General features: G+C 59.2%; 48 protein-coding genes and 12 pseudogenes (1 of these 60 only partly in view). 42 read left to right on the forward strand and 18 right to left on the reverse strand.

Annotated features, from left to right (window positions below; translation table 11 throughout):
* Window positions 1-150 precede the first annotated feature (150 nt).
* From ACS5RD_RS13135 to ACS5RD_RS13145, 3 genes are all read left to right on the forward strand, one after another.
* Window positions 151-2160, forward strand: a complete 2010-nt coding sequence (locus ACS5RD_RS13135) for a GumC family protein (RefSeq protein ID WP_489927804.1) — start codon at window positions 151-153, stop codon at window positions 2158-2160.
* A gap of 232 nt (window positions 2161-2392) precedes the next feature.
* Window positions 2393-4366, forward strand: coding sequence for a Calx-beta domain-containing protein (locus tag ACS5RD_RS13140; protein ID WP_489927805.1), 1974 nt, complete (start codon window positions 2393-2395; stop codon window positions 4364-4366).
* 494 nt (window positions 4367-4860) lie between these two features.
* Window positions 4861-6735, forward strand: coding sequence for a calcium-binding protein (locus ACS5RD_RS13145; protein ID WP_489927806.1), 1875 nt, complete (start codon window positions 4861-4863; stop codon window positions 6733-6735).
* Window positions 6736-6951: 216 nt separating this feature from the next.
* Here the strand turns inward: ACS5RD_RS13145 and ACS5RD_RS13150 are convergent.
* Window positions 6952-8039, reverse strand: a protein-coding gene (locus ACS5RD_RS13150) for an IS3 family transposase (protein ID WP_489927807.1) whose coding sequence is annotated in 2 segments (ribosomal slippage) — window positions 6952-7784 and window positions 7784-8039 — 1089 coding nt in all. Because the reading frame shifts where the segments join, the coding sequence is not laid out codon by codon here.
* Window positions 8040-8437: 398 nt separating this feature from the next.
* Here ACS5RD_RS13150 and ACS5RD_RS13155 point away from each other — a divergent pair.
* The 9 genes and pseudogenes from ACS5RD_RS13155 to ACS5RD_RS13195 all read left to right on the forward strand — a co-directional run bounded on the left by ACS5RD_RS13155 (window position 8438) and on the right by ACS5RD_RS13195 (window position 15712).
* On the forward strand, window positions 8438-9160 hold the full coding sequence (locus ACS5RD_RS13155; protein ID WP_054008884.1) for a nucleotidyltransferase family protein: 723 nt from the start codon (window positions 8438-8440) through the stop codon (window positions 9158-9160).
* An 87-nt stretch (window positions 9161-9247) separates the two neighbouring features.
* Window positions 9248-10390, forward strand: a complete 1143-nt coding sequence (locus ACS5RD_RS13160; RefSeq protein WP_489927808.1) for a DegT/DnrJ/EryC1/StrS family aminotransferase — start codon at window positions 9248-9250, stop codon at window positions 10388-10390.
* A 7-nt stretch (window positions 10391-10397) separates the two neighbouring features.
* The gene (locus ACS5RD_RS13165; RefSeq protein ID WP_489927809.1) at window positions 10398-11099 is read left to right on the forward strand and encodes a sugar transferase; all 702 of its coding nucleotides are present in this window, start codon (window positions 10398-10400) and stop codon (window positions 11097-11099) included.
* Between the two features lie 11 nt (window positions 11100-11110).
* The gene (locus tag ACS5RD_RS13170) at window positions 11111-12145 is read left to right on the forward strand and encodes an SDR family NAD(P)-dependent oxidoreductase (protein ID WP_054008882.1); all 1035 of its coding nucleotides are present in this window, start codon (window positions 11111-11113) and stop codon (window positions 12143-12145) included.
* Window positions 12135-13451, forward strand: coding sequence for a polysaccharide biosynthesis/export family protein (locus ACS5RD_RS13175; RefSeq protein ID WP_489927810.1), 1317 nt, complete (start codon window positions 12135-12137; stop codon window positions 13449-13451). The genes ACS5RD_RS13170 and ACS5RD_RS13175 overlap by 11 nt, the downstream gene beginning before the upstream one ends.
* A gap of 182 nt (window positions 13452-13633) precedes the next feature.
* Window positions 13634-14653, forward strand: coding sequence for an NTP transferase domain-containing protein (locus ACS5RD_RS13180; protein WP_489927811.1), 1020 nt, complete (start codon window positions 13634-13636; stop codon window positions 14651-14653).
* Between the two features lie 45 nt (window positions 14654-14698).
* Window positions 14699-14847: pseudogene (locus tag ACS5RD_RS13185) on the forward strand (integrase core domain-containing protein); the annotation flags it as partial.
* Between the two features lie 354 nt (window positions 14848-15201).
* Complete coding sequence (locus tag ACS5RD_RS13190; protein ID WP_489931440.1) at window positions 15202-15417, forward strand: hypothetical protein; 216 nt, start codon at window positions 15202-15204, stop codon at window positions 15415-15417.
* Window positions 15418-15490: 73 nt separating this feature from the next.
* A complete protein-coding gene (locus ACS5RD_RS13195) occupies window positions 15491-15712 on the forward strand; it encodes a hypothetical protein (protein ID WP_489931441.1) in 222 nt (73 codons plus the stop codon).
* A 42-nt stretch (window positions 15713-15754) separates the two neighbouring features.
* Here ACS5RD_RS13195 and ACS5RD_RS13200 read toward each other — a convergent pair.
* Window positions 15755-16305: pseudogene (locus ACS5RD_RS13200) on the reverse strand (transposase); the annotation flags it as partial.
* Between the two features lie 93 nt (window positions 16306-16398).
* Here ACS5RD_RS13200 and ACS5RD_RS13205 point away from each other — a divergent pair.
* Window positions 16399-17665, forward strand: a pseudogene (locus ACS5RD_RS13205) (IS3 family transposase).
* A 28-nt stretch (window positions 17666-17693) separates the two neighbouring features.
* Here ACS5RD_RS13205 and ACS5RD_RS13210 read toward each other — a convergent pair.
* Window positions 17694-18044: a hypothetical protein gene (locus ACS5RD_RS13210; RefSeq protein WP_489927812.1), complete on the reverse strand. Its 351-nt coding sequence runs from the start codon at window positions 18042-18044 to the stop codon at window positions 17694-17696.
* Between the two features lie 178 nt (window positions 18045-18222).
* Window positions 18223-19728: a calcium-binding protein gene (locus ACS5RD_RS13215; RefSeq protein ID WP_489927813.1), complete on the reverse strand. Its 1506-nt coding sequence runs from the start codon at window positions 19726-19728 to the stop codon at window positions 18223-18225.
* 462 nt (window positions 19729-20190) lie between these two features.
* On the opposite strand from ACS5RD_RS13215, the gene ACS5RD_RS13220 reads away from it, so the two are divergent.
* From ACS5RD_RS13220 to ACS5RD_RS13230, 3 genes are all read left to right on the forward strand, one after another.
* Window positions 20191-21150, forward strand: coding sequence for an IS110 family RNA-guided transposase (locus ACS5RD_RS13220; protein ID WP_489927814.1), 960 nt, complete (start codon window positions 20191-20193; stop codon window positions 21148-21150).
* Between the two features lie 270 nt (window positions 21151-21420).
* A complete protein-coding gene (locus tag ACS5RD_RS13225) occupies window positions 21421-21813 on the forward strand; it encodes a hypothetical protein (protein WP_489927815.1) in 393 nt (130 codons plus the stop codon).
* Window positions 21814-22095: 282 nt separating this feature from the next.
* Window positions 22096-24489: a glucose/quinate/shikimate family membrane-bound PQQ-dependent dehydrogenase gene (locus ACS5RD_RS13230; RefSeq protein WP_489927816.1), complete on the forward strand. Its 2394-nt coding sequence runs from the start codon at window positions 22096-22098 to the stop codon at window positions 24487-24489.
* A gap of 202 nt (window positions 24490-24691) precedes the next feature.
* On the opposite strand, the gene ACS5RD_RS13235 is transcribed toward ACS5RD_RS13230, so the two are convergent.
* Window positions 24692-24826, reverse strand: coding sequence for a hypothetical protein (locus ACS5RD_RS13235; RefSeq protein ID WP_268871796.1), 135 nt, complete (start codon window positions 24824-24826; stop codon window positions 24692-24694).
* A gap of 1 nt (window position 24827) precedes the next feature.
* Window positions 24828-25352: pseudogene (locus ACS5RD_RS13240) on the reverse strand (ABC transporter permease); the annotation flags it as partial.
* 118 nt (window positions 25353-25470) lie between these two features.
* Between ACS5RD_RS13240 and ACS5RD_RS13245 the strand changes: the two are divergent.
* Window positions 25471-25815 (forward strand): annotated as a pseudogene (locus ACS5RD_RS13245) (hypothetical protein); the annotation flags it as partial.
* Between the two features lie 143 nt (window positions 25816-25958).
* On the opposite strand, the pseudogene ACS5RD_RS13250 reads toward ACS5RD_RS13245, so the two are convergent.
* Window positions 25959-26404, reverse strand: a pseudogene (locus tag ACS5RD_RS13250) (IS5 family transposase); the annotation flags it as partial.
* A gap of 143 nt (window positions 26405-26547) precedes the next feature.
* Between ACS5RD_RS13250 and ACS5RD_RS13255 the strand changes: the two are divergent.
* The 7 genes and pseudogenes from ACS5RD_RS13255 to ACS5RD_RS13285 all read left to right on the forward strand — a co-directional run.
* Window positions 26548-27305: pseudogene (locus tag ACS5RD_RS13255) on the forward strand (IS5 family transposase).
* A 161-nt stretch (window positions 27306-27466) separates the two neighbouring features.
* Window positions 27467-27772, forward strand: coding sequence for a hypothetical protein (locus ACS5RD_RS13260; protein WP_489931442.1), 306 nt, complete (start codon window positions 27467-27469; stop codon window positions 27770-27772).
* Between the two features lie 203 nt (window positions 27773-27975).
* Window positions 27976-28692, forward strand: a complete 717-nt coding sequence (locus ACS5RD_RS13265) for a VIT1/CCC1 transporter family protein (protein WP_489927817.1) — start codon at window positions 27976-27978, stop codon at window positions 28690-28692.
* Window positions 28673-31264: a magnesium-translocating P-type ATPase gene (mgtA, locus tag ACS5RD_RS13270; RefSeq protein WP_489927818.1), complete on the forward strand. Its 2592-nt coding sequence runs from the start codon at window positions 28673-28675 to the stop codon at window positions 31262-31264. Before ACS5RD_RS13265 ends, mgtA begins: the two co-directional genes overlap by 20 nt.
* Window positions 31264-31536 carry a hypothetical protein gene (locus ACS5RD_RS13275; protein ID WP_489927819.1) on the forward strand — a complete coding sequence of 91 codons (273 nt, stop codon included), beginning with the start codon at window positions 31264-31266 and terminating at the stop codon, window positions 31534-31536. Before mgtA ends, ACS5RD_RS13275 begins: the two co-directional genes overlap by 1 nt.
* Window positions 31506-31898: a hypothetical protein gene (locus tag ACS5RD_RS13280; RefSeq protein ID WP_489927820.1), complete on the forward strand. Its 393-nt coding sequence runs from the start codon at window positions 31506-31508 to the stop codon at window positions 31896-31898. The genes ACS5RD_RS13275 and ACS5RD_RS13280 overlap by 31 nt, the downstream gene beginning before the upstream one ends.
* Before the next feature lie 487 nt (window positions 31899-32385).
* Window positions 32386-32610, forward strand: a pseudogene (locus tag ACS5RD_RS13285) (transposase); the annotation flags it as partial.
* A gap of 12 nt (window positions 32611-32622) precedes the next feature.
* On the opposite strand, the pseudogene ACS5RD_RS13290 reads toward ACS5RD_RS13285, so the two are convergent.
* Window positions 32623-32943 (reverse strand): annotated as a pseudogene (locus tag ACS5RD_RS13290) (transposase); the annotation flags it as partial.
* A gap of 61 nt (window positions 32944-33004) precedes the next feature.
* Here ACS5RD_RS13290 and ACS5RD_RS13295 point away from each other — a divergent pair.
* The 4 genes from ACS5RD_RS13295 to ACS5RD_RS13310 all read left to right on the forward strand — a co-directional run bounded on the left by ACS5RD_RS13295 (window position 33005) and on the right by ACS5RD_RS13310 (window position 35875).
* A protein-coding gene (locus ACS5RD_RS13295; protein ID WP_489927796.1) for an IS5 family transposase occupies window positions 33005-33762 on the forward strand; the annotation gives its coding sequence in 2 pieces (ribosomal slippage) (window positions 33005-33323 and window positions 33323-33762; 759 coding nt in all).
* Between the two features lie 111 nt (window positions 33763-33873).
* Complete coding sequence (locus tag ACS5RD_RS13300; RefSeq protein WP_489927821.1) at window positions 33874-34101, forward strand: hypothetical protein; 228 nt, start codon at window positions 33874-33876, stop codon at window positions 34099-34101.
* A 30-nt stretch (window positions 34102-34131) separates the two neighbouring features.
* Complete coding sequence (locus tag ACS5RD_RS13305; protein WP_489931374.1) at window positions 34132-34929, forward strand: alanine racemase; 798 nt, start codon at window positions 34132-34134, stop codon at window positions 34927-34929.
* Window positions 34930-34939: 10 nt separating this feature from the next.
* Window positions 34940-35875 (forward strand): ornithine cyclodeaminase family protein, encoded by a 936-nt coding sequence (locus ACS5RD_RS13310; RefSeq protein WP_489927822.1) that lies wholly within the window; start codon window positions 34940-34942, stop codon window positions 35873-35875.
* 316 nt (window positions 35876-36191) lie between these two features.
* On the opposite strand, the gene ACS5RD_RS13315 is transcribed toward ACS5RD_RS13310, so the two are convergent.
* The gene (locus ACS5RD_RS13315) at window positions 36192-37100 is read right to left on the reverse strand and encodes a LysR family transcriptional regulator (protein ID WP_054005027.1); all 909 of its coding nucleotides are present in this window, start codon (window positions 37098-37100) and stop codon (window positions 36192-36194) included.
* A 126-nt stretch (window positions 37101-37226) separates the two neighbouring features.
* Between ACS5RD_RS13315 and ACS5RD_RS13320 the strand changes: the two genes are divergently transcribed.
* The 3 genes from ACS5RD_RS13320 to ACS5RD_RS13330 all read left to right on the forward strand — a co-directional run bounded on the left by ACS5RD_RS13320 (window position 37227) and on the right by ACS5RD_RS13330 (window position 39379).
* The gene (locus ACS5RD_RS13320) at window positions 37227-38450 is read left to right on the forward strand and encodes an aminopeptidase P family protein (RefSeq protein ID WP_489927823.1); all 1224 of its coding nucleotides are present in this window, start codon (window positions 37227-37229) and stop codon (window positions 38448-38450) included.
* Between the two features lie 256 nt (window positions 38451-38706).
* The gene (locus ACS5RD_RS13325; protein WP_489927824.1) at window positions 38707-38922 is read left to right on the forward strand and encodes a hypothetical protein; all 216 of its coding nucleotides are present in this window, start codon (window positions 38707-38709) and stop codon (window positions 38920-38922) included.
* 22 nt (window positions 38923-38944) lie between these two features.
* On the forward strand, window positions 38945-39379 hold the full coding sequence (locus ACS5RD_RS13330) for an EamA family transporter (protein WP_489927825.1): 435 nt from the start codon (window positions 38945-38947) through the stop codon (window positions 39377-39379).
* Here ACS5RD_RS13330 and ACS5RD_RS13335 read toward each other — a convergent pair.
* From ACS5RD_RS13335 to ACS5RD_RS13350, 4 genes and pseudogenes are all read right to left on the reverse strand, one after another.
* On the reverse strand, window positions 39348-40796 hold the full coding sequence (locus tag ACS5RD_RS13335; RefSeq protein ID WP_489927826.1) for an L-serine ammonia-lyase, iron-sulfur-dependent, subunit alpha: 1449 nt from the start codon (window positions 40794-40796) through the stop codon (window positions 39348-39350). The two genes, ACS5RD_RS13330 and ACS5RD_RS13335, sit on opposite strands and share 32 nt — an antisense overlap.
* Before the next feature lie 73 nt (window positions 40797-40869).
* Window positions 40870-42123, reverse strand: a pseudogene (gene glyA / locus ACS5RD_RS13340) (serine hydroxymethyltransferase).
* 176 nt (window positions 42124-42299) lie between these two features.
* Window positions 42300-42731, reverse strand: coding sequence for a sarcosine oxidase subunit gamma (locus tag ACS5RD_RS13345; protein WP_489927827.1), 432 nt, complete (start codon window positions 42729-42731; stop codon window positions 42300-42302).
* Window positions 42732-42744: 13 nt separating this feature from the next.
* A pseudogene (locus tag ACS5RD_RS13350) lies at window positions 42745-43395 on the reverse strand (aminomethyl transferase family protein); the annotation flags it as partial.
* Between the two features lie 91 nt (window positions 43396-43486).
* Here ACS5RD_RS13350 and ACS5RD_RS13355 point away from each other — a divergent pair.
* Window positions 43487-44238, forward strand: a protein-coding gene (locus ACS5RD_RS13355; protein WP_489927828.1) for an IS5 family transposase whose coding sequence is annotated in 2 segments (ribosomal slippage) — window positions 43487-43817 and window positions 43817-44238 — 753 coding nt in all. Because the reading frame shifts where the segments join, the coding sequence is not laid out codon by codon here.
* A gap of 407 nt (window positions 44239-44645) precedes the next feature.
* On the opposite strand, the gene ACS5RD_RS13360 is transcribed toward ACS5RD_RS13355, so the two are convergent.
* The gene (locus ACS5RD_RS13360; protein ID WP_489927829.1) at window positions 44646-45584 is read right to left on the reverse strand and encodes a LysR family transcriptional regulator; all 939 of its coding nucleotides are present in this window, start codon (window positions 45582-45584) and stop codon (window positions 44646-44648) included.
* Window positions 45585-45675: 91 nt separating this feature from the next.
* Here ACS5RD_RS13360 and ACS5RD_RS13365 point away from each other — a divergent pair, with 91 nt between their 5' ends.
* Genes ACS5RD_RS13365 through ACS5RD_RS13375 form a run of 3 tightly spaced genes read left to right on the forward strand, consistent with a single transcriptional unit; the run spans window position 45676 to window position 47376 of the window.
* Window positions 45676-46224 (forward strand): carboxymuconolactone decarboxylase family protein, encoded by a 549-nt coding sequence (locus ACS5RD_RS13365; protein ID WP_489927830.1) that lies wholly within the window; start codon window positions 45676-45678, stop codon window positions 46222-46224.
* A gap of 55 nt (window positions 46225-46279) precedes the next feature.
* Window positions 46280-46744, forward strand: coding sequence for a nuclear transport factor 2 family protein (locus ACS5RD_RS13370; protein ID WP_489927831.1), 465 nt, complete (start codon window positions 46280-46282; stop codon window positions 46742-46744).
* 11 nt (window positions 46745-46755) lie between these two features.
* A complete protein-coding gene (locus ACS5RD_RS13375) occupies window positions 46756-47376 on the forward strand; it encodes a pyridoxamine 5'-phosphate oxidase family protein (RefSeq protein WP_489927832.1) in 621 nt (206 codons plus the stop codon).
* Here the strand turns inward: ACS5RD_RS13375 and ACS5RD_RS13380 are convergent.
* Together ACS5RD_RS13380 and ACS5RD_RS13385 are read right to left on the reverse strand one after the other, a co-directional pair.
* Window positions 47365-48003: an NrsF family protein gene (locus ACS5RD_RS13380; RefSeq protein ID WP_054004736.1), complete on the reverse strand. Its 639-nt coding sequence runs from the start codon at window positions 48001-48003 to the stop codon at window positions 47365-47367. The two genes, ACS5RD_RS13375 and ACS5RD_RS13380, sit on opposite strands and share 12 nt — an antisense overlap.
* Window positions 48000-48557, reverse strand: a complete 558-nt coding sequence (locus tag ACS5RD_RS13385; RefSeq protein WP_489927833.1) for a sigma-70 family RNA polymerase sigma factor — start codon at window positions 48555-48557, stop codon at window positions 48000-48002. Before ACS5RD_RS13385 ends, ACS5RD_RS13380 begins: the two co-directional genes overlap by 4 nt.
* 211 nt (window positions 48558-48768) lie before the next feature.
* On the opposite strand from ACS5RD_RS13385, the gene msrB reads away from it, so the two are divergent.
* The 4 genes from msrB to ACS5RD_RS13405 all read left to right on the forward strand — a co-directional run bounded on the left by msrB (window position 48769) and on the right by ACS5RD_RS13405 (window position 52378).
* Window positions 48769-49254 (forward strand): peptide-methionine (R)-S-oxide reductase MsrB, encoded by a 486-nt coding sequence (gene msrB / locus ACS5RD_RS13390; RefSeq protein WP_489927834.1) that lies wholly within the window; start codon window positions 48769-48771, stop codon window positions 49252-49254.
* Window positions 49255-49278: 24 nt separating this feature from the next.
* Window positions 49279-50586: a cytochrome c biogenesis protein DipZ gene (locus ACS5RD_RS13395; RefSeq protein ID WP_489927835.1), complete on the forward strand. Its 1308-nt coding sequence runs from the start codon at window positions 49279-49281 to the stop codon at window positions 50584-50586.
* A 52-nt stretch (window positions 50587-50638) separates the two neighbouring features.
* Window positions 50639-51370 carry a peptide-methionine (S)-S-oxide reductase MsrA gene (msrA, locus tag ACS5RD_RS13400; RefSeq protein WP_489927836.1) on the forward strand — a complete coding sequence of 244 codons (732 nt, stop codon included), beginning with the start codon at window positions 50639-50641 and terminating at the stop codon, window positions 51368-51370.
* Between the two features lie 114 nt (window positions 51371-51484).
* Complete coding sequence (locus tag ACS5RD_RS13405; RefSeq protein WP_489927837.1) at window positions 51485-52378, forward strand: LysR family transcriptional regulator; 894 nt, start codon at window positions 51485-51487, stop codon at window positions 52376-52378.
* On the opposite strand, the gene ACS5RD_RS13410 is transcribed toward ACS5RD_RS13405, so the two are convergent.
* Window positions 52375-53028: a peroxiredoxin-like family protein gene (locus ACS5RD_RS13410; protein WP_489927838.1), complete on the reverse strand. Its 654-nt coding sequence runs from the start codon at window positions 53026-53028 to the stop codon at window positions 52375-52377. The two genes, ACS5RD_RS13405 and ACS5RD_RS13410, sit on opposite strands and share 4 nt — an antisense overlap.
* A 241-nt stretch (window positions 53029-53269) precedes the next feature.
* On the opposite strand from ACS5RD_RS13410, the gene ACS5RD_RS13415 reads away from it, so the two are divergent.
* From ACS5RD_RS13415 to ACS5RD_RS13425, 3 genes are all read left to right on the forward strand, one after another.
* Window positions 53270-53581: a hypothetical protein gene (locus ACS5RD_RS13415; RefSeq protein WP_489927839.1), complete on the forward strand. Its 312-nt coding sequence runs from the start codon at window positions 53270-53272 to the stop codon at window positions 53579-53581.
* Window positions 53582-53658: 77 nt separating this feature from the next.
* Window positions 53659-54510: a cytochrome b/b6 domain-containing protein gene (locus ACS5RD_RS13420; protein ID WP_489927840.1), complete on the forward strand. Its 852-nt coding sequence runs from the start codon at window positions 53659-53661 to the stop codon at window positions 54508-54510.
* Window positions 54510-55262, forward strand: a complete 753-nt coding sequence (locus ACS5RD_RS13425; protein WP_489927841.1) for a molybdopterin-binding protein — start codon at window positions 54510-54512, stop codon at window positions 55260-55262. Before ACS5RD_RS13420 ends, ACS5RD_RS13425 begins: the two co-directional genes overlap by 1 nt.
* Window positions 55263-55636: 374 nt before the next feature.
* On the opposite strand, the pseudogene tnpC reads toward ACS5RD_RS13425, so the two are convergent.
* Window positions 55637-56790, reverse strand: a pseudogene (gene tnpC, locus ACS5RD_RS13430) (IS66 family transposase) (it continues 540 nt past the right edge of the window).

The raw sequence follows: 56790 nt of genomic DNA on the forward strand, positions 1-56790 counted from the left end.
CCGCGGAGGAATCCTAGATCAATGTTTCCGATGTCGATTGGCCACCGCGTCATACGGTGACTCTACTGGCCGTTGGTTTGGCAATTGCACGTTGGTTCTTGTTAGCGCGACCTGTCCTCTACGCGGCTCTTTTCGTGAAGGTATTTTACTATGATCCATCGCCGTTCCAACGATTTGCACTTTAGCCAGATCATGTTGCTGCTGCGGCGGCGCCGCGGTTTCATCGCTTCAATTGTACTTTTGGGGGGGGCCGCCGCCACGGCGATCGGGCTAACCCTTCCGCCCTATTACACGGCGAAGGCGCAGCTGCTCTACCAGGCAGAGGCGCAGATCGGGCCCGAGCGCTCCGAAGACGCTGCGGTGGACACGCTGGTCGAAATGCTGAACTCGCCTGGCCATTTGCGCCGCTTGGCAAAGAGCTTTGAACTTGATCCCGGCTCGACCGGAACGGTTGCGTTGGCGGAGCCTACTCAAAGCGAGACCATCAAAATGCCAACCACTTCCGCACCGTCAGTGCTGGATTACAACGCGCTCGATCAGGGCCTGAACGTCTACAAGGAGCGCCAGTCGCGTCTGGTTGCGGTCACCTTTCGCAGTACCGATCCTGAAACGGCTGCACTTGCGGCAAATCGCGCAGTCAAACTCTATCTTGATCACGAGTCTGACTTTCAGCGTGAGGCGCGTGCGCAAGCTTTGCGTTCGGTATCCGATCGCATGCCTGACGCGCTTGCAAGGATCGATCAGGCCGAGGGCGCTCTGCGCGAACATAAAATCAAATTTGGCTTGGCCGATGCCGCTGGCTCTGATCCGAACGACAAACAGATTGGAGAATTCACCCGGCAACTGATCATCGCGCAGTCCGATCTGGCCGCGCGCGACGTGCAGCTCGAGAACCTCAAAGCTCAACACCGCAGCGCCTCCGAGGGAGGCACTGAGATCCCAACTGGCTTTGCGCGCGTCGCGGCGACGGATCAGCTGGATAATACGGACAGAGATGCTACCCAGCCGTTGAGCGAAGATCAGCAGCTTGAGATCACACAACTGACGCTGGGCCGTGATGCGGTCGCAGCGCGCTTGAGTGATATCGAGAAGCAACTGACCACCCTGCAAGAGGCGAATGCCAAGACGACGCCCGCGTGGATCCGTCTGCGCGAACTGGAACGCGAGGCGAATGCCGCTGGCGAGGCATATGAGAATCTGCAGCGCCAGAAAGATGATCTGCAGGGTCAGGGCAGTGTTCGCCTCTCTGTGCGCGTTGTCAGCATGGCCGATGTGCCCGATCTTCCCAGTTCGCCAAATCCGCTGCTTTTCGTGGCGCCAGCACTTATTGCCTCGCTTCTTATCGGCGGCTTTCTTGCGGTTCTGTTCGAGCGGCTCGACCAGCGCTTACGCAGTGAACGTGACGTCGAAGAAACCCTCGACGCGCCTTGCATCGGCATGGTGCCAGCCATCTCGAGTCGCGTGCGCGCAAACATGTCGCAACTGCTGCACAACGAACCCTATGCGCCCTATACCGAGGCGATCCGTTCGGTCTATGTTGCGGCAACCCGAGGTTCGGCGCGCAGTATCCTTGTGACTTCCAGCGCTTTGGGAGACGGCAAATCCACGCTTGTGCGCAGCTTGGCTGCTTTTGCAGAGCGGCTGGGGCAGCGGGTTTTGGTGATCGATTTCGATCTGCGTCATACCCCAATGTCACCGCTTGTTGATAAGGACAAACGCGACAAGACGCCCGGCGCTGAAACCCGTGCGAACGAGCCAACATGGGAAGCCATGATCCGGACGACAAAGAAAGATGGCATCGATTATCTGACCATGCCGCGCTTGCATTTGGATCCACTCACGGTGCTGTTAAACGAGGATTTTTCGGGTCTGCTGAAACAGCTGCGGCAGAATTACGACTGCATATTGATCGACAGTGCGCCAGTGGGCGGAGCCACCGAAACTCGACTTCTAGCCTTGATGGTGGATCGCGTCATCTTCACGGTGCGTTGGGGCGTGACCGAGGCGGGAACGGCCCTTGCCGCGGTGCAACAGCTGCGTGCCACGTCGGCAATGGCGCAAAGCATTCCGATTGCAGTTGTGGTCAATCAGGTGGATCTGCGCGCGCATCGACGTGGCGGCTACAGCGAACCTGTCGCAATGGCGTCGGCGCCCGCGTGATGAGGAGGCAGTCTCTGCATCAACCGCACACACCCGGTAGGAGCGTTCAGGTGCTGCGCTCGGTTACTGCAGGCGATGGCTACCCCGAAGGCTCTCAAGCCTACTCATAATAGTCGGAAGATTCAGCGGGGGAGCACTTATACTGGGATCAGCGACAAGCCTGAGTCAGCGTCAGTGTTAACCGCTTGGATGGGCCGTTTTTTGCAAAAATTTGCACTGGGGAGATTCGAGAGTGGGCAAGCCAATCTGGACAAAACCGATCATAGGAACGGATCTGAGTGAGGAGTTGGGCGGGACGGCCAAATCGGACCTGATCTGGGGGCTGATTGGCGATGATCGGCTCTATGGGAAAGGCGGCGACGACACGCTTTACGCCGGTGCTGGCAATGATATGCTCGATGGCGGTATTGGTCGGGACGTGCTGTTCGGCGGAGCAGGCGACGATACTTACCGCGTCGATGACGGGGGCGATGTGGTCAGCGAGATGACAACAGCTGGTCAGGACGACGGCGGCATTGACACGGTGAGCAGCACGATCAGCTACACGCTTGGCGGATTCCTAGAGAAACTGGTCCTTGCAGGCACCGCTGCAATTGATGGCGCTGGCAATGCGCTCGACAACAACATCAAGGGCAATGATGCCAGTAACGTGCTGTTCGGCGACGATGGCGCGGACACAATCTATGGCTATGATGGCAATGACGTCTTGATTGGTGGATCTGGTCGAGACTATTACACCGGGGGCTTGGGCGCAGACACATTTGTTCTGAAGTCTGAGGGGGCCATCTACGACAAGATTTACGACTATTCCGCCGGAGACAAACTTGGCATTGTGGCCAGCGAATTCGGTCTCTCGGAAGGAGCTGGATTGAATGGCGGCGTGCTGGACGCGGGCTATTTCGTAACAGGCAGCGCAGCGACAGTAAGCGGGCATGGGCAGTTCGTGTTTGATGCGGTGAAAGCCGAATTGTTTTGGGATGCCGACGGGGTTGGTACGGTCAAGCAAGTCAGGATCGCCCAGATCACCACGAGCACAGCGCTTTCTGCAAGTCAGTTCATTGCCTTTGGCGCAGCCGAGTCCACGTCCGTTTCTGTGGCCACGATGGAGTCGTCCCCACGGGCAGAAGACGACGGATCAGTCTATTTCAAGCTATCGCTTTCACAAGCCGCGAGCCAAGACGTCATGGTGACATGCAGCACGGTGAATGGAACGGCGATCGGCGGGCTGGATTTCACGGCTTTGTCATCGTTCAATGTGTTGATCAAGGCCGGGCAAACGACGGCCTATGTGCCGATTGCCCTGCTCAATGACAACATGGCGGAAGGTGTCGAGAGCTTTTCGCTCATAGTTGATGCCGCGCGTTTTGCTGGAAGCGGCAATGTCGTGCCGATTGGCTTGGGCATAGCGAACACCAGCATCACTGATGAAGGCCCCAGCATTGTTGCCGTCCGCGACCTAGTGGCCATGGGGATGGTCGATCCCTCGGCCGTCGCCTATAACCCCTTTTCAAATTCGCTGATCATGTCCGACTCTGAAGTCGACGAGGCACCGTTTTCTCGGCCCTACGATCTGTTCTCAGTCGGCCTCGATGGCAGCACGATCTCGAAGACTGCGCTGCCGTTCACTGCCGAGGCGACCGGGCTCGCATATGACGCGACCAGAGGAAATCTCTACATTACGGATGACGACAAATATAAGGTGAATGTCGTGAGCGCCGACAATCCAACCGTGGTCAAATGGTCGTTCACCACGAAAAACCTAGGCGGAAACGATCCCGAGGACATCGCCGTCGATACCAACACCGGAAACTTGTTCATCGTAAACGGCATCGACCGCAAGATCATTGAGGTAGACAATCATGGCACTACCCAGATCAGCAGCTTCGTTCTGCCGACGATGATCGTAGACCCCGAGGCGCTGGCCTTCGATTCCACGAATAACGTCTTCTATGTTGGCGGCGGCTTCAGCGACCTCATCTGGAAGCTCGACCGCAATGGCAATGTGATCGACACCATAACGGCGCTGACGGATTTGCGCTCTGCGGATCACGATTACCGTGTCGCCGTCAAGGATATCGAGATTGCCCCGGCCAGCGATGGCTCGGGTGAAATGCATCTCTATGTGGCCGACTATGGCAATAGCCATGTGGCGGACGGTCGATTGATCGAGATCGATCTCGGAGACTCGGGCTTGCTGATCGTCTGACGTGGTGGGTGGCCGATGAACAAATAGCCGCCACCGTCCAGACCAAATTTAGACACTAAATGTGGGCGTGCCGAAGCCTCGGCACGCTGTTTCTATGCGAATCACCCCAAATATCTACTGAATGGGCCAACGCGACAGCGCGATTTTTCGGCGTGAACTCGCATTTTCTTCAAAACACAAGTCGATAGTTACGCGCAGCGCGGTAACAACAGCGTGAAACCGCCGCCCGCGATTCCCAGCTAAGCGGAAAACTGGCCTGTCCGTTCCAGCGATCAATTCAAATACAGCGCCTTCTCTAAACAATTGAATGCGGTGACAGAACCGACGGACGGTCCTGTCACCGCAGCGCCCTTTTGCTGCCATTTTTACACTTTAGAAGAAATCGCCAGAGCGGAAAGCTGCCGCAAGGTCAGGGCGCCGGATTGACACTTGGAGAGACATGCCGCCTTTGCCGCTTCCAAAATGAGCAAAATAACAATGCTAGGAACCGGGACATGAGCACGATTACCCTCACGCAAGACTACGGATACTCTTCATATCGGATCACCGGACTCGCTGCCGGCACCATTATCGACGCCAGCGCTGCGACCTGGATATTGGACAATAATTCCAGTGACGGCCACAGCGACGCTTATCCAGTGTTGGTATATAGCGCGCCCAATGTGGTTATCGAAGGTGGTACAATCTTAGGCAACATCGACCAAAAGAGTGATTGGACGGACGTTTACGCGATGGGTAACTCCGCTGCCATCAGGACCGAAGATGCGCCCGGCGCCACCATCCGTGACTGGCGCATTTCGAACTCTTGGGATGCCGTTCGTGTCTCTTGGAACAGCGACAATTTCGTCATTGAAGGCGTCTGGGCAAGTGATATTCGTGATGATGCGGTCGAGAATGACCGCCTGCAAAGTGGCACCATCCGCGACAGTCTCTTTGACGGCGCGTTCAGTGGCATCAGCATCGATCCGGACAATGCCAATCCCGTCGATGGTCATAACGAGACCGTGTTAATCGACGGCGTGCTGATGCGCCTGCAACTTTCGCTTTATGAAGGCGCAATGACGCATTCCTCTTTCATCAAGACCGACTCTGCCACCAACGGCACGGTCACACCCAGCCTGCGCTTTGTGAACAACGTGTTTGCCCTCGAGGACGTCAATCATCACAGCTATCGTAGCATGGCGGATGCCTGGGCGCATACGATCGAGTCGAAGAACAACTATTTTCTGAACCTGTCCGACGATCCGTTGGCAAGCGATTATCCGATGCCGCCGAGTGGCTGGACTGTCCTACAGGGTCAAGCTGCGCGCGACTACTGGGCGCACGCCCGTGACGGATGGATCAGCCGCCATGCGGACGCAGGCTCAGGGAATGACACTCTGACCGGCACCGGCGGCAACGACAGCCTCGATGGCTCCGGCGGCAGTGACATTGTGACTGGTGGCGCTGGCAACGACATTATTTTCGGCGGCGGCGGTAACGACTCGCTCTACGGCGGCAATGACAATGACAATTTGACCGCAGGCTCGGGCAACGATCTGATCGACGGCGGGGCGGGCAGCGACTTTGCCATCTACAGCGGAACGTCCAATGTGACGGTGAATCTGTCGCTGACCGGAGCGCAAGCCACTGGCCAAGGCATCGACACCCTTCTAAACATCGAAGATACCGCTTCGGGCGGTGGCAATGACCGGCTGACGGGCAATACTTTGGCCAATATCCTCAACGCGGGAGCGGGCAACGACTCGCTCTACGGCAGCGCTGGCAATGACCAATTGAGCGGCGGCTTTGGCAACGATCTGATCGACGGCGGGGCGGGCAGCGACCTTGCTATTTACAGGGGAACCGTTGGTGTGACGGTGAACCTGTCGCTGACAAGCGCGCAAGTCACTGGCCAAGGCACTGACACGCTGCTCAACATCGAGAATATCAGTGCGGGCAGCGGCAACGATCGACTGACGGGCAACGCTTTGGCCAATATCCTCAGCGCCGGAGCGGGCAATGACTCGCTCTACGGCGGCGCTGGCAATGACATCTTAACAGGCGGAACCGGCGCGGATTCATTCGTGTTCAACAGCTTGCTGCACATAAACAATGTTGATCGGATCACCGATTTCAACGTTGTCGACGATACTATGCGACTGGACAATACGATCTTTACTGGACTGACCGAAGGCGTGCTCTCGGCCGAGTCTTTCCGCGCCAATACGACGGGCTTGGCGGCAGATTCCACCGACCGTATCATCTACGAGACGGATACTGGCAAGGTGTTCTTCGACGCTGACGGCAATGGCTCAGGCGCAGGTGTGCAGTTTGCAACGCTCAATCCAAACCTTGCAGTGACCAACCTGGATTTCTTCATCCTCTAAGACGCTGAAATCATCTCAGTAATCGGGTGATCCCAATATCGCTGGTCGGTCCGCCAAACCGACTAAGCCGCCCCCCATGTTTGGACCCTCTCGCGAGGTTGGGGAGCGGCCGCGCCTACGCTCTGCGATCACAGGCACCGCTGGTGGGAAAACGGCCGGCGGTGCTTGTTCTGCATGGGTAATCCCCCCATTTTTAACGGGGTGCATCCGTAGAACTTACGCGGCCATTTTCAGTTTCTGGGCGGGTGTGATGCCGCCGATGCCCATGTTCGGGCGGTCGTTGTTGCATGTCCATAGCCATTGTGTGGCGTGATCCTGTGCCTCCTCGATGGTTTCGATGATGTATTGGTCGAGCCATTCATGCCGGACGGTGCGGTTGTATCGCTCGATGTAGGCGTTCTGCTGCGGCTGGCCGGGTTGGATGTGCTGGATCGTGATGCCCTGTCTCTCAGCCCAGATCAGCAGCTTGCCACTGATGTATTCCGGGCCGTTGTCGACCCTTATGGTGCCGGGTTTGCCGCGCCATTCGATGATCCGGTCCAGGCTCCGGATGACCCTTTCGGCGGGTAGCGAGAAGTCAACCTCGATACCCAGCCCCTCGCGGTTGAAGTCATCCAGCACGTTCAGCAGCCGAAACGCACGGCCATCACCGAGGCGATCTGCCATGAAGTCCATGGACCAGGTCATGTTGGGTGCCTCGGGCACAGCAAGCACATCAGGTTTGTCCCGCTTCAGCCGCTTGCGGGGCTTGATCCGCAGGTTCAGTTCCAAGGCGCAATAGATCCGATAGACGCGTTTGTGGTTCCACGGATGGCCCTTCACGTTGCGCAGATGCAGAAAGCACAGCCCAAAGCCCCAGGTCTTGCGGGCGTCGGTCAGACCCACCAGAAGGTCGGCGATCTCTTCGTTCTCGGCTTTTAACTTCGGGCCATAGCGATAGCAGGTCTCGCTGACCCCGAAGGCCCGGCGGGCCAGCGCAATGCTGACCTTGTGTCGCGCCACCGCTTTCTCGGCCATCTCGCGGCGTTGAGATGGCCGCGTCATTTTTTTCCGAGAGCCTCTTTCAGCAGGTCGGCTTGCATGCTCAGGTCCGCATACATCCGCTTCAGCCGGCGGTTCTCGTCCTCGATGGCCTTCATCTGGCTGATCAGCGACGCATCCATGCCGCCATACTTCGCCCGCCACTTGTAGAACGACGCATTGCTCATGCCATGCTCGCGGCACAGCTCTGCCACCGGCACACCGCCTTCGGCCTGACGCAGGATCGCAAGAATCTGCGCCTCAGTGTATCTGCTTGTCTTCATTCAGAATCTCCTCGTTCATCTTGGCGAGAAAATTCTACTTATGCAGCCCCTTACTTTCGGGGGGGATTACCCATGGACGAGCCTCAGAACATCTTGGTGTATCTGCGGCTACCACCCATCTGCTGCGAGCAAGTGACCTGCTCGTTCACCCAGATCAGCAGCACGCGCCCCGCCTTTAGACGTTGGTCTATGCAAACGCGCTTTCGCTTCGCGGGGCCTTGGCACCAAAGGGGCATCGCGGTTAACCCTTTTGCGCTCATCCCTTATTGACCTCGCTCGGGGCCTCATTCTGGATACGATATGTCACGGATTAGTTACACAACTATGCAGCTACCACGACAGGTAATCGATTCTAATGACACGAATTTTATTTAAATTTCTCTGGGGGGAGGCAAAAGATGAAGGCTGTTATCCAGTGCGGCGGCAAGGGAACTCGGCTACGTCCATATACGATGGTTCTGCCCAAACCATTGATGCCGATTCAGTCCAAACCCGTCTTGGAAATGTTGATAAAATGGCTGCGCCGCAATGACGTTTGCGAAATTTACATCACCACTGGTTATCTCGGCCATCTGATCAAAAGCTTCTGTGGCGATGGCCACCAGTGGGATATGAAGATCACCTATACTGACGAGAAAGAACCGCTTGGGACGATCGGGCCGATCTCGATGTTGAAGGCAGAACTGGACTCGACCTTCATGGTGATCAACGGAGATATTTTAACGGATCTAAACATCGGTGCCTTCGCGGCTTGTCACAAGCGCAGCGGTGCCATTGTGACTGTTGCAACCGCGATACGCGAGACGCTGATGAATTTCGGAGTGATCGAATCATCTGATGGACGCGTTACCAGCTTTAAGGAAAAGCCCTCGTTCACCAACCAAATGAGCATGGGAATTTATTGCATGGAGCCCGAAGTCTTTAAGTTCATTCCCAATTGCATCCCATTTGGTTTTGACGATCTCGCCTTTTGCCTGCTCAACCGTGGCGAACGCCTGCAAACTTACGCGCATACGGGGCTGTGGCTCGATATCGGGCGGGTCGAGGATTTTCAACTCGCCCAGACACTGAGTTGGGATGAAGAAGCTCCAGCGCATGAACGCATGGAATTCGTGGCGTAATCAGGCTGCCTGTGTGGGCATGATCAAGGCTAGCTTCTGAAAATATCGGCAAACTTTGAAGTTCTAACAGTTATCGAGAGGTATTTCATGTTGCTTGTTGCTGAGCCGGTTCTTGGCCCGGAAGAGCGTGCCGCAGTGATGGCAGTGCTCGAATCCGGCTGGATCACACTAGGCGAACGCGTGCGGACTTTTGAACGCGCGTTCGCCGAGCTTCATGGCGTGGCGGATGCCGTTGCCGTGGATTCCTGTACCGCTGGCCTACATTTGGTATTAAAAGCACTCGGAATTGGCCCCGGCGACGAGGTTCTGGCCCCGTCGCTGACCTTTGTGGCAACCGTCAATGCTATCCTATATGTCGGGGCCGAGCCGGTCCTCGTCGATATCGAAGCGCTACAGCATCCGCTGATGTCGATTGCGCAGGCAGAGGCAAAGATCACATCCCGCACTCGAGCGATCATGCTCATGCATTATGCGGGGCATATGGCCGAAAGGCGGATGTGGCGCGACTTGGCCTCCCGGCATGGTTTGTTGTTGATCGAGGATGCGGCACATGCCGTCGGCGTTGCGGGCGTCGGCTCTTATGGCGACGGAAGTGCTTTCAGCTTTTACGGCAACAAGAACATGACAACGGCAGAAGGCGGCATGGTACTGATGCACAATCCTGAAATGCTAGAGCGCGTGCGCCAGATGCGTGGACATGGCATGACGCGCAGCGTGATGCAGCGCCTCGTCGCGCGGACGCCGCATTATGATGTCGACATGCTGGGATACAACTATCGCATGGATGAGATCCGCGGAGCGATCGGCCTAGTGCAACTCTCCCGCCTAGAAGCGATGAATACCCGGCGCGCAGCGCTTGTCGCGCAGTATCGCGCGCTGCTGGCCCGGTTGGAGAACCGCTACGAGGGGTTCGTCGTGCCGCGTCCTCAAAGCGGTCTTTCAGCGCATCACATCATGCCCATTTTGTTGCCTGTGGGTGCCAATCGCGATCGGACCGCCGCCGAAATGCACTTGGCTGGCGTTCAAACGACTATCCATTATCCACCGGTTCATACGCTGTCGTATTACCGCCAGCGCGCGCCGGGGCTGCAACTACCGTTGACCGAGGAATTTCATCGGCGCGAACTGACGTTGCCGCTTCACCCGAAAATGGACGATTCAGATGTCGAACTCGTCGTGAATACCCTTGAAAACGCCCTCGAAAATGCATTTGCGCCCAATTATGGATGATCCCAAAATGTCACGATTTCCTGTATCTCAAAGTCTCTCTGTCGGGCGTGTGATTGATGTTGTCCTCGCGTCTGTGGGGCTGGTCGTCATGAGCCCGCTGCTGTTGCTGATCATGATTGCAATCGTGATCGACACAGGTTTTCCGATCTTCTTCGCGCAAACCCGCATCGCACAAGGCGGACGCAGGTTTCAGATGTATAAATTCCGCAAGTTTCACCCCACCTCAGCGGGCGGCAGTCCGCTGACCATGAAGCATGACAGCCGCATGACCCGGATAGGAGGCATTCTCGCCAGCACGAAGCTGGATGAGTTGCCGCAGCTGTTTAATATCATCCGCGGAGATATGGCCATCGTCGGGCCAAGGCCGGAAAGCATGGCTTTTGCCGAGGCTTTCACCGCACGTGAACTGCCGTTGTTGCAATATCGCCCCGGCATCTTCGGCCCCAGCCAAGTCGCATTTCGCAATGAATGCTGCCTTTATCCTGCCGGTAAAGACCCTGTGCAGTTTTACCGCGAGACCCTGTTCCCGGCGAAAGCAGCGCTTGATTTGGCCTATTACTCTCGGCGCACGGTCTGGAGCGATATCTTGTGGATCGGACGCGGCATCCTTGCAGTGCTTGGCAAAGTGCCAGAGTTGGAGCTGATGCCCGCTGCATCCGAACCAACCGACGGCGCTCGGAAAATGGATATCGTCATAGCCGGGGAATGAAAGGATCCAGGATGACCAGCTTTCTGCACCTCAACGCATGCAACTATTCGGGGCGCAATGTGCTCGTAACCGGAGCAGATGGCTTCATTGGATCGCATCTGGTCGAGCGGTTGGTGGAGGCAGAAGCGAATGTGACTGCGCTCTGTCTCTATAACTCTTTTGACTCGCTGGGATGGATCGACCGATTGCCGCAGGCTACGCGCGAGCAGATGAATGTCATCCGCGGCGATGTGCGCGACGCAGCGCTGGTGCGGCGGCTGATCTCGCGGCAAGATACGGTGTTCCATCTTGCCGCATTGATTGCGATCCCACATTCATATGTCGCAGCGCAGTCCTATGTGGATACCAATATCTTGGGCACTCTGAACGTGCTGGAGGCGGCGCGCGAATATGATGTGCGCCGTGTCGTACACACCTCTACCAGTGAGGTCTATGGCACAGCAATCACCGTGCCCATCGCCGAGACGCATCCGCTTCAAGGGCAGTCGCCCTATTCTGCCACCAAGATCGGTGCCGATATGCTTGCCGAGGCCTTTGCGCGCTCGCATGATCTTCCGGTCGTCATCCTAAGGCCGTTCAACACCTTCGGCCCGCGCCAAAGTGAGCGCGCAGTGATCCCGACGATCCTACGTCAGGCGCTAGATCCGGAGGTAACTTCGATCCGCGTCGGGGATCTAACGCCGATCCGCGACTTTACCTATGTGCAGGACACTGCAGCGGCATTCCTCGCGGCGGGCAGCGCCGCCTCGATCTCGTTCGGAACACCGTATAACGCGGGATCCGGGGCGGCGGTAACTGTGAAGGATGTCGTCGATCTGGTGCTGAAACTGACCTCTTGCACCAAGCCGGTTGTGCAAGAGGTCAGCCGGCTGCGTCCGTCCAAATCCGAAGTAAAAGAACTGCTCGCCGATTACACCCGCTTCAACCGGGCAACTGGCTGGAAACCTCAAGTCGAGTTCAGCGAGGGGATGAAGCGCACAGTGGCGTGGTGGAGAAGCCAGTTCCAAGAAGGTCGTGTACGCCAAGAGGTCAATTATGCGACGTGATACTGCTTGCCGGCGTCCAGCCCTGCAGCGGGTATCTCATCTGTGCGCTGCAGTTGCGATCTCGATCGCGGCCTGCAGTGTCGCCGCAATCGCGCAAGAATACCGCCTTCAGGCGGGCGATGTGATCGAATTTTCTGTGACTGGCGTGCCTGAAATGGGCACGCGTGCAGCGATCCAGATCGACGGTAGCCTGAGCTTCCCAGGGGTGGGCGTCATCAAGGCTGCAGGACGACCGATCTCAGAAATCCGCGACCGGATCGGAGCCACACTCTCCAGTCGCCTGCGCACGATATTTCTGCCCGATGGCAGTCAAGTGACGCGGGTGGTGGAGTATGATGACGTGTCCGCTTCGGTGGTCGAGTATCGGCCAGTCTTTGTCAGTGGCGATGTCACCCAGCCGGGGGAGCGTCCGTTTCGACCGGGAATGACCGTTCGGCAAGTGATCGCCGCATCCGGCGGGGTGATCTCGGTGGTTCCCATTGCGCCCGGCTACAACCCGTCGGCGCTGCGTTCTGATTATTCGGTGGCTTGGAATGCCGCCGTTGCGGCCAGCGCGCGTGTCTGGCGTTTGAAAAAAGAACTTGGCGAAGACGTGGAATTTGATCGCACTGCTTGGCCCGCCGCGCCGGAACGGGATGATGCAATTGACATTTTTTTACGTGTTGAGTCGGATATTTACGAAACACGGACCAAAAACCTTCAGAATGAAAGCGGGTTTCTCAGCGCGCAGCTGAAACAGATCAAAAGTCAGGCTGATGTGATGCGCAAAGAGCTCGACGTCGAAAAAGCAGTCGAGCAGACCGACGCTGATGCTCTGACTGAAGCGACAAACTCCATCAAAAAGGGCATTCTGACAACGGCGCGGCTTCAAGACTTTCGCAGTGCTGCGCTGTTTTCGTCCACACGCCGTCTGCAAACCCAAGTCAGCCTCATGCAGCTCGAACGGCAGCGCAACGACATCTCGCGCGAGAGCGAGCGGGCAGCAGAGCAGCGACGCCTTGATCTGCTCGATGAATTGCAAAAAGCCAGACTTGATGCGGCACAGCAGCGCGCCCGGCTCATTGCTGCCGATGAAAGGCTGCGCGCAATGGGGGTCGCACCAGTGAGCCTCGCCGAAGGGGCAGAGATTCCGCAGATCACGGTTTTTCACAGCGATGCCGAAGCACCTGAACCTGTGAGCTTTGACAGCAAGATCGAACCCGGTGACGTGATTGAGGTCAAACGGACAGCAGATGCGCCGCCGCTTACTGCATGGATGGCACCTGACACTGATCTTCAGCCACCCGCCACCTTGGCCCTTCAATAACGAGAGATGATACCGGGCGGTCTTTACGGGTTTCTGCCGTCGGATTGCTCGCCCCTCTGGCATCGGCATCATTGACCAGCCTACCAGCCCGCCCGCACTCTAAGCCATTTGAGAGATTTCCAAGACCGCCACATTTCCAAGACCGCCACCGCGCCGCTTTCGCCAATTCGTGGGAGGATAAGATGCTCGAACAACCCCTACCTCCGCTTGCCATCGTGATACTTGCCGGAGGCACGGGTGGGCGAATGAATTCAAACCGCCCAAAGCCGCTGCACAAGCTCGCTGGCGCCTCGCTTCTGCGTCACGCCCTGCGCACCGCCGAGGCACTTGCACCGCAGCGATGTGTGGTTGTGGTTAGCGCCGATGGCACAGACGTTGCCGCCGCTGCGCGCAGGCTTAATCCCGAAGTGCTCATCGCGGTTCAGCCGCGCGCTTGCGGTACGGGCAATGCCGCATTGTGTGCTCTTTCGGCTTTGGTTGGGTTCGAGGGGCGGATCATGGTACTTTACGCCGACACGCCGCTGACCCGCCCGGAGACATTGAGCAAACTCGTCGCGGCTCCGGGGCGGGTGGCTGTGCTTGGTTTTGAGACGCCGCATCCGTTCCGCTATGGCCGCTTGATACGCAATGAAGCTGGCGGTCTCGAACGTATTGTCGAGTCAGGCGACGCCAACGCGGCTGAGGCAGCCGTTACGTTGTGCAATTCCGGCGTGATGGCGTTTGACGCTGCAGATGCAAGGCGTTGGCTTCCGGCGCTCTCAGATGACAACTTTCGAAAAGAGTATTTTCTGACCGATGTTGTCGGCCACGCACGCTCGGAAGGCAAAGACTGCAGCATAGTGCTGTGCGAGGTGGATGAAGCGCTCGGTGTGAATTCGCGCACCGAACTTGCTGCAGCCGAGGCTGCGTTTCAGCGTCGCGCCAGAACGCAGGCGCTGGAGAATGGCGTTACGATGATCGCGCCGGAAACCGTGTTCTTTTCCTTCGACACCCAACTCGGACGCGACATAACAATCGGGCCGAATGTGGTATTCGGCCCCGGTGTTACTGTCGAAAACGATGTCGAGATTTCCGCCTTTGCGTATCTCGCAGATTGCGTGATCCGGCGCGGCAGTTTCGTCGAGCCGCTGAACCGGCAAGGCGCAAACGGATGGAGCATGTCGGACGGTAATCCCCCCATTTTTAACGGGGCGCTGTCGTGAATTGATGCGGCCATTTTTAGTTTCTGCGCGGGTGTGATGCCGCCGAACGACAACAAAGTCGAGTTTCGTTACATTGATCCCGCAAGCCCAAGCAAAAAGGCTACGTCGAGAGCTTCAACGGCAGCTTGCGGGACGAGGGCCTCAACGAAGAGATATTCGACAGCCTGGCCGGGTCGAAGCATACCTTGGTGATCTGATCCAATGCGTAGGCAATCTTGCCGGGCGGTCGATCAACCTTCAACGGTCGAAGGCAGAGACGGATGCCTTGCAACAGCGGCGGGCGTCGCATTCAACATAAATGAACCACGCCTGTTTGACGCGCGGCACGGCGTTGCGACACAGATCCGGTCAACCATGCGAAAGGGTAGGTTGCCGGAATTGCGGCCTTTGATCCAAGCGATCAACCGCGCATTTTCCTGCTGGCCCGAAACCTTTGAGCGCTTCGCGCGTCTGCTGCGGCTTCAGCCGGGCGGGTTCACCGCCGAACAAAAGGTCAACGGTCCCTGTCACGAAACACGAACGAGATTGCCCGTGGTCTCAAGAAGCTCTTGGCTGTGGTGGAAGCGGAGAGCCAGCAGGGGCCGGTCGGGGAAACCCCGCAGGGACTGCTGCAGATCTTGATCGACCAGATCTCCAGCCTAGAAGAAGTAGAGGATAGCACGGCGGCGATGATGCTAAGCGAAATCCGCCACCAGAGCGGGATAACGGTACAGATGGCCCAGCAGCTGGGGGGCCGCGTCCTGCGCCGCTCGGACAGCGCCTGATCCGCATCGCCGCGATTGCGCGCGGTTTCATCAAGGAAGCAAGGCTCGAGGACTGCCTGAAGCGGCCATCGCGGTGTTCATCGGTGACCGGAGTCTGGTCGTTTTTGATAGCAATGACGATGTTGCCGAACTGGGTGTGCAAGATCCGATGGTCGCTGCATTTTGCCTCGCGGTCAAACCCGCAGTGATTACTCCTGATCCCACCGGGAGCGCCAAAGCGGATACAACTGATGAATGCCCTGCGCAGGCGCGGTACCCCGGCACCGAGGAAGATCAGGATGGCCCGGGCTGGTAACGGAAGCCAGATCGACACCGCGGCGCAGAACTGCACGATGCAAATCCGGTAAAGCTTCTTTTCGTTCGTCACCATGCCCACACGTTCCAGCATGACACCAATGCGCCGCCTTACGGCGATTGCAGGCAATCGCCTACCGGCCAACGGATAGCCAAACCGACGCCGCTTCTCGGCGATCTTGTTCATTTCCAAACGGATCTCCGCATGATCAGGCGGGCGGGCGCGCCGCACGGCCTTGGGATCGACACCAACCAGGTCGCAGACCCGACGCTGCGAGATTTTGTGGTCCCGCAGCGCCTTGATCGCAGCTTCGCGCCGCTGGGCAGGTGTCGCCAGCGCTTTCCCAGCAGGTCTTGCAGCACGACAACGTCCAGCATCGTGTCCGCCACAAGCCGCTTGAGCTTTGCGTTCTCGTCCTCAAGCTGCTTAAGGCGTCGGCCATCAGACACGTCCGTCCCGCCATATTTGGCCTTCAGCTTGTAAAAACTCGCGGGGCTGATGCCGTGCTTGCGGCAGACCTCTGCCACAGTCAGCCCGGCTTCCTGCTCTTTGATCATCCCAAATCTGGTCTCGGTGAAACGGCTCTTTCGCATTCGTCTGCTCCTTCAGGGTTGTGATCTGATTGACCTGCCACGGGATTTTTCCTCCATTTGCGACTAGAGTTCGACCCAGGGAAGGGACGGACGATGAAGCGAACGATACGAACGGAAGAGCAGATCATTGGGATTCTGCATGAGCACGAGGCAGGCGCAAAGTGTGCTGATCTGTGCCGCAAGCATGGCATGTCGGAAGGCACTTTTTATGCTTGGAAGGCGAAGTATTCTGGCATGACGGTGTCGGAGGGTCGCCATTGTTGCGCCATTGGTCCGAGCGACAATGGCGACGCGGCTGAAGGCGCTTGAGGACGAGAACGCGAAGCTGAAGCGGCTGCTGGCCGAGCAGATGCTGGACATGGCGGCGATGAAAGATCTGCTGTCAAAAAAATGGTGACGCCCGTGGTGAAGCGCGAGGCTGTCGCGCATCTGAAGGGCCTTTTCGGGCTGTCGGAACGGCGGGCGTGTCAGATAGCTGGGGCGGACCGGAAGATTGTCCGCTATCAATCGCAGCGTGCACCGGATACGGCGTTGCGGGGCCGGTTGCGGGATCTGGCCAATGAACGGCGTCGGTTCGGGTATCGACGTCTGTTCATCTTGCTCAGGCGCGAAGGCGAACCTTCGGGCATCAACCGCATTTACCGGCTCTACAGCGAAGAGGGGTTAACCGTCCGTAAACGCAAAGCGCGGCGCAAAGCCATTGGCACACGCGCGCCGATTCTGATTGAAGCCCGCGCAAACGCCCGCTCCCTCTCACGGTTTGCGGGCAAACCGTTGCCGGGCAACGGGATCGCTGGACTTCGTGCACGATCAGTTCGCCTGCGGACGGCGTTTCCGCATTTTGAATGTGGTGGATGACGTTACGCGGGAATGCCTCGCAGCGGTCCCGGATACCTCGATTTCAGGCCGCCGCGTTGCGCGAGAACTGGCGACACTGATCGAAAGACGCGGTCGCCCAGGGTTGATCGTCAGCGATAATGGGACGGAACTGACTTCAAACGCGATCCTGAAGTGGTGCGCGGAGCAGAAGGTAGAATGGCACTACATCGCACCGGGAAAGCCAATGCAGAATGGCTTTGTCGAAGGCTTCAACGGCAGAATGCGGGACGAGTTTCTGAACGAGACGCTGTTTCGCAACCTCGTCCATGCCCGAGATCTGATTGCGGCCTGGATCACCGACTACAATACCGCGCGGCCCCACTCCGCCCTCGGCTACCAGACACCAGCAGGCTTCGCCCTGCACCTGAGCACCGCAATCGCCCGACCCGCTGCACGCGATGAAAGTTCCGCGCGCCGGGCGATTGCTCAAACCGCGCCGACAGGCGTAAAGGACCAGTGGGCTCCGGTCGTGGCTGGATGAAATATCAGTGGCAGGTCAGGAGCACCGCTTACGAATGGCTTTTCGTCAGGGCAAACACGATCACTTCCCGTGACAGCGAGGGCACGCGGATTGGTTCCGGCAGGACCTCGCACAAGTGTCTTGGCACAAACATTGGGTCTGACAAGAGCATGATGAGGGCAGGGTGCGGGGCCAGAGCATCTTCGGTCCAAGCAATTGCGGCTTTCGGTGACGTATCGTTGCTTTCACTCCGGAACAGCGAAAGGCAATGCACGGCCTTTTCCCGAAGCGTCCGTTGCAGGGCTTGTGACATACGAACTCGTTTTGGAATCAGGCCGTTGCGCACGATATCGCCCAAGATTGACAGATCGGCGTTGTCGGCCACCTGCAGGAGCGTCACCGAAAGAGGGTAGCCAAGCGCCGATCAGAGGCACGATCCCGGAGACAGTAAGATCTCTCTGGTTGATGGCCGCGCGGCGCCCGGGGTTGTGGGGCAGCCCAAAAAATGGGGTCAGCGCGACTGCCCGCCCCATTTTTCAGCGTCGGCCGCAGCGCGCGGCGGGATGCCGCGATCTGGATCAAATGATCAGGAACTCATCCACACCGAAGCCAGCCCGATTGGCGCCGACGTTGGCAAACACCTCACCGGCGGCACCGCCGACCCCGTCCGCGTCATAGAAGAGATTGCCGGTGTCGGTTTCATAGATGATGTGGTCGGTGGCCCGTTCTGCAAGTCCCGTGAGGTTGGCGGCAAAATTCTCCGCCGCCAGCGCGCCTGGTGTCAGCGCTGTAAACACCGCGTCTTCCAGTTGGATCAGATCATCTGCCGAGACATAGCCGGTGATCTGATCGCTGTTCGCCACCCCGATCGCCGCGTTGAACACGAACACATCCGCCCCCGCACCGCCGGTCAGCACGTCTGTGCCGGCACCGCCCGACAGCGTGTCGCTGCCAGCGCCGCCGGAGAGGCTATCGTTGCCGTCGCCGCCGTAGAGGGTATCGGTGCCGAAGCCACCGTAGGCCGTATCGCTGCCGTCGCCGCCATAGACAACATCGTTGCCGCCGCCGCCAAAGAGGTTATCGTTGTCTGCGCCGCCAGACAGCGTGTCATCGCCTAGGCCGCCGTAGAGTCTATCGTTGCCGGTGCCGCCAGACAGCGAGTCATTGCCGGTCCAGCCGTCAAGCAAATCGTTGCCGGTGCCGCCGTAGACCGTATCGGCACCGGCACCGCCGTAGGCCGTATCGCTGCCGTCGCCGCCATAGATCGTATCGTTGCCCAGGCCGCCGTAGAGGCTATCGTTGCCGGTGCTGCCAGACAGTGTGTCATTGCCGGTCCAGCCATAGACCTTATCGTTGTCGGCGCCGCCGTAGAGGCTATCGTTGCCGACTCCGCCAAGCAGCGTGTCCTTGCCGTCGCCGCCATAGGCCGTATCGTTGCCGGCTCCGCCGTAGATGTTATCGTTGCCGACATCGCCATAGATCGTGTCATTGCCGTAGCCGCCGTGGACACTATCGTTGCCGACGCCGCCAGACAGCGAGTCATTGCCGATCCAGCCCAAGAGCAGGTCATTGCCAGCGCCGCCATAGACCGTATCGTCGCCGGTGCCGCCGTAAGCCGTATCGCTGCCCTCGCCGCCATAGATAGTATCGTTGTCGGCGTCGCCGTTGAGATTATCGTTGCCGGTGCCGCCAGACAGCGTGTCATTGCCGGTCCATCCAAGGATCGTATCGTTGTCGGCACCGCCGTAGAGGCTATCGTTGCCGGCGCCGCCATACAGCGTGTCGTTGCCAGTCCAGCCATAGATTGTATCGTCGCCGACGCCGCCGTAAAGGCTATCATTGCCAATGCCGCCAGACAGCATATCATTCTCGGCGCCGCCATAGCCCGTATCGTCACCGTCGCCGCCGTAGAGGCTATCGTTGTCGGCATCGCCAGACAGCGTGTCATTTCCATTGCCGCCGTAGATCGTATCGTTGCCTGCATCGCCGCCAAGGTAATCGTTGTCGCCATAACCGTAGAGGGTATCGTTGTCTGCACCGCCGTAGAGAGTGTCCGGCCCGTCAGATCCAGGAATAACTGGCATTATTTTTACTCCAAAATACTTATTGAAGGTTTTTGATTCGCTGCGGAGTCCAAAACAATGCAACGCGGGTGGCAAGGTGCCAGCACCCTACGTCCACCGACGACGGCAAGCGTCATCCACCCCAGCAGCCGAGCTGCGCCCTTCCAGAATAGCATAAAACAGGTCTTGGTGCGCGCTTTTTTTTACACGCTAAGCGGATGTTGACTCTATATGTAGGCGAAAAAGCAACCTTATATGTAGGCGAAAAAGCAACCTTAAGTTGTTGGTTTTGACCCTTCTGTATCTGCGTTCTGCTAAACTGGCCCCGTCACCGGTCCCGGCCAGGGCCGATGGCGGGGTGGTGCGCGACGTCTGACCCTTGTGGCAAGACCACGTTTTCTAGCCTGTCGGCACCGCCTCTCTTCATCGTCTCGAACAGTTGATTGCGGCCTCTGCAGGACCGCGCACCAGAAGGAAGAGAGCATGGATAATCTATCACATGGCCGCATCATCGGCATAGATGTTAGCCGCGACTGGCTGGACCTTCATTGCCTGCCCGACGGGCATCGCTGCAGAGTGCCAAACGCTCCGGCAGGTCATGCTGTTGTGGCGGATCTTGCCCGGGACAGAGATGCCGTCGTCTGTTTTGAGTCGACTGGCGGTCAAGAATGGCAGCTCTGGGCGCTTCTGGAGGTAGAAGGCGTTGCAGCCCGCCAGGGTGCCCCCGCTCAGGTGAAAGCGTTTGCGCAAAGCCGCGGCACGCGCGCCAAGACCGACCGGATAGATGCGGAACTCATCGCCCGCTTTTTCGCTTTCCGGCCCGAAGCAGGCCGCCGTCGTCCCGCCGAAAAGCTGCGCCTTCTTAGAGCTTTGACGTCAAAACGAGCCCAGCTGGTTGAGATGCGCAAACGGCTGCTGGCCCAATTCCGCGCGCTTCAGAAACTCGGCACCGCCGCAATGTTCGAGGACATCGACACTGAGTTGAAGCAACGTTTCGATATCCTGATCAAGGAACTGGAAGACAGGATCACCCGGGCCATCGCAAGCGATGATCACCTGTCGGAAATGGCCACCGTTCTCCGCTCCATCCCGGGGATAGGCCCGGTTGCCAGCTCAATGCTGATCGCCGAAATGCCTGAGATCGGCACCATCACCGGCGAAGAAGCTGCCGCACTCACCGGATTGGCTCCGGTCGCGCATGACAGCGGAACACTTCGCGGGAAACGGGCCATCGCCGGTGGTCGCCGCGCCCTGCGGCATGTGATGTTCCAAGCAGCCTTGGTCGCGGCACATCATAACCCAAGCCTGAGATCCTTCGCAGATCGCCTCCGCAAGGCCGGAAAACCGCACAAGGTCATCATCACCGCCCTCGCCAGAAAGCTAGTCACCATCGCTAATGCGTTGTGCAAGAGCCGTCAGAAATGGGCAGCCCCGACGTCCTGACAGATACAGTTGCTAGGTGCTGCGAGAAACGCCCACAGTCGCGATGCCACTAAGTCAAGGAAATCCCGATCCCGATGTGGGATGTGATCTCCGCCAAAATACAGCACATTGATATGCTCACCACAATGACGGGCGTCGGCGATGTCCACGCTATACACTTATGTCGCCCCAATCCTGCAAAGTGAAAGTGGTGCGTCGGATGGCTTCACCACGCTGGTGCTGGTGCTGATCGGTCTTGGCTTTGATGTAGGCAACTGACTGGGCGGGCGCATGGCCGATTGGTCGCTAAATGGAGCCACCGTAATCTTCATGGCGGCGCTTGCGGTGATTATGCTGGCGATGCCGTTCTTGATTGCCACTCAGGTTGCGGCTGCGATCACCATGGCGTTGTGGGGGGCTGCTGCCTTCGCCTTGGTGCGGCCCGTGCAGATGCGGGTGATGCCGGCGGCGCATGAGGCGCCGGGTCTGGCCTCATCAATCAACGTCGGCGCCTTCAATCTGGGCAATGCCGTGGGGGCTGCCTTGGGTGGCGCGGTGATCGGCCTGAACCTTGGCTATGCGGCGGTTCCTGCAGCCAGCGGTATGATACCGGTTGCCGGGCTGGCGCTGGTTTGGCTTGGGCGTCAACGCGCCACCACCGCTCTTGCAGAGTGCGAGGCGTAGCGGCAGGCGGAAGGGCAGAACACGATGCTCTGCACTTCGCACGAAAGACCGGGCATCATCTCGCCCTACAGATGCCGCCCACCCCGGCCATTTACGGCTTTCGGCCACCGCCCAGCTGTGCGACGCTTGCTGCGTTGGGCGACGCGAAAACCCTGAGTGCCCCAAGTCTGCAGCCCGCGTGAAAAACCATGCGGAGCAACGGTATCATTCAGACGGATCTCCGTCGCTGCGGTTTAGCTTGCCTTGCGTAGTGATCGGGTGTTTCCATGCTAGGAGAACATTTTGCGAAACATCTATAACGTGGTCTTGGCCATCATCTTTGCAGCATTTGGCATCATTCTGGTGTTGGGCGGCGGATGGTTGCTGACCTTGGGTGGCAGCCCTTACTACGTCTTGGCGGGGATTGGCTTCTTGGCCACGGGCGTATTGCTGATCCGCAAGCGCCATGCGGCTTTGGCGGTTTATGCGCTGACACTGTGCGGCACGCTGGTCTGGGCCGTCTGGGAAATTGGCTTTGATTGGTGGCAGCTTGCCCCGCGCGGCGGCGTTCCAGTGTTGCTTGGCTTGCTGCTGTTGGTGCCTTCCGCTTGGAAGAACCTGAAAACTGACATGCCCCCCACGATGCCCGCACGCTTTCCTAAGGCCTTGGGCGGTGTCGTCGTCGCATCTGTTGCCGTAGCGGGTTATGCGATGTTTCAGGCCCCCTCTGCGATCCAAGGCGAGTTGACCAAGGACGTGGCCCAACCGATGCACACAGCGGTAAACACCGGTAATGAGGCAGGCGATGGCGAATGGCACCAGTATGGCCGTACCAGCTTTGGCCAACGCTGGTCGCCGCTAGATCAAATCACACCGGCGAATGTGAAAGACCTTGTGCTCGCATGGCAATATCAGACCGGTGACGTGAAGCGCCCGGAGGACATTGGTGAGACCACCTATCAGGTGACTCCGATCAAGATCGGCGACAACCTTTACGTCTGCACTCCGCACAACATTGCAATCTCGCTGAATGCTAAGACTGGCCAAGAGAACTGGCGGTTTGACGCGAATTCCGGCATGAATCCGGATCGTCAGCACCAGACCTGTCGGGGCGTGACGTGGTGGGAGGCCCCCGCCACTGTGGCAGCCACTGCGACACCAGAGGAAACCGCCCTACACACCAGAGCGCTGGCGGAATGTCCGCGCCGGGTCTATCTGCCGACTGCTGACGCGCGTTTGATCGCGCTGAACGCCGACACCGGCAAGCCATGCAGCTTTTTCGGCGATCAAGGCACCCTGCATCTGGAACAGGGGATGGAGTATAATCCGGCGGGTTACTATTATTCCACCTCGCCGCCGGTTGCCACAGCAGGCAAGATCATTGTCGGCGGCGCTGTAAACGACAACTTCTCCACCAAAGAGCCTTCGGGCGTCATCCGCGCCTTTGATATCGATTCCGGCAAGCTTTTGTGGAACTGGGACAGCGGAAATCCGGACGTGACCACCCCGATTGATGTAACGGCAGGTGCGCGTTACACTACCAACTCGCCCAACAGCTGGTCGGTGTTCAGCTATGACGAGTCCTTGGGGCTGGTCTATTTACCGATGGGCAACCGGGTGCCTGATCAGTTGGGTTATGACCGCACGCCAGAAGTGGAGAAATTCTCGTCCTCTATCGTGGCGCTGGATATCGCCACCGGCAAATTGCGTTGGGTGCGCCAGACCGTGCACCACGACCTGTGGGATATGGACGTGCCAGCCCAGCCGGTGCTGATCGACCTGACCCGCGATGGCGCAGTGATCCCCGCCCTTGTTGGCCCCACCAAACAAGGTGACATCTGGGTGCTGGATCGTCGCACGGGCGAGCCTTTGTCACCGCGCGAAGAACTGCCCGCGCCGGGCGGAGCGATCCCCGAAGATTGGACCTCGCCCACCCAGCCTATCAGCAAGCTCACTCTCCGACCCAAGACGCTTGTTGAAGCAAACATGTGGGGCGTCACGATGTTTGATCAACTGTCCTGCCGGATCAAATTCCGCTCACTAGATTATGAGGGTCAATACACCCCGCCGACGCTGAAAGGCTCGATCGTCTATCCCGGCAATTTCGGTACCTTTAACTGGGGATCGGTCGCGGTGGACCCAGAACGTCAGGTGATGTTCGGCATGCCGACCTATCTGCCGTTCACCTCGCGTCTGGTGCCCGCTTCAGAGATTCCACCCAAGGGCGATGAAAAGGCCAGCGAACAGGGCCTGAACCGCAATGATGGCGCGGCTTACGGCGTCGTGATGGGGCCGTTCCTGTCAGCACTTGGCGTGCCTTGCACAGCTCCGCCATGGGGCTTTGTGGCTGGGGCCGATCTGCGGGGCGAAAATTTGGTGTGGAAGCACAAGAATGGCACCGTGCGCGACATGTCTCCTCTGCCGCTGAAGATCAAGCTGGGGGTTCCCGGCATTGGCGGGCCGATGACCACACGTTCGGGTCTGGCTTTCCTTGGGGCAGCGGTCGATGACTACTTTCGCGCCTATGATGTAACGACAGGCGCGCAGTTGTGGGAGACCCGTCTGCCCGCTGGCGGTCAATCCACGCCGATGACTTACGCTGTGGATGACAAGCAATATGTAGTGATCGTAGCGGGTGGACATGGATCGGTCGGCACCAAGCCCGGCGATTACATCATGGCCTATACTCTGCCCTAACCCGGCACCGACGCACAGCATGGCGTCGATTTGACTCACGCAAGCAAGTAGCGGCTATCCACCCACTTTGAGACCACGAAAGTGACGAGCTTTTCCAACAGGATACGGGCACTCTGGTCAAACTGTTTAGCCGCACGATGCGGTTTAATGTGAGCATTCACGACGGCAGTTTCAGTCAGCCCAGGCGAGAGCATCGTCAACCTCACGCCACAGGTTTGAAAGCCTGCGGCGTGAGCGCCTGTTTGCGCCGCTTGGCCGCCGAGAGCGATGACAGCGCAAAGGCCAGCGCCGAATAGCCGATTGCCAGCGCGATCTGCGTCTTGATCGCCGCCGCCACATCACGCGGGTGGCCCCATCTGATCCACCGCGACAAAAGCAGATATGGCCGAGGACGAAGGCACAAGCAGTGACTGCTTGTGCAGCGGTGCGAGGATCATCTCGACAGGCCAGGAAATGCCGGAGAGGAAAAACAGCGGCATCCCCATGACCACTAGGAAGAACACCACTCCCTCGCGCCAAGGTATCGCCGCCGCAAGGGCAAAACCCATCGCGATGCAGGCACAGATAAACGGCACCGCGATCAGCAGCAGGGTGGCCAGATCGCCCATGCGCGGAATGCCATAAAGATAGGGGAGCAAGATCTGGGTAAAGCCCACCCACAAAAGATACAGCGCAAGATATACCAGCACTGTCGCCGCAAGATGCCGCCCCGAAGGCAACCTGCGCCCCGGGTGCAGCAAGCCCATCCCCATCAGCAGCGTCTGCTGCAAGATCAGCACAAACGCGGCGGGCACCACATAACTGGCATAGCCGCCTTGCGGATTATAGAGCGCGATGCTTGTGACTGTCAGCGGCGCCAGCGCCGCGCGGGCTAGAGACCCGAGACCCGGTTTTGGCGCTTCGTTCCCAAAATGCTATGGCGTCCAGTTCGCCGAGCAGCTCCGGAACCACAACACCATCTACTCCCGGCCGATGCGCTTGGACATGATCTGCCAGGCCAACGGCATCGAGCACCGGCTGACCAAGCCCAACCACCCTTGGATGAACGGCCAGATCGAGCGAATGCTTCTCGGTGTTTGAAGGCAAACACCTGTCAGCCAACGGAACCGGACGATCAAGGACGCGACCGTGAAACGGTTCCACTACGAAAACCACAATCCTCCGCGAACACACCTCGCCGACTTCCTGGCGGCATACGACTTCGCGCGAAGGCTGAAGACACTGAACGGCCTCACGCCCTATGAATACATCTGCAAAATCCGGACATTAGAGCCGGATCGATTCATCCTAAAACCGATCCACCAGATGCCGGGGCTGAACACCTAGCAACTGTATCTGTCAGGACGTCGGGGCTGCCCATTTCTGACGGCTCTTGCACAACGCATTAGCGATGGTGACTAGCTTTCTGGCGACGGCGGTGATGATGACCTTGTGCGGTTTTCCGGCCTTGCGGAGGCGATCTGCGAAGGATCGTGCGCCTGTCCGGGCAGCAAGCGGAAGTTGATCATGTTGCCGAGTGCGTCGGTCAGGGCCATGATCTTGGTGGTTATGCCGCCGCGAGAACGTCCGATGGCCTGGCTCTGAGTCCCCCTTTTGCGCCCTGACCGTGGCGGTGGACCGTGACGATACTGCCGTCTATCATGGCGTATTCGAAGTCGGCATCTTCGGCCAACATCCTGAACATACGATAGAATGCGTCGGCCTTCACCCATCTGCGGAACCGTTTGAAGACTGAGTTCCACTTCCCGAAATCCTCGGGCAGGTCGCGCCAAGGGCAGCCGGTGCGCGCGATCCAGAGAACGGCCTCGACAAAAAGGCGCGGATCAGGCCCCGTGCGACCGGGATCACATTCCCGGCCAAGACAGTGCGGGGCGATGGTTTCCCATTGGGCGTCGGTCAAAGCGGTGCGGATCAAGGTTGCCTCCCATTTGGCAACCTTGAATCACTCAGAAACTAATTTGGGAATCCTCAAACGTCAACAAACCCTAGGGGCTGTGGACATTTAGGATTCCCATTGGGTGGATATCGTGATTCAAGCTTCCTTTTGAGGAGGTATGAATGCGGGCTGAACGTTTTGTCATTTCTGACCGGAGTTGGCGGCTTCTCGAGCCGCTTTTGCCGGGCTCGTTGCGGACGCGCGGGGTGACGGCGAAGGACAATCGGCTGTTTCTTGAAGCCGTCCTTTGGAAGGTCAGGGTTGGCGGTCCATGGCGTGACCTGCCGCCGGGTTTTGGCGCTTGGAACTCTGTGTTCCGGCGGTTTCGCCGCTGGGCGCAAGCCGATGTATTTCAACGTATTTTCGACGCCATATCGGGGGAGCCTGACTTTGAATACGTCCTCGTTGATGGCACCATCATCAGCGCGCATCAGAAGGCGAGCGGCGCAAAAGGGGGACTCGAAATCAAGCGATTGGGCGCTCGAAAGGCGGGCTGACGACGAAGGTTCTGGCGCTGACAGACGCGCTTGGCAATCTGGTGCGCTTTGTGCTTCTGCCGGGTCAGCGCAGCGAAATTACCGGGGTGCCGGACCTGATCGAGGGGCTGAGCTTCAACGCCCTGATGGCCGACAAAGCGTTTGACGCAAACCACCTGCGCGCCGAGTTGGACCGCAGGCAAGCAGAAGCCGTCATCCCCGCCAAACGCAACCGCATCCTGCACATTCCCCACGACGCCGAAGCCTACAAATGGCGACACCTCATCGAAAACTACTTCAGCAAGATCAAGGAGTTCAGAGGCGTAAACACAAGGTACGACAAAACCGACACAAGCTACCGCGCAACGTGGAGCATCGCCGCAACAATCATTGCGCTGCGCTAAATGTCCACGGTCCCTAGAACGTACTGCCAAAATTGATGCAGCGCCGAGGCCAGACAGTTTGGCGCTTGCGATGGGTGCCGCGCATAGGCTGTATGGTTTGTGTATGGCGCCGGAACGGGGTCACTATCAGTTTCGAAATTGGCTGGAACAGGTGATGTGCCATGACAACGATTGATCTTGCTGCCATGACTGCGACCCTTGATAAGCTGCCCAAGCTGTATCCCGGACCGCGGCTCCGACGGCCCGGTCTTCATATCCTCGACCGTCGCGCGCTTGCGCCACTTCGGCACCGTCTTGGGGTTGATGCCCAGTCCCCGGCTCAGCTGGCCGCTAGCGTTATCGCGGGGGTCCTGTGGGATACATTTGGTGCAGAATGGTCCTTTCTGGCCGGAGCGGCTTTTGCAGTGCTGACGATAACCGCCCTGATCCCATTGCACAGCCGGCTGTCCAAAGGCGACGGCAAGTAGCATGGCGGCACACCCAATACATCCCGGCATTAACCCAAGCGCTGATCGGACCAAGCCTATCATGGTCCGCAGGAATTGTTCACTTACCGAAAAAAGACGACTATGTTCTTCGAGTGTCTCCGCCGGTCGTCTGTCCTGCGTCCGGCTATCAAAGGGGCAGGCCGCAGGCTTGGAATTGAAAAAGTTCTTGCTGGAGAGATGACATGTCGTGCCTACACATTCATCCCGAGTCACATCTGGTTTCGCGCATCGGCTGGCAGCGGGCAGCGGTGCTCGGGGCCAGCGACGGTATTGTTTCGACCGCCAGTCTGATCGTCGGCGTTGCGGCCACTTCGGCCGCAACATCAGTGGTACTAGCGGCGGGCGAGTATGTCTCGGTCAGTTCGCAATCCGACACCGAACAGACAGATCTTGCGCGCGCGCGGGCCGAACTTGCCACCCAGCCTGAATTCGAGCGCCAGGAGCTGGCGCGGATCTACATTGACCGAGGCGTGTCGCCTGATTTGGCGTATCAGTGGATGGCGAAAGACGCGCTGGGGGCTCATGCGCGTGACGAGCTCGGGGTCTCTGAGGTCAATGCTGCGCGGCCCATTCTGGCGGCACTTACATCTGCCGCGACCTTTGCCGTAGGCGCTGCGATGCCGCTGGCGATGGTCCTGCTGATGCCGCGATCCATGCTAGTGGTGGGCGTGTCGGTAGCCTCTCTGCTTCTTTCTTTCCCTCCTTGGTGCCGAGGGCGCGCGGGCGGGTGGTGCCAATGTGATGAAAGCCACCCTGCGCGTGACCTTCTGGGGCGCGCTTGCGATGGCGCTGACGGCCTGGATCGACGCGGTGTTTGGAACGGTTGTAGGGTGATGTGGATGGTCCACCATATTTCGCAGTCAACGCGTGGGGCCCCCGATGACCACTGCCGAGCATAATGCCAGCTACTACTGGAGCGAGGACGCAACCGCCATGCTGGTGGCGTTGGGCAGCGCGCCCGGCGGTCTTGCGTCAGACGGGGCGGCCGCGCAGCTTGTATCCGTCGGCCCCAACAGTGTCGAAGATGCGCCGCGCCTGAGCGCGTTGCGACTGCTGCTGCGGCAGTTCGAAAGCCCGCTCGTCCTGATCCTCGCCTTTGCTGCCGCCATCTCGCTCATCCTTCAGCAATGGGTCGATGCAGGCATCATCCTAGCCATTGTGCTTGGAAGTTCTGCGCTCAGTTTCTTTCAGGAATACCGCGCCTCCACGGCGGTCGAGGAACTGAAGAAGCGCCTCGCCCTGACGGCCCGGGTGCTGCGCGACGGTGTAGAGCAGGTGCTACCTGTGACGCAGATCGTGCCGGGCGATGTCATCCTTTTGTCGGCGGGGAACCTGATCCCGGCAGATGGCCTCGTGATCGAGGCGCAGGACTTCCTGGTCAGCGAGGCCAGCATGACTGGCGAGTCCTTTCCCGTCGAGAAACGGCCGGGGATCATCGCCGCCGATGCGCCCTTGGCCGAGCGCACGAACACCGTTTTTCTTGGGTCTTCTGTGCGCAGCGGCACGGCACGGGTGCTAGTCGTGCACACCGGGCGGCGGACGGAATTCGGCGCCATCGCCGCCCGGTTGCGAGCGCGCCAGCCCGAGACCGATTTCGCGCGTGGAGTCCGTCAGTTCGGCTATCTGCTGATCCGGGTCATGGTCGTCATCGTGCTGTTCGTGCTGACGGTGAACGTGGCTCTCGACCGCCCAGTGATCGAATCACTGCTGTTTGCCGCGGCACTCGCAGTGGGATTGTCGCCGGAACTCTTGCCCGCAATCATCAGCGTCACGCTGTCGGCGGGCGCACGCGCCATGGGCAAGCGCGGGGTGATCGTGCGGCGGCTGGATGCGATCGAGAATCTTGGCAGCATGTCCGTCCTGTGCACAGACAAGACCGGCACGCTGACTGAAGGCACCATCGTCCTAAGCGAGGTGCTCGACGCGGCGAACCGCCCATCAGACGCGGTCCGACAGCTTGCCTATGTCAACGCCGCACTGGAAACCGGCATCGAGAACCCGCTGGACGCCGCCATCGTCGCGGTCGGCGTGGCTGCCGGGCTGACCACCGCCGGTCTGACCAAGATCGACGAAATCCCCTATGACTTCGTGCGCCGCCGCCTGACCATCGTGGTGGCGGAAGAAGATGCCCCCGGCCGACACATGTTCGTCACCAAGGGGGCCTTTGGCGAGGTGCTGGGCATCTGCACTACGGTCGACCGCAACGGTTCCGAGGTGCAGATGGACGCCGCCACGCGATCAGACCTAGAGGCGGTGTTCAAGGCGAAGGGCGAGCAAGGTTTTCGCGTGCTGGCGCTCGCCACGCGCCGTGTTGCCGCGCAGCCCGACTACGACCGCGAGGACGAACGCGACATGGTGTTTCGCGGCTTTCTGGTGTTCCTCGACCCACCCAAGCCCGAAGCGAAGCAGACCATCCAAACCCTCGCCCGGCTCGGCATCGCCATCAAGGTGATCAGCGGCGACAACCGCCATGTTACAGCACATATGGCTACAGTGGTCGGACTGGATGCAAGTTCGATGCTGACCGGCGAAGAGCTGGCGGGCATGAAAGACGAGGCGCTGTGGCACCTAGCCCCCCGCACCGATCTTTTCGTCGAGATAGACCCGCAGCAGAAAGAGCGGATTGTCCGCGCCCTCCAGCGCACCGGCCATTCCGTCGGCTACCTGGGTGACGGCATCAACGACGCACCGGCGCTTCACGCCGCCGATGTCGGCATCTCGGTCGCCGAGGCCGTGGACGTGGCGCGAGAGAGCGCCGACATCATCCTGCTGAGCCGAGATCTCGACGTGCTGCGCCAGGGCGTCGAGGACGGGAGGCGCACCTTCGCCAATACGCTGAAATACATCTCGATCACCACGAGCGCCAATTTCGGCAACATGATCAGTATGGCGCTGGCCACACCGTTCCTGCCGTTCCTGCCACTGGCGGCCAAGCAGATCCTGCTCAACAACTTCCTCTCGGACCTGCCTTCGCTGGCAATTTCAAGCGATAACGTGGACCCTGAACGCGTTTCTGCCCCGCAGCGCTGGAACGTCAAGCAAATCCAGCGGTTCATGATCGTCTTCGGCTTGATCAGTTCGGCCTTCGATCTGCTGACCTTCGGCGTGTTGCTCTGTGTCTTCCACGCGGGCGAGGCGTTGTTTCAGACCTCGTGGTTCATGATCTCGCTCCTGACCGAGCTGGTGGTGGTGCTGGTCCTGCGCACCCGCAAACCCGCCTTCCGCAGCCGACCCAGTCGCTTGCTTCTTTGGTCTACCTTGGCTGTGGCGACCGCCACGTTTTCTATTCCGTTCCTTGGGGGTGCCAGTGCGCTTTTCGGCTTCGTGCCGCTGTCGACGCTGGAACTAATCGCCGTGGTGGTGATCGTCGGCGCGTACAGTGTCGCCACGGAGATCGCAAAGGCGTGGTTCTTTCGACACGAGACCACCGGATCGCGCCCTGCGACGGCCGAAGCCGGAAGGCGGCGCTGATGCGGATTCCCGAGACGGACATCCGCCGCGTCTTTCACGCAAGCCTTTGGGTGAAAGGTGCCCACAGCCTGACCGAGGTACTGGGAGGCCTCGCGCTTGCCTTCCTCAGACATGACCTGATCGTGAGCATGGCCACCGCCCGCACGCGCGCCGGACTGATCGAGGATCCGCGCGACCTTGTCGCAAATGCTGAGTTGGCCATTCGCGTCGGTTTACTGCCATGGCCGCCGGTGCCGCACATATGGCCGCCCAGGCAATGGCGCGTCGTTTAAAACAGGATCACGGGCCGATGGATACTGTGCGGCGCGATGGATACTGTGCGGCGCGATCCATCCTCCGTGAATTTGTTGATCGCAACGCCGACAGCATCATCGATCTTGAAAGCGAACGGGCCACCGCAACACGGCCCGGCACCTTGGGTTGGCGGGACAGCGCGCACATCTATCTCAGACCTGAGCCGTTACGAGATCAGATCGCCGACCTCCTTGACGCTCTCGAACCCCACACATTGAAACCCGGTGGTGAGGCGGGGTCATTGCAATACAAGATGCCTGCGACAAAGGTTTCTGATCGGCCGCGCGTCTATCGATTCGACGCGCAAATGCTTAAGGACGGTCTCTGCCCACGGTTTTGACGTGGTTTTCGGCTGGAGTTTCGGCCATGCCCTATGAAAACTCGAACTCCCTGAAAAAAGGGGTTGGGTTAAAGAGGCTGACGGGCCAGTCCTGATCAGCAAAAGGTTTCGGGGCAGGGCGGTAAGAGACGATGATCCGGGATGTCGCGCCGGAAGCGATTTTTGGAGGATGTGGATCGACGCCGTTGGTTTCAAGGAAAGCGAGGTATCAGCATCTTGAATCGGTGGCTCTGCATTGATTCATATTTCTGATTGGACACGGCAGGTCCGCGGGGACATCCTCATGACAGTGTAATGTGGGCGATCTAGCGAGACACCATTTCATGTCTTTATAGCTTTTCTCTGGGCGCCTCGTAAGGCGTTTTCCCATTGTGAGCGCGATGTGGTCTGGCGAGGTTGTAGAACTGCTCCCACTCGGCCAGTCTGAACCTGCACCGGTTTCGTTCCGGTGTTCTGAGAGCGATGATCGCCATGAAGGAGACTTGATATGGCAGCACGACCCAGCGACGAGTTCAAACGAGATGCGGTTCGGATCGCGCAGACCAGCGGTCTGAGCATGCGTCAGGTTGCATCTGATTTGGGGATCGGGCTTTCGACGCTCGGCAAGTGGATTCGGGCTATTGCCGAAGAGGCTAAGGTGCCCGCACAGGATGCTGAGCTTCTGCGCGAGAACGACCGGCTTCGCAAAGGGAACCGCATACTCCGGGAGGAGTATCCGTCTTGGTCAAGTCGGTTTTGCGGCCCATTTTCTATCGTCGCGCAGCAGAGCATTTGCTAACACAAGAAGCTTTCGCATGACGGCTGTGATCGCGACCTTCTTTTCTTTCCCCGCAGCGATCAGGGCTGCGTATTTCAGCTTCATATCCAAATTGAACCTGATCGCGACAAGTGCGGGCATAAATATCGCATGGCGCAGGTTGGGACGTCCGCCCAAAATCCGCGCCTTGCCCTGCCATTTCCCCGAGCTTTGTGACATCGGAGCAAGACCCGCGAGGCTGCCGACTTGTTTGTTGGTCAGGCTGCCAATCTCGGGCATGTCAACTAGGGTCAGGACCTATTGATTTTGCAACGCAGCCGTGATTCAGGCTCCGCAAGGAGACTGAGCAATGAGCAACCTTTACTGGCTGACGGACGAGCAGATGGCTCGACTTAAACCCTTCTTTCCCAAGAGCCACGGGGTGCCGCGTGTCGATGATCGTCGGGTCTTGAGCGGCATTATCTTCATCAATCGCAATGGCTTGCGTTGGTCTGACGCGCCGAAGGAATACGGCCCGGCGAAGACGCTTTACAACCGTTGGAAGCGATGGGGCGACATGGGCGTCTTTGCCCGGATGATGGAAGGGTTGGCCTCCGAGGCGGCGGTCCCGAAGACGGTGATGATCGACGCGACCTATCTCAAGGCGCACCGCACGGCTTCAAGCCTTGGGGTGAAAAAGGGGGGCGCGGTCGTCTGATTGGCCGGACCAAAGGTGGCATGAATACCAAACTGCATGCCGTCACTGACGAAAACGGCCGACCGATCCGCTTCTTCATGACCGCAGGTCAGGTCAGCGATTACACCGGCGCTGCGGCCTTACTGGGCAGCTTACCCAAAGCGACGTGGCTGCTGGCTGACCGGGGTTATGACGCCGACTGGTTCCGAGACGCCCTGAAAAACAAGGGGATCACGCCTTGCATCCCCGGCCGGAAGTCACGCGCGAAGCCTGTCAAATACGATAAACGCCGATACAAACGCCGCAATCGGATTGAGATCATGTTTGGCCGTCTCAAAGACTGGCGGCGGGTGGCAACACGTTACGACAGATGCCCAAAAGTCTTCCTCTCCGCCGTCGCTCTCGCCGCAACCGTCTTGTTCTGGCTTTGACGATCAATGAGTCTGGACCCTAACATGAGCACCTGACCGGAACGAAACCGCTGCAGGTCCAGTTTTGAAGACCTGCCGACACCTGCCTTGCTCCTCGACGAGGCGAGGATGATGCGCAACACCGAACGGCTGGAGGCGCGCGCGCAAAGGCTTGGCGTGAGATTAAGACCGCATCTGAAGGCGGCAAAATCTACCGAAATAGCGTGGCGGTTGAGCGGTGGCATGACGGGACCAATTACCGTTTCTACCTTGGCCGAGGCCGAGGCGTTCCATGCTGCAGGCTTCACCGACATCCTCTATGCGGTGGGGATCGCGCCGCAAAAACTTGCGTGCGTGTAGGCTCTGCGCGCGAAAGGTTGCGATTTGGTTGTGATCCTCGACAGGATCGAGCAGGCCAGTACGGCCGCGCAAGCGGGCGTGCCTGCGCTGATCGAGATCGATAGCGACGGCCATCGCGGCGGTCGCCGACCAGATGAACCAGTACTTGTCGAAATCGGCCGCATCCTGCACGCGAAGGACGCGCTGCGCGGCGTGATGACCCATGCGGGCGAAAATTATAATGTGAGAGGCAATGCAGCGCATGCCGAATTTGCCGAACGGGAACGCAGTGCGGCCGTCAGCGCGGCCCATGCCTTGCGCGGGGCCGGGTTGCCCTGTCCGGTTGTCAGCGTCGGCTCAACGCCGACGGCCCATGCCGCCCGCGATCTGATCGGCGTCACTGAACTGCGTGCCGGGGTCTACATGTTCTTTGATCTGGTGATGACAGGGATCGACGTCTGCACGGTGGACGACATAGCGCTTAGTGTCCTGACGACTGTCATCGGGCATCAGCAAGATAAGGGCTGGATCATGATCGATGCGGGCTGGATGGCAATATCACGCGACCGCGGCACGGCGGCGCAGGAGGTGGATCAAGACTACGGCGTTGTTTGCGATGCTGACGGGCGCGTGATCGATGATCTGATTGTTAGCTGTGCCAACCAAGAGCACGGGATTATTTCTCTGCGCCTTGGTGCGAAAGGTCCGTTGCCTGAACTGGTCGTTGGGACGCATCTAGGCATCCTGCCTAACCACGCCTGCGCAACTGCCGCCCAGTATGACCGCTACAACGTCCTTCTCAGCACAGGTGGTGCGTTGAAAGTCTGGCATCGTTTCGGTGGTTGGTAAGGAACATTGCATGATCGTCATCACCGAGGCACAGCCCGCCGCGCTCGTCACCCATGAGCTTGCCTTTGATGCCGTGCGCCGCGCCTTCATCGCGGCCATCGGGCTGGATGCTTTCAGCTTTCCGGTGGTCATCGCTCATGCCAGCGATCCGCAGAACCGGTTCACCGTCAAAACGGCAGCAGGAACCGATCTTGCCGGGCTCAAGGTCGGCGCCTATTTCCCCACCAATGATGCTCGTGGCCTGCCGCGCCATGCCTCGACTATCTTGCTAATCGACCAGCCATCAGGCCGCATCGGTGCAGTGGTAGAGGGCTCGACCCTAAACTGCTATCGCACTGCAGCGGCTGATGCTGTCGCGACATACGCCTTGGCTAGACGAGACGCTGCGGTTCTGACGGTTTTCGGCACAGGCCATCAAGCCGGTTATGAGGCCGAAGCGATTGCCCGCATCCGCCCACTGTCCCGTATCTGGGTGGTCGGCCGCGATCCGTCCCGCGCTGCCGCGTTCGCCAAGACGCTGCAAGGCCGGGGGTTGCCTGCCGCGAATCGAGAACCCGAAGCCGCCGTTCGAGCCGCAGACATCATTGTCACAGCAACCACGGCTACCGCCCCCCTTTTTGACGCGAATTGGGTGCAGCCGGGCACCCACATCTCGTCCATGGGGTCGGATTCGCAGGACAAACAGGAACTGCCCCCGATACTTTTCCCCCGCGCACGGCTATTCTGTGATCTGCCGGATCAATCGACCCGCATCGGCGAGTTTCAGCATGTGGCCTTCCGCGCCGTCCTGACTGCTATCGGCGCGGTGCCGTCTGGGGGTGCGAGTGGTCGGCAGAGTGACGATGATATAACCATTTTTGACAGTTCTGGCATCTCCCTCCGGAACCTTTACATGGCAAAAGCCATCCTTGATGCCACCGGCGCGGCTGAGACACATTGCGGATGATTGCGTCCTTGCTTGAACTGACTACGGGCAAGGACGCCGCCGCCGCGTTAGGTCACCGTTCCAACGAAGGGCCGTATCCGTCGTCAGTCAAAGTACCTTACCGAGGGCACTGCCAGCATTCTCATGCAAGACCAACGCAGGAAAGCGGCATGAAATTCACCGAGCCTTGTCCTTTTTTCGCCTGTCAGCCGCAGTCGTCAGCCCATTCTCACCTATTGGCGTTAGCGCCATTATGGTCTTCGGCCAACTGTCTGGCGGCAACTGGACATATTGACGGCGTCAAGGCGTGCGGGGCGACCTGATGAAAGTGCCTTAGTCAGGAGGTTTTCAGCAAATCTTCCCGTTCCGACATTGCCCATTCTTGAAAAATTTGCGCTTGACGGGTGACAATTGGTGCCGCTGTCGTGGAAGACAATAGATAATAGTTGAAGCCGTCGTCCTGCAATCGTGGTGAAACCTGGACAAGGCCGCCCGACTTCAGATCATCCTCGATCATGGCCTTCGGGCATAGGGCTACGCCCTGCCCTGATAGGGCTGCTGCGCGAAGCAAGTTGAAATCCTCAAAGGTCGTACCCTCATAGGTGGGCGCGAGCGTAGGGTCCGATGCAACGTTGTCCAAGAGCGACAGCCAGTTCGTCCATCCCGTCTGTGTGCCGTCATGCAAAAGACGCAAGGTCAGAAAGTCGGCAACGGTTTCAGGTTTGCGCCCAAGGCGGGCCAATGCAGAAGGGCTACACACCGGCATGCTTTGCCCGCCCAAAAAGAAGTGCGCCCCAATCGTCGGCGGCTCTTTCGAAAAGACAAAAGCAAGATGGACATCGTGAAAGTTTACCTCGCGTCCATGCATGGCATAAACGATCCGGATTTCGATTTCCGGATGGGAGGTGCGAAACCGGCTGAGGCGGGGAATCAACCAGCACATCGCCACCGAGGGAATTGCCGCAATAACAAGGGCCTGACTGATATTGCGCGCCCGGTTGCAAGCTGCTTCGATCTCGGCCAGCGATCCTGCCAGACTGCGCGCCAGATCGGCCCCATGTGGCAAAAGCCGGGTCCGGTTGCCCTCACGCTCAAACAACGGCTTTCCCAGCCAATCCTCGACATTGCGGATCTGGTGGCTGACGGCGGATTGGGTGACGAACAGCGCCTCGGCGGCAGCGCGGAATGACCCCAGGCGGGCGACCGCCTCAAAGGCGCGCAGGGCATTGAGGGGCAGTGTCGTCATGGTACACCTAAGCATGAGAAAAAATGATGCTATCGTGAAAAATGGTCTTTTGACAAGGCCGTTCAACGAGGGCTTGATCGCCCGCAATCGGGTCAATCTCGGCCCACCAAATCTTTGGAGGATTCGATGGAACGTGAACGCTTGCAGAACTATGTGGACAATGGCGAAAAGGCCGTTTCAACGTTTTCAGACAGCGAAATGCAGCGGCGTCTTGATGCGATCCGCGGTCATATGGCCAAGGCCGGCATTGATGCCGCGCTGTTCACCAGCTACCATTGCATCAACTATTATGCCGATTTCATGTTCTGCTATTTCGGCCGCCGCTATGGCTTTTTGGTTGATCACAACATCGCCACATCGATCAGCGCGGGCATCGACGGCGGCCAGCCGTGGCGCCGCACGTTCGGGGGCAAGAACGTCACCTACACCGACTGGCAGAAGGACAATTATTTTCATGCCATTCGCGGCCTGACCGGAGGCGTCAAGCGCTTGGGGATCGAGTTCGACCATATCAACATCGACACGCTGAACCTGCTGAAATCCGAATTCCCGGGCATGGAATTCGTCGATATCGGCGCGGCGTCCATGCGCCTGCGGATGATCAAATCGGCCGAGGAAATTGCGCACATCACCAAGATGACCCGTATCGCCGATATCGGTGGTGCGGCCTGCGTCGAGGCGATTGCCGTTGGCGTGCCAGAGCATGAAGTGGCACTGCACTCGACCGCGACGATGGTGCGCGAGATTGCCAAGGTCTGGCCGCATGGCGAGCTGCTGGATACTTGGACCTGGTTCCAGTCGGGCATCAACACCGATGGCGCGCACAATCCGGTGACCAGCCGCAAGATCGAAAAGGGCGATATCCTGTCGCTGAACTGCTTCCCGATGGTTGCTGGCTATTATGTGGCGCTGGAGCGCACGCTATTCTCGGAAGAGGCATCGGACGAGCATACGCGCCTGTGGAACATCAACTGCGCGGTGCATGATCGTGGCAAGGAACTGCTGGTGCCTGGTGCCAAGTGCAGCGACATCGCCAAAGAACTGAACGAGATGTATGCGGCCGAAAACCTGCTGCAATACCGCAGCTTTGGCTATGGCCACTCGTTCGGCGTTCTGTGCCATTACTATGGTCGTGAAGCTGGTCTGGAACTGCGCGAAGATTGCGATACCGTACTGGAAGAGGGCATGGTTGTGTCGATGGAGCCGATGATCACCGTGCCGAACCATCTGCCGGGTGCAGGCGGCTACCGCGAGCATGACATTCTGGTCATCACCAAGGAAAACAACAAGGGCAACACCAACATCACCGGTTTTGCCTATGGCCCCGAGCATCTGATCGTCAAGAAATAAGACCGAAAACAATCCCGCTGCGCCCCGGCACTGATCCTCTGGGGCGCAGCAAATTTGACAAAGTCGTTGATGCGAGGTTGCTCACCGAAGTGACCATGGCCCGAACGTACTGCGTTTGTGACGATGTCTGCGCGCAAAAGATGGATGAAAACCGCGAAGGGCCTTTTCCGACCAATCCCTTTGTCGTTAATCGCTAAGGTTAGGATTTAGCGTCACGTAATTATGCAGAAAAGCGCAACTTGGGATGCCGTTCCAGATGTCACCGCATGACCTGTTTCTTGCTCTGCTGCCTCCGATCCTCTGGGCCACGGGTTATTCGTTCGGCAAGGGGGCATTGCTGCATTTTCAGCCGCTTTTCACCACGGCAATGATGTATGCGATTGCCGGCGCGATCCTGTTTTGGCCCCGGATCGGGGTGAAAACCCCATGGCGCTGGTTGCTCGTCAATACGGTTTTTAGCTGCGGTTTGTAAAGCGGGCTGATCTTTTTCGGGGGTGTCCCTCGTCGATACCTGGCTGGCCATTCTGGGGATTGCGGTGGTGGTCGGCGTGCCAAAGCCTGGCAATGCCTATGTTGGCCTGATCTGCATTCTGGTCGACACCGCAAGCTGGGGCCTGGGGCAGGCGCTGATCCGCGTTCATTCGCGCGATGCAATCTGGCAGTTGGTGGGGGCGATGTCGCTCTTAGCGGCACGGCAGCTTCTTGCGGTGTCGTTGATTGTTGAATCTGATCACATCACGCTATTGCAGACGGGTTCGGCCTATGAATGGTCTGGTGTGCTGCTTCTGGGTGTCGGTTCTTTCGTCTTGGCCTATCTTTTGTGGTATGGACTGTTGAAGCGGAACCGGATGGACCAGGTCGCGCCTTTTGCCCTGCTGATGCCACTGGTCGGCATGTTCAATGGGTGGTGTTCTCCGACGAGACGCTAACCAAGGATTTCCTGCTGGGCGCGGCGCTGGTCCTGTCGGGATTGGTGATCACGATCATGGCCCGCGATGCCCGCGCCCGAAACGGGGCACCGCCAGACCTCAACACTCTGGCTGATTGACGGCAAGGCCCCCGGTCGAGGTTTCCGTGTACTTCACATTCATGTCGATGCCGGTCTGGCGCATCGTCTCGATGCAATTGTCCACAGGCATGAAATGCGTGCCATCGCCACGCAGGGCAAGACTGGCGGCAGAGACCGCCTTGATCGCGCCCAGACCGTTGCGCTCGATGCAGGGCACCTGCCGTCGGGACGCAGGTCATGCCCAGATGATGTTCAAGCGCGATTTCGGCAGCGTTGTCCACTTGTTCATTGGTGCCGCCAAGGGCCGCGCACAGCCCCGCCGCCATCGACGCTGCACTGCCCACCTCACCCTGACAGCCGACTTCGGCCCCCGATATCGAGGCGTTATGCTTCATTAACCCGCCAATTGCGGCTGCAGTCAGCAAAAATTGGTGGATACCGGCATGCGTCGCGCCAATGCAATGGTCGCGGTAATAGCGGATCACCGCAGGAACCACGCCCGCCGCCCCGTTGGTGGGCGAGGTGACAACCCGGCCCCCGGCGGCGTTTTCCTCATTCACCGCCATGGCATAGACCGATAGCCAGTCATTGACGACATGTGGCTGACTTTGGTTTTGTCCGCGTTCGGCCAAAAGCTGTTTGTGGATCGCCTTGGCGCGGCGCTTGATCTTCAATCCCCTGGGCAGAATGCCGTCCTTGCGCAGCCCCCTTGCGATGCAGGCATCCATCGCTTGCCACAGCGTATCGAGGCGTTCTTCCAGACCGGGCCCGGAATGCACCACCTCGTTTGCGCGCTTCATGTCGCCATGGGTCAGGCCAGTTGCCTGACCCATGACGAGCATTTCCAGCGCATTGCCGAACGGGTGCGGATAGCCTTTTGCCGCCTTCTGCGCGTGCAGATTGCCGGATTTCGACGCCTCCAGTTCCGCCGCTGTCACAACAAACCCGCCGCCGACCGAGTAATAGGTCTGGGTCAGATAAGGATTTCCCCGTTCGTCAAAAGCCCGCAGACCCAGCCCTTTGGCATGGCCGGGCAGGGGGGCCATAGTCGAACACCAGATCGCGTTCGGGATCAAAGGCCAGATCACCCAACCCCGGCGGCGCGATGCGCCCACTTTGACGGACTGCGGCCCCCAGCGCCTCAGCCGCGTCGGGGTCCCGCGTGTCGGGGCGAAAGCACAAGAGCCCCAGCACCACAGCGCGGTCGGTGGCATGGCCTTGCTGGTAAAGGCAAGGCTGCCGTGCACGCTGGCCCCAAGGCGCGCCAGTCGCCCTGCGCCGGGGATTTTTTCGGCCCCGCCTCGCAGATCATCCAGAAATCGCGCGGCGGCGGTCATAGGCCCCATCGTATGGGACGATGACGGACCGACGCCCAACTTGAAAATATCAAATACCGACAGAAACATCGGATCAGACGCCCGTGGCATAGATTGGGTGCGCGGCACACGATGCCCGCACCTCGGCCAGAACCGCCGCTTCAACTGCAGCGTCGCCGTCGGCGTTAGCCGACAGCGCGTCGATCACCCGCAAGACCAGTTCGCCCACCTAGCGGAACTCGGCCTGGCCAAAGCCGCGCGTGGTGCCTGCCGATGTGCCAAGCCGCACACCCGAAGTCACAAACGGCTTCTCCGGGTCAAACGGGATCGAGTTTTTGTTGCAGGTCAAACCGGCACGTTCCAGCGCGGCTTCGGCGGTCTTGCCGGTGACACCCTTGGGGCGAAGATCGACCAGAACCATATGGCAATCGGTGCCGCCAGATACGATGCCAAGCCCGCCTGCGACCTGCACCGCAGAAAGCGCCTGCGCATTGGCGGTCACGGCCTTTGCATAGTCCTTGAACGACGGGTCCAGCGCCTCGCCAAAGGCCACTGCTTTGCCTGCGATTACATGCATCAGGGGGCCGCCCTGATTGCCGGGGAACACTGCCGAGTTGAACTTCTTGCCCAACGCCTCGTCATTGGTCAGGATCATGCCACCGCGCGGGCCGCGCAGGGTTTTATGCGTGGTCGTGGTCACGACATGGGCGTGGGGCATTGGGTCGGGGTACTGCCCCGCCGCGATCAGGCCCGCGTAATGCGCCATATCCACCATCAAATAGGCGCCCACCTCATCGGCAATCGCGCGGAAGGCGGCAAAGTCGATGTGACCTGGATAGGCCGAAGCCCCGGCGATGATCAGCTTGGGCTTCTTCGCCAGCGCGACTTCGAGCACATTGTCCATGTCGATCAACTGGTTGTCGGCGCGCACTTCATAGCTGACCACATCGAACCTCTTGCCAGACATGGTGACGGGCGAGCCGTGGGTCAAATGCCCGCCGTGGGCAAGGTTCAGGCCCATGATCCGGTCGCCCGGCTGCAACAGCGCCAGAAACACCGCGTGATTGGCCTGCGCGCCGGAATGCGGCTGCACGTTGACAAAGCCCGCCCCAAAAAGCTGTTTCGCGCGGTCAATGGCGATCTGTTCCACCACATCGACATGCTCGCAGCCGCCGTAATAGCGCTTGCCTGGATAGCCCTCGGCATACTTGTTGATCAGCACTGACCCTTGGGCGCGCGGCACGTCAAGACTGACGATGTTTTCCGACGCGATCAGCTCGATCTGGCGATCAAGCTCATGCCCGATGGCCTCGGCGATGGCCGTGTCGGTGATCAGGGATTTCAACATGGCAAGGGGCCTTTCAGGTAAAAGCGGGGGTGCGCGCCGGAAAGGTGCGTCATGATTTCTGCCAGGGCGCAACGGCGTCAGAGACCGCAGGCAAACTCGCGCAGGGCGATGTCCAGAAGCTCGGACACATGCGGGAAGAACGACCGCCAGACCTCGATACGGAACGCATCGTCGGCTTAGCGGATCAAAACCACTTGTGCGCTGTCAAACAAAGTGCGCTTGGCGGCGCCTGGGACCATGCCTGACAGGTCCAGCGGGCAGGCGACCGATAGCAGCTCCTGCGCGCGGGGGCCTGTGATGGCGATGGTAAATTCGCGGCCCGAAATCACCGTCAGGCTGCGCGGGGCCTTTACTCGCGCGGTTGCGAAATCGGCCACGATGGCTGTCTGTTCGGCCTCGGGGCCATGCAGCAGCCATTCGTCGGGGCTAAGGCACCACGCGGCACGGCCATTTGCGGCGACACGCTGCCCGATTTTGCCGGGAAGGGGCAGACCAAAGGCCGCCGAGGCCACCTCCAGATTGGCAGGGGCGATGCGCAGGTTCAGCCGCGCCACCGCGGGCAGAACAGTGACCGATATGGCGTCAAACGATTTTATGGAGGCGTTCATTCTGGCATCCTCCTCATTCAAATTTCAGCCAGTCACCGGCGGGGTCATCGAATACGCTCCCCTTGACCTTTGCCGCCTGCGAGCCGCCATCCGCCGTGGGGATATGCAGCGTGTCGCCCATCCGGTCAAAGCCACCCTGGACCACCGCCATGGCAATCGAGCGCCCCAGCGCCTCGGACCAATAAGAACTGGTCACATGGCCGATCATCTTCATCGGTTTGGGCTGCTTTGGGTCCAGCACGATCTGTGCGCCCTCAACCAGCACGTCTTTCGGGTTTTCGGTTGAAAGGCCGACCAGTTGCTTGCGCCCCTTGGCGACGATGTCGGGCCATGCGAGTGACCGCTTGCCGACGAAATCGGGTTTCGCCTTACCAATGGCCCAGCCGATCCCGGCATCTTCGGGAGTCACTGTGCCATCGGTATCCTGACCTATGATGATATAGCCCTTTTCAGCGCGCAAAATGTGCATGGTTTCCGTGCCATAGGGGCAGACGTCATAGGCTTTGCCGACTTCCATCAGCTTTTCCCACAGGGCACGACCATGGCGGGCGGGGACGTTCACCTCGAACCCCAATTCGCCCGTAAAGCTGATGCGGAACAGGCGCGAGGGAAAGCCTGCGACCGTGCATTCGGCCACCGACATATGCGGGAATGCGGCGTCAGACATATTCTGGCCTTCGCCTAGGGTTTGTTGACGTTTGAGGATTCCCAAATTAGTTTCTGAGTGATTCAAGGTTGCCAAATGGGAGGCAACCTTGATCCGCACCGCTTTGACCGACGCCCAATGGGAAACCATCGCCCCGCACTGTCTTGGCCGGGAATGTGATCCCGGTCGCACGGGGCCTGATCCGCGCCTTTTTGTCGAGGCCGTTCTCTGGATCGCGCGCACCGGCTGCCCTTGGCGCGACCTGCCCGAGGATTTCGGGAAGTGGAACTCAGTCTTCAAACGGTTCCGCAGATGGGTGAAGGCCGACGCATTCTATCGTATGTTCAGGATGTTGGCCGAAGATGCCGACTTCGAATACGCCATGATCGACGGCAGTATCGTCACGGTCCACCGCCACGGTCAGGGCGCAAAAGGGGGACTCAGAGCCAGGCCATCGGACGTTCTCGCGGCGGCATAACCACCAAGATCATGGCCCTGACCGACGCACTCGGCAACATGATCAACTTCCGCTTGCTGCCCGGACAGGCGCACGACCTGCGTGGCACCGCAGCCCTGATCGAAGGGCTGTCCTGCGGCCAGTTCCTCGCGGATCGCGCCTTCGACGCCAACTGGCTGCGCGATGCGCTGACCGGCGCAGGGATCGAAGCAGTCATACCCCCTAAATGCAACCGCCGCTTCCCGGCGGAGTTCGACCGCCACACCGACACATGGCGGCACCTGATCGAGAACTTCTTCGGAAAACTAAAGGAATACAGAGGCATCGCCATGCGCTGCTGCAAAACAGACGAAAGCTTCAGCGCGTTCATCTCCCTCGCGGCAACAGTGATGCGCACAAGATGAACATCAACAGACCCTAAACAGAACAGGTTATTTTGAGCGCAAGGGAGCCGAATTGAATGTGGGAACCTGTCGCCGCCGCTTTTCCGCGTAAAATTCAGCACGGCTGATACGCCTGAAACGTATACAGTGGGCAAGGTCGAGGTGGAAAGTTCCGCAAAAGTGGTCGATCGGTGAACGACCAACCGTCCAACATCTGGTTGGCTTTCTGATGGTCTAGATCAAGCATTGCGCTGCGACCAGAACACTTCCAGCGGAAATACAGCACATGATAGCAGGTTTGCGTTGTAGATAGATCGAGTCGCCTGCATCGGTCAGAGAGTGAACTCCAATGATCGCCTGTGGCATGTTTCATAGAATTGTTGGCTCTGCCCGCTCTTCTCTGAAGCCTAGTTTTGCCAAAACATGCGTTAGCATGTCTTCGCTACTATTCGCTCTCTTATGCGCGGGCCAGCGAAGTCCAGAAAAGCCCGCAGTTTCAGTGGCAAAGCGCCTTGGCCATCGAAAACCAGACTGATGGGCACAGGCGGCGGCTCGTAAGCTTCCAACACCGTCATCAGGTGTCCGGCACCGCGGGCGGCTGTAATCTGATAGGACAGCACGCGGGTCAGCCCCACACCCGACACGGCCGCATCAATCGCGGCTTCTGCGGTGTTGACGGCCAGACGCGAGCGGATCGGCATGGCACTTTCGACGCCATTCGTCTGAAAGTTCCAGCGATCTGTGTGATCAAGGCCGATGAACGTGATGCAGTGGTGACGGGATATCTCTGCTGGTTCAAGCGGCAGACCATTGGCGGCAAGATACTGCGGGCTGGCGCAAACCACCCGCCGCACCTCACCCAGTCGTGTCGCCCTTAAACGGCTGTCGGGCAGCGCCCCAATACGCACCGCAACATCGACGTGATCATCCTGCAGATGCAACAGGCGGTCTGCCAGCGTCAACCTGATGTCAATCTCAGGGTAGGCCTGCAAGAACGCGGTGACGACGGGCAGAACGTGCAGTCGGCCAAACACCACGGGCGCGGTCAGGGTCAATTCGCCGCGCGCGGTGGTGAACGCACCAGATGCGGCAAGCTCTGCCTCGGCCACATCGCGCAGAATGCGTTTACAAGCGGCGAGGTAGGACAGCCCCGCCTCGGTCAATGTCACACGGCGGTTGGAGCGTTGCAGCAGGCGCGCGCCAAGATGTTTTTCGAGATCCGAGATTTTGCGGCTGATCGTGGTCAGCGGCACCCCCAATTTGCGACCTGCCGCCGAAAGGTTGCCCTGTTCGACGACCTGCAACAGAACATTCATGGCGTCAAAACGATCCACAGTTTGGGCGTTCATTCCGATAAGTGGAAGCATATCAGCCATTATTGCCGGATATTCCGCGATTATGAAAGTGATAAGTTTGGTTACAGCGGGTCACAACGGCCCGATCAACCCGGAGACTAAAATGACCGGCATCGCCACACCTGTTACCATCGCCGACGCTCCGCTCGCAGCACAACCGTTGCTGGAGGCGGTGAAAAAGCAGCTTGGCATCGTGCCGAACCTGTTCCGCGTCGTCTCTAACAGCCCCGCGGCCCTAGAAGGCTACCTTGGTCTGTCGGGCGCGTTGGGCAAAGGCACGCTGCCTGCCGCAACCCGCGAATGCATCGCGCTAGCGGTGGCTGAGATCAATGGCTGCAGCTATTGCCTTTCAGCGCACAGCTATCTTGGCAAGAACCTCGCCAAGCTGGATGCGGCCGAAATCCTTGCCAACCGGACGGGGCATTCCAACGATCCCAAAGCCGATGCGGCGGTGCATTTCGCAACGCTTGTGACCAAGGCGCGCGGCCATGTCAGCGACGATGATCTGCGGGCGGTGAAGTTGGCAGGGTATGACGACGCGAAAGTGGTTGAAATCGTGCTGCATGTCGCGTTGAACACTTGGACGAACTACATCAACGAGGTCGCACAGACCGTGATCGACTTCCCTGTGGCCGAGGCTCTTGCCGCCTAATCCTTGCAATACAGTGCTGCCTGGATGCGGGCGGCACACCAACCGGAGCAAACCAATGTCACGTCCTCCTCTGCCGCCCTTCACCTTGGAAACCGCCGCCCAAAAGGCCCGCATGGCCGAAGATGCGTGGAATTCGCGCGACCCCGCCCGCGTCGCGCTGGCCTATACGGAAGACAGCCGCTGGCGCAACCGCACCGAGTTTCTGACAGGCCGCGCCGAGATCGTGGCGTTTCTGACCGGCAAATGGGAGCGCGAGTTGGACTACCGCCTGATCAAGGAAATCTGGGGCACATTGAACAACCGGATCGCGGTGCGCTTTGCCTATGAATGGCGCAATCCTGCGGGCCAGTGGTTTCGCAGTTATGGCAACGAAAACTGGCAGTTCGATGTTGATGGTCTGATGCAACAACGCCACGCCAGCATCAATGATCTGGCGATCAGCGAGGCCGAGCGCAAGTTTCACTGGCCGCTGGGGCGCAGGCCGGATGATCACCCCGGCCTCAGCGCGCTTGGGCTTTGAAAGGTCGGCAGATGGGCTATTCCAGTGACGTCGCATTCTCGGACGCAGTGAAGTCGGTGCAGAGCCGCAAAGGCTCGCGTCGGGCTTATGCGCAGCAGGAGGACGCAGGCAGTTGGCAAACCGAAATCACTGATGAATTGCGTGGCTTCATCGCCGAGCAGACCAGCGTGTTTCTGGCGACGGCGAGTGCTGACGGCCAGCCCTATATGCAGCATCGCGGCGGACCGCCGGGTTTTTTGCGGGTGATCAACGACAAGACCTTGGGCTTTGTCGATTTCAGCGGCAATCGCCAGTATATCACCACAGGCAATCTGGCGGAAAACCCCAAGGCTCAGCTATTCCTGATCGACTACACCCAGCGCCGCCGCATCAAGATCTGGGGCACCGCGCAGGTCATTGAGGGCGATGCCGATCTGGTCGCAAGCCTGATGCCCGGAGGCTACAAAGCCCGCCCCGAGCAGGTGATCTTGTTTACCGTCACAGCTTGGGATGTCAACTGCCCGCAGCATATCCCGCAGCGCTTTGATGCAGGGGATGTGGCGCACATAGTGGCTGACCGCGATGCGAAGATCGAGGCACTGGAGGCACAGCTTGCCGATCTTAGACTTCAGAATGCAGGACTACCAGCGTAGCATCCTACGCCCTAGCGCTGCGCTGATCAGGGTGACGATTAGGATAGCCGCGCCATACCAAGTCACAAAGAACAGCGGATTATCGCGGGTGCAAAACAGCGAATAACCGGCGGTGACGCCACTGGCGGCGCTCAGCCCGACAAGGGCGCCGGACAAAGTTGGGGAGGTGGCGGCACCCTCTCGCACCAGTCGCAGCATCACCCCCACCGGAACGATCGACAGCAGCAAGATCGAGCCCAGACACTCATCCAGCGAAAAGGCACTAACTTCGGCAAAGCGGGCAGACGGTTCGCGCAGCACGAACGCCCCGATCCACAGCGCAAGGGCTGCCAGCAGGGGCACTGCATAGACCCAGAGGGTGGCCCCAGCCCGCGCCTCGGGTCGGATCAGGCGCAGCACCAGTAGGATGGACAAAGCACAGGTGATCAACGGCAGAACGGTTTTGAACGGCACAACGGGGTTAGACCATGCAAGCATCAAGCCATGACGGGTGCCCAGCACCGCCAGAAACAGCGCGACGGGGACAAGGATCGACAAAGCCATCACCATGCCAAGCCGTGCGGGGCGAAGGGCTGTCTGCACGGCTTCGGTGGATAGCCGGGCGATCAGATCATCGGTCTGCATCATGGCTGATCCCTGCGACCCAGTGCGGCCATTCGCTTCATCGCGCGGTGCAAGGTGACGCGCAGATTGGCCGGGCTGATCTGCAAGCGCGCGCTGACCTCGGCTTGTGTCTCATCGCGCAGCGCCAAAGCCCGCACCACCTCTGCCGAGCGCGAATCAAGCTGACCCAGCAGGTGATCGACTTCTGCCCGGTCATCGCGGGCGGTCAGCGGGCTGGCTATATCCTCGGCGGGCAACAGCTCGCTGTAATCCTCAATCGGCAGATGCACCGCCACACCGCGCTTGCGATACGCGTCGATGATCTTGTAGCGGGTGATCGCATACAGCCATGGCCGCAGCGGATGCGCCGCGTCCCAAGTGTGGCGCTTCAGATGGATGCCAAGCAAAACGTCCTGCACAATATCCTCGTGTTGATCGGGGGGAAGGCTGCGGCTGCGCGCGCGCACAATTCCCCGGACAATGGGTGTGACGGCGTGCAGAAACCGGGCGTATGCTTGCCTGTCATCTGCGTTCGCCGCCTTCAGCAGTTTGGCCAAAGGATCTTCGGTCAGCTGCATTCCCTTGGTCCCTTCGCGCTGAACAGGCGGTTCGTTACAAGCGATAGGCGATTATTCTGAATTACTCCACCATCCCGCTTTGTTTGAACACCAAAGCGTGAGCCGCGTAACAGCCTGGGATTTTGCGCGAATGGACTGCCCGAGAGCCAGATGATGATTCGGCAGGCGCGCGCAGTTGCGCAGTCAGCCCTTAACTTGGAGGAGAATACCCATGCAGTTATCGCGCCGTTCCGTTCTGACCAGCCTTATCCTAGGCACCGCCGCCGTCCGGTTCGGCTTTATCGGCAAGGCAGCGCGGGCGGGCGAAAGCTTTGCTGTCACCCATACCGATGCCGAATGGCGCGCCATGCTGACGCCCGCGCAATATGAGGTGCTGCGCCAGCAAGGCACCGAGCGCGCCTTTAGCAGCCCGCTGCTGGACGAACACCGCAAGGGCACCTTTTCCTGCGTGGGCTGCGATTTTCCGCTGTATTCTTCGGAAACCAAGTTTGACAGCGGCACCGGCTGGCCCAGCTTTTGGCAGCCACTGAAAGGCGCGGTTGGCACATCTTCTGATACAGCACTTTCTGAGGCACGCACCGAGGTGCATTGCAGCCGTTGCGGTGGTCATCTGGGTCATGTGTTCAACGATGGCCCGCAACCGACTGGCCTGCGCTACTGCATGGACGGTGTCACTATGACCTTCCACGCCGCCTGACCCAGCAACCAGAAGGATCGCAACATGCTTCTGCTTCTCCTCGCGTATCTCGGCGGTATGCTGACCATCGCCAGCCCCTGCATCCTGCCCGTGTTGCCGTTTGTATTCGCACGGGCCGGGCAGCCATTTCTGAAAAGCGCCTTGCCGATGCTGGCAGGCATGGCTGCGACCTTCGCCGCTGTCGCCTCGCTCGCCGCGATTGGCGGCGATTGGGCAGTGACGGCGAACCAATATGGCCGCAGCGTGGCGCTGGTTGTGATGGCGGGCTTCGGGATGATCCTGCTGTTTCCGGCGATGGCTAACAAGGTGGCCCGGCCCGTGGTCGCCCTTGGCGCGCGGCTGTCCGACAGCGCGGATCGCCATCGCCGTGCTGGCGGATCAGTTGTCGCGGCTTCGCTGGTGCTGGGCACGGCCACCGGTCTGCTCTGGGCACCCTGCGCTGGACCAATGCTGGGGCTGATCCTGACTGGGGCGGCGCTGAACGGCGCCAACCTTGCCACCAGCCTGTTGCTGCTGGCCTATGCGTTGGGGGCGGCCACCTCGCTCGCCTTGGCGCTTTTGGTAGGCGGTCGGGTATTTCAGGCGATGAAACGCTCGCTTCTCGCCACAGAATGGCTACGCCGGGGCTTTGGCATGGCGGTCATTCTCGCGGCGTTTGCGATTGGGCTGGGCGTCGATACCAAGTTTCTGGCGCAGGCATCTTATGCCAGCACGGCCATTCTGGAACAGCGCCTGCTTGATAGTGTGTTGCAGCCGCAAGCTGCGCCCGCAACCGAAGACGAGTTGCTGCAAAATGCCCCCGCCTCTGCGACTGAGGACTGGACCAAAAGCGATGTCACCCAGATCAAGGCGCAAAAGGTCAAACTGACCCTGCCGGTTGAGCCGACCACCCCGGACCTGAACGGCGCTGTGCAATGGCTGAACTCGGAACCTCTGAGCATGGCGCAACTGAAAGGCAAGGTCGTGCTGGTCAATTTTTGGACCTTCGACTGCATCAACTGCCTGCACACCCTGCCTCATGTCAAAGCATGGGCGGCGAAATATGCCGATCAAGGTTTTTTGGTGATCGGCGTGCATTCACCTGAATTTGCCTTCGAGAAAGACCGCGAGAACGTCAAGAATGCTGTGGCCGATCTTGGCATCAGCTTTCCGGTGGCGCTCGACAATGATTTCGCGATCTGGCGGCAGTTCAACAACCGCTACTGGCCCGCGCAATACCTCATTGATGCCGATGGTCTGGTGCGGTTCCACCACTTTGGCGAAGGCAGCTATGATCAGTCTGAACAAGCGATCCGGCAGCTGATTGCCGAACGCGACAAGGCGGCCCCGTAAAAGTACCGCTGCAATCCAAGCCATTCCCCTGAGATCTCTGAAAGGAAACACCATGACCAAGTCCCTGACTGAACAACGGAAATCCATTCCGCGGCGTATGGTTCTGTGTACAGCGCTGGTACTGGCGGCGCTGATGGGCGGTGCGCTGATGCTGCCCGGCAATGCCAGCTTCGCAGGCGAAGGCATTGCGATCCCTGCTCCGAGTCTTGACGAGGCTGCCAATGCTGGCACCGAAACGGCGATCTTCGCTGGCGGCTGCTTTTGGGGCGTGCAGGGCGTGTTCCAGCATGTCGGCGGCGTGATCAGCGCCACCTCGGGCTATACTGGCGGCGAAGGCGCGAACCCCAGCTATGATATGGTCAGCACAGGCACCACCGGCCATGCCGAGGCGGTGGAGATCGTCTATGATCCGTCAAAAGTCACCTACGGTCATCTGCTGCACATCTTCTTCTCGGTGGTGGCTGATCCGACCACACTGAATTACCAAGGCGCGGATCATGGCACACAATACCGCTCGGCGATTTTCCCGACCAATGCGGCGCAATCCAAAATCGCCAAGGCCTATATCAACGAGCTTGGGGCGGCCAAGGTGTTTGGCGCTGCCATCGTGACGACGATTGAGCCGCAGGCAAAATTCTTCCCGGCTGAGGATTATCATCAGGACTTTCTGACCTTAAACCCGACCTATCCCTATATCGTCGTCAATGATTTGCCTAAAGTGAGCGATCTGAAACAGCTGTTCCCCGGCGATTATAAAACCAACCCCGTTTTGGTGATGAAATAAGAATTTAATCTCTCTGGGTTTAAAAGATTTAACCTCACGGCGTCAGACATAAGAGATGCCGTGGGCTATTTGACAACATAACTCCGCCACACAATCAGGTAGCCCGTAAATCCCATGGAAATGCACCAGATCAAATACTTTCTGGCGGTGACGCGGACGCTGAACTTTACCCGAGCGGCGGATCAATGCAACGTCACCCAGCCGTCACTGACCCGCGCGATCCAGAAACTAGAGGATGAATTCGGCGGCATCTTGTTCAACCGTGAACGCGCGCTGACCCATCTGACCGAGTTGGGCCGCATGGTGCTGCCGCATCTGGAACAGACCTATGAGGCTGCCGAAGCCGCGACCTCGCTTGCCAGCAGCATTGGCCGGGCCGAGGTTGCTCCGCTGGTAATCGGGGTGGCGCATGGCCTAAATTTGCCCGTGCTGGATGAGATATTGGCCGCTTTGGCCAGCACATTGCCCGCGCTTGCGATTGATCTGCGCAGCGGCACGTCTGAACAGTTGCTCGATACCGCGCTGAAAGGCGGCATTGATCTGCTGATCATCGCCCAGCCAGAGCAAGCGCCGGATCGGCTAGAGACTTGGCCGCTGTATGTGCAACGCTACGAAATGGCGATCTGCGCGGGGCATCGGCTTGCCAATGGCCCGCCGCTTTGCATGGCAGAAGCGGCGGCTGAGGCTTGGATCGACGGCGGCGACGATGGCACGACTTTGTGGCGCAACGCGGCCACCGCGATGGGTCTGGCCTCCAGCTTTCGCCACCGCGTTGAAAGCCGCAGCCAAGCCCTGCGTCTGGTGGCGCTTGGGCTTGGCCATGCGATCATGCCTGCGGGCACATCCGCTTGCGGCACAGCAGCGGTCAGCTTAAGTGATTGCGAGTTATATCAAAACATTGTTCTGGCTGCCGTGGCAGGTCGCCGTAGAGGCCGTGCCGCCGATGCGTTCATGCGCGCGGCGCGGGCGCGTGATTGGCAGGAAAGTGCGTCGGGGACAGCCGATTAGGCGGGTCTGGTCAGGCTCGACAATGCGCAAAGCACCTCAGCTGGTTCTGCCCGGTGATGAAAGTCAGGATCGACAAAAGTAAAATGCACCTGCCGCGCGCGATCTAGCAGGAAAGTTGCGGGCGCGGGCAGCAAACCATTGGCTGTGCCGTAAGCCTCGGCCAGATCAAAGCCGCCGTCGCGAAACTGCTGCAACACCACGGGCCCCACCGGAAACGCCAGACCATAGCGTAGGGCAACACCCAGATCGGGATCGCACAGCACCACAGCGCCGTCACCCGCAATCTGCGCCAAACCCGCCAACCGCCCGCCGGTTTCCGGTGTTACGATGATCAACCGCCCACCCGCCGCAATCAACGCATCGCGATTCTCCGCCCAAGCGCCGATTTCTTCCTCACAATACGGGCACCAGCTGCCGCGATTGAAACTTAACACCACGGGTCCGTCGGCCAGCAGATCACTCAACCTGCGCAAGCGACCACTGGCATCGGGCAGTGCAAAGTCAGGCGCAACCGCCCCCACATGCGGCGCGCCCGCCATGGCATCAGACGCCCGCAGCCGCTCAATCAGCGCATCATAACTTTCCAGCCAAGTGCCGGGAAGGCTTCGGCAGGCAGCAAGGCGCGACGCAAGGGGTACAGGGTTTTTCATCCCGCCATCATTGTGCAATTCCCGCGCTATATAAAGAGCCTTGCTCGCATGGGTTTCATGCACGCAAAGCATGGACAGCGCCGCTTGATAGCCTACGGGCATTGAAAGCATAGGTAAGTGGCATTTTCTATTTTACACGCGCTGGGGCACCCTAATTTCAATCGGTCCCTGACGGATCGGTTCTAACCTGTCGGGCCTGCTGCCAATACCGGCGATGCCCGCACCAAATTGGAGACTCCCGATGAACCGTTTTCTGATCGCCCTGGCACTCTCGACCGCATTCACCGCTCCGGCATTTGCCGGCAGCATGGCCAAGGATATGGCGTGCAGCGCCTTCTCGGCAATGGATTCTGATGGCATGATGGCGACGATGAAAGACGCCAAAATGGCAAGTGACGCGATGGCTTCCGGTGACGCAATGGCATCCGGCGATGCAATGGCCTCGGGTGATGCGATGGCGATGAGCCCCGAAGATGAGATGGCCGCTGTGGTCAAGACCTGCAAAGAACATCCCGATATGATGCTTATGGATGCGATGCATCCCAAGATGTGATCTGCTTCGGGCGCTGGGATACTCCCGGTGCCCGACCCCACTCTCTCCCGCGCCCTCTCACCCGATCAGGACAGCAGATGAGCATCACCGAACCGATGACCATGCCGACGCAAACTGCAGCCAAAGGCGGCGATGTTGTGGATCGGCACCGCTTGTCCACCCGGCTGTGGCACTGGACCAATGCCATAACCATCGTGATCATGCTGATGAGCGGGCTGATGATCTTCAACGCGCATCCCCGACTGTATTGGGGCGCTTATGGTGCCAACCCGGACTATGCTTGGATGCAGATCGGCGCGACCGAGGCCAATACCGGCTTTGTGCGCGTGGGCAGCGTGACCGCTGACACCACCGGTGTTCTGGGCCGCTGGACTGACGGTGACGGCCAAGTGCGCAACCGCGCCTTCCCGTCTTGGGCGACGCTGCCGCAAAGCTACAATCTGGCATTGGCTCGGCGTTGGCATCTGACCTTCGCTTGGGTGTTTGCCGTTGGCCTCGCCGCCTATCTGATCCGCAGTCTGCTCAACCGCCATCTGCAGCGCGACCTGCTGCCAACAGCCGAGGAAATCCGCCCGTCGCAAATCTGGAGCGACATCAAGCACCACGCCAAGTTGCAGTTCCCGACGGGTGAGGCCGCGCAACGCTATAATATCTTGCAGAAACTCGCATATCTGTCGGTGTTGATCGCCCTTATCCCCGGCATGATCCTGACCGGGTTCACCATGTCTCCCGGCCTGAACGCCTCTTTGCCATGGCTGCTCGATCTGTTCGGCGGCCGGCAATCGGCCCGATCTTTGCACTTTATCTTCGCGATTGGGATCATGGCGTTCATTGTGGTCCATTTGTTGATGGTTGTCCTCGCTGGACCCATCAACGAGGTGCGCTCGATGATCACAGGCCGCTACCGCTTGCCGAAGGAGAAAAACTGATGGCACTTTTGACCCGCAGATCCGTGCTGACCGGACTTGGCTTTTCCACCATCATCGGCACCACGGCTGGCCTTGTGTTAAGCCCGAGCTTCCGCGACCTAGCGCTTGGCAGCGGTGAGAAACTGGCCTACCAGACCCACCGCCTGATCGGTCGTCACGCTTTAGCGCCAGAGTTTACCGAAGCCGATATGTCGCCAGACTTCCGCACCAACGGTAACACCATGCCCAAGTCATCAGACTTCCAGCGCCATATGGAAACCGATTTCGCCAACTGGCAGTTGCAGGTCGATGGCCTTGTCAGCACCCCCAAAGCCTTCTCACTGGCGGCACTGAAAGCCGTGCCCGCCCGCACCCAGATCACCCGTCACGACTGTGTCGAGGGGTGGAGCGCGATTGGAAAATGGACTGGGGTTCCGCTCAGCGCGTTGCTGTCTCAGGTCACCCTGCTGCCCTCTGCGCGCTATCTGGTGCTACATTGCGCCGATGATTTCAGCGGCGACGCATACTACGAAAGCATTGATCTTGTTGACGCTTTCCATCCGCAAACCATCCTCGCCCATACCATGAACGATCAACCGCTGTCCGTCGGCCACGGCGCGCCGCTGCGGCTGCGGGTCGAGCGGCAACTGGGCTACAAGCAGGCGAAATATATTATGCGGATAGAGGCGACTGCGACCCTCGCTGCGACGGGTCTTGGCAAAGGCGGCTTCTGGGAAGACCAGATCGGCTATGACTGGTATGCAGGTATATAGGCCGTGAAACGGGTGCATCAGACATGTTATTGGGATCAGCACCTAAAGGCTATAGGCCCGATCCAATGGAGCGACCGCTATCGCCAATGACCGCGTCGATGGATCTGTTTTGCAAGTGGCTGCTTTCCGCCCTTATTGTCGCTGTGACCGTTCAAAGTTGATCACTTTGATCTAAGATGTTTTTAAGCTGCGAAAGACTTTGGCCCCGGCCACCCAGCCTGATGCAAAGGCCAGAATTTCTGAAATCCTGTCCCTGCAACCAATACCAATAGATACTATCGAGTTCAGGCTGCTCGCGCAGCGCGGGGTGGGATGATTGCCCGCGACGGTGCGAAACGGTTCGTAAATCGTAACCGCCCGATAAGGACCGCCATTCAGGCTGCGGCGGCCTGATTTGCGAAGGGTTTCCAGTTCCATGGCAGCAACTCGCCGATGCGGTTGATCTTGTGATCATGGATACGGGCGAAGATGTCGGCGAGGTAGGCTTGGGGATCGAGGCCGTTGAACTTGGCGGTCTCAATAATGGTCATCGCACTGGCGAGGGTTTCGCCCCCGGCGTCTGAGCCTGCGAAGAGGAAGTTCTGGCGGCCGATCACGACCGGTTTGATGGCCCGTTCGGCGGCGTTATTGTCGATGGCGACGCGACCATCGTCGAGGAAGAGGGCGAAGCCTTCCCATCGGTTCAGGGCGTAGCGGAAAGCTTTGGCAAGGTCGCTTTTGCCGGGGATGCGGGTAAGTTGGGCTTCCGCCCATGCCTTGAAGGCGCAGACTTTCGGGCGGGTTTCTTCTTGACGGACAGCCCGCCGGGCATCGCGGGATTGGCCTCTGATCTGACGCTCGATGTCATAAAGATCACCGATCCGGTCCAGCGCCTCGCGGGCGATCTCGGATTTGGTGGCGGTGTGGACGTCGAAGAAGTCGCGCCGCAGATGGGCCCAGCAGGCCGCCTCGCGGATGCGGGATTTGCCTGACGTATCCGGGGTGTAAAGTGCTTTGAAGCCGGAATAGGCGTCTGCTTGCAGCATGCCGGAGAACCCGGCCAGATGACGCTGCGGATGCTCGCCCTTGCGGTCGACCGAGAAGAAGTAGGCCGCCCCCGGCGGCGCTGTGCTGCCCCATGGTCTGTCATCGCGCACATAGGCCCAGATGCGGCCTTCCTTGACGCCTTTGCCGATCCCATCGATGCGTTTTGACGGGTCGAGCACCCGGACCGGGGTATCATCCGCGTGCAGGCGATCCGAGGCCAGGATCTTGGCGCGGATGCGTTCGACTAGCGGTTCCAGCACCCGAACGCCCTGGCCGCACCAATCGACCAGGGTCGAGGCCGGGATGTTTGCGCCCATCCGGGCAAGTATCTCGTTTTGGCGATAGAGCGGAAGGTGATCGTCGAACTTCGACACCAGAACATGTGCCAGCAGACCCGGGCCGACCATGCTGCGCGGAATGGGGCGCGAGGGTGCGGGCAGTTGGGTGATCTTCTCGCAGCGGCGGCAGGACTTCTTCAGCCGGGCTGTTTCGATCACTTTCA

Source organism: Cypionkella sp. PAMC25878 (assembly GCF_058135695.1).

Excerpts from the sequence above, each read along its gene's own strand:
- ACS5RD_RS13135 (WP_489927804.1), top strand. The coding sequence starts at position 151 with ATGATCCATCGCCGTTCCAACGATTTGCACTTTAGCCAGATCATGTTG.
- ACS5RD_RS13145 (WP_489927806.1), top strand. The coding sequence starts at position 4,861 with ATGAGCACGATTACCCTCACGCAAGACTACGGATACTCTTCATATCGG.
- ACS5RD_RS13155 (WP_054008884.1), top strand. The coding sequence starts at position 8,438 with ATGAAGGCTGTTATCCAGTGCGGCGGCAAGGGAACTCGGCTACGTCCA.
- ACS5RD_RS13160 (WP_489927808.1), top strand. The coding sequence starts at position 9,248 with ATGTTGCTTGTTGCTGAGCCGGTTCTTGGCCCGGAAGAGCGTGCCGCA.
- ACS5RD_RS13165 (WP_489927809.1), top strand. The coding sequence starts at position 10,398 with ATGTCACGATTTCCTGTATCTCAAAGTCTCTCTGTCGGGCGTGTGATT.
- ACS5RD_RS13170 (WP_054008882.1), top strand. The coding sequence starts at position 11,111 with ATGACCAGCTTTCTGCACCTCAACGCATGCAACTATTCGGGGCGCAAT.
- ACS5RD_RS13175 (WP_489927810.1), top strand. The coding sequence starts at position 12,135 with ATGCGACGTGATACTGCTTGCCGGCGTCCAGCCCTGCAGCGGGTATCT.
- ACS5RD_RS13180 (WP_489927811.1), top strand. The coding sequence starts at position 13,634 with ATGCTCGAACAACCCCTACCTCCGCTTGCCATCGTGATACTTGCCGGA.
- ACS5RD_RS13215 (WP_489927813.1), bottom strand. The coding sequence starts at position 19,728 with ATGCCAGTTATTCCTGGATCTGACGGGCCGGACACTCTCTACGGCGGT.
- ACS5RD_RS13220 (WP_489927814.1), top strand. The coding sequence starts at position 20,191 with ATGGATAATCTATCACATGGCCGCATCATCGGCATAGATGTTAGCCGC.
- ACS5RD_RS13225 (WP_489927815.1), top strand. The coding sequence starts at position 21,421 with ATGGCCGATTGGTCGCTAAATGGAGCCACCGTAATCTTCATGGCGGCG.
- ACS5RD_RS13260 (WP_489931442.1), top strand. The coding sequence starts at position 27,467 with ATGACAACGATTGATCTTGCTGCCATGACTGCGACCCTTGATAAGCTG.
- ACS5RD_RS13265 (WP_489927817.1), top strand. The coding sequence starts at position 27,976 with ATGTCGTGCCTACACATTCATCCCGAGTCACATCTGGTTTCGCGCATC.
- mgtA (WP_489927818.1), top strand. The coding sequence starts at position 28,673 with ATGACCACTGCCGAGCATAATGCCAGCTACTACTGGAGCGAGGACGCA.
- ACS5RD_RS13275 (WP_489927819.1), top strand. The coding sequence starts at position 31,264 with ATGCGGATTCCCGAGACGGACATCCGCCGCGTCTTTCACGCAAGCCTT.
- ACS5RD_RS13280 (WP_489927820.1), top strand. The coding sequence starts at position 31,506 with ATGGCCGCCCAGGCAATGGCGCGTCGTTTAAAACAGGATCACGGGCCG.
- ACS5RD_RS13300 (WP_489927821.1), top strand. The coding sequence starts at position 33,874 with ATGCGCAACACCGAACGGCTGGAGGCGCGCGCGCAAAGGCTTGGCGTG.
- ACS5RD_RS13310 (WP_489927822.1), top strand. The coding sequence starts at position 34,940 with ATGATCGTCATCACCGAGGCACAGCCCGCCGCGCTCGTCACCCATGAG.
- ACS5RD_RS13315 (WP_054005027.1), bottom strand. The coding sequence starts at position 37,100 with ATGACGACACTGCCCCTCAATGCCCTGCGCGCCTTTGAGGCGGTCGCC.
- ACS5RD_RS13320 (WP_489927823.1), top strand. The coding sequence starts at position 37,227 with ATGGAACGTGAACGCTTGCAGAACTATGTGGACAATGGCGAAAAGGCC.
- ACS5RD_RS13325 (WP_489927824.1), top strand. The coding sequence starts at position 38,707 with ATGTCACCGCATGACCTGTTTCTTGCTCTGCTGCCTCCGATCCTCTGG.
- ACS5RD_RS13335 (WP_489927826.1), bottom strand. The coding sequence starts at position 40,796 with ATGACCGCCGCCGCGCGATTTCTGGATGATCTGCGAGGCGGGGCCGAA.
- ACS5RD_RS13345 (WP_489927827.1), bottom strand. The coding sequence starts at position 42,731 with ATGAACGCCTCCATAAAATCGTTTGACGCCATATCGGTCACTGTTCTG.
- ACS5RD_RS13360 (WP_489927829.1), bottom strand. The coding sequence starts at position 45,584 with ATGCTTCCACTTATCGGAATGAACGCCCAAACTGTGGATCGTTTTGAC.
- ACS5RD_RS13365 (WP_489927830.1), top strand. The coding sequence starts at position 45,676 with ATGACCGGCATCGCCACACCTGTTACCATCGCCGACGCTCCGCTCGCA.
- ACS5RD_RS13370 (WP_489927831.1), top strand. The coding sequence starts at position 46,280 with ATGTCACGTCCTCCTCTGCCGCCCTTCACCTTGGAAACCGCCGCCCAA.
- ACS5RD_RS13375 (WP_489927832.1), top strand. The coding sequence starts at position 46,756 with ATGGGCTATTCCAGTGACGTCGCATTCTCGGACGCAGTGAAGTCGGTG.
- ACS5RD_RS13380 (WP_054004736.1), bottom strand. The coding sequence starts at position 48,003 with ATGATGCAGACCGATGATCTGATCGCCCGGCTATCCACCGAAGCCGTG.
- ACS5RD_RS13385 (WP_489927833.1), bottom strand. The coding sequence starts at position 48,557 with ATGCAGCTGACCGAAGATCCTTTGGCCAAACTGCTGAAGGCGGCGAAC.
- msrB (WP_489927834.1), top strand. The coding sequence starts at position 48,769 with ATGCAGTTATCGCGCCGTTCCGTTCTGACCAGCCTTATCCTAGGCACC.
- ACS5RD_RS13395 (WP_489927835.1), top strand. The coding sequence starts at position 49,279 with ATGCTTCTGCTTCTCCTCGCGTATCTCGGCGGTATGCTGACCATCGCC.
- msrA (WP_489927836.1), top strand. The coding sequence starts at position 50,639 with ATGACCAAGTCCCTGACTGAACAACGGAAATCCATTCCGCGGCGTATG.
- ACS5RD_RS13405 (WP_489927837.1), top strand. The coding sequence starts at position 51,485 with ATGGAAATGCACCAGATCAAATACTTTCTGGCGGTGACGCGGACGCTG.
- ACS5RD_RS13410 (WP_489927838.1), bottom strand. The coding sequence starts at position 53,028 with ATGAAAAACCCTGTACCCCTTGCGTCGCGCCTTGCTGCCTGCCGAAGC.
- ACS5RD_RS13415 (WP_489927839.1), top strand. The coding sequence starts at position 53,270 with ATGAACCGTTTTCTGATCGCCCTGGCACTCTCGACCGCATTCACCGCT.
- ACS5RD_RS13420 (WP_489927840.1), top strand. The coding sequence starts at position 53,659 with ATGAGCATCACCGAACCGATGACCATGCCGACGCAAACTGCAGCCAAA.
- ACS5RD_RS13425 (WP_489927841.1), top strand. The coding sequence starts at position 54,510 with ATGGCACTTTTGACCCGCAGATCCGTGCTGACCGGACTTGGCTTTTCC.